This window comes from Stutzerimonas stutzeri KOS6 (assembly GCF_000307775.2).
GTDB lineage: Bacteria > Pseudomonadota > Gammaproteobacteria > Pseudomonadales > Pseudomonadaceae > Stutzerimonas > Stutzerimonas stutzeri_B.
In genome coordinates, this window is record NZ_KK020676.1 from 424,224 (window position 1) to 476,914 (window position 52,691).

General features: G+C 64.7%; 49 protein-coding genes and 1 CRISPR repeat array. Of the genes, 20 read left to right on the forward strand and 29 right to left on the reverse strand.

Annotation, left to right across the window (positions count from 1 at the left end; translation table 11 throughout):
- Positions 1-43 precede the first annotated feature (43 nt).
- Positions 44-745: direct repeats of the CRISPR family, unit length 29 nt; unit sequence CGGTTCATCCCCGCGGGCGCGGGGAACAC.
- Positions 746-809: 64 nt separating this feature from the next.
- From cas2e to B597_RS0223185, 11 genes are all read right to left on the reverse strand, one after another.
- Positions 810-1,109, reverse strand: coding sequence for a type I-E CRISPR-associated endoribonuclease Cas2e (gene cas2e, locus B597_RS30455; protein ID WP_003297103.1), 300 nt, complete (start codon positions 1,107-1,109; stop codon positions 810-812).
- A complete protein-coding gene (gene cas1e / locus B597_RS30460) occupies positions 1,110-2,036 on the reverse strand; it encodes a type I-E CRISPR-associated endonuclease Cas1e (RefSeq protein WP_003297104.1) in 927 nt (308 codons plus the stop codon).
- A 1-nt stretch (position 2,037) separates the two neighbouring features.
- On the reverse strand, positions 2,038-2,862 hold the full coding sequence (locus B597_RS30465; protein ID WP_003297105.1) for a KilA-N domain-containing protein: 825 nt from the start codon (positions 2,860-2,862) through the stop codon (positions 2,038-2,040).
- A gap of 40 nt (positions 2,863-2,902) precedes the next feature.
- On the reverse strand, positions 2,903-3,514 hold the full coding sequence (gene cas6e / locus B597_RS30470; protein ID WP_003297106.1) for a type I-E CRISPR-associated protein Cas6/Cse3/CasE: 612 nt from the start codon (positions 3,512-3,514) through the stop codon (positions 2,903-2,905).
- On the reverse strand, positions 3,505-4,167 hold the full coding sequence (gene cas5e / locus B597_RS0223180; RefSeq protein WP_003297107.1) for a type I-E CRISPR-associated protein Cas5/CasD: 663 nt from the start codon (positions 4,165-4,167) through the stop codon (positions 3,505-3,507). Before cas5e ends, cas6e begins: the two co-directional genes overlap by 10 nt.
- Positions 4,164-5,297, reverse strand: a complete 1,134-nt coding sequence (gene cas7e, locus B597_RS30475; RefSeq protein ID WP_003297108.1) for a type I-E CRISPR-associated protein Cas7/Cse4/CasC — start codon at positions 5,295-5,297, stop codon at positions 4,164-4,166. Before cas7e ends, cas5e begins: the two co-directional genes overlap by 4 nt.
- 14 nt (positions 5,298-5,311) lie before the next feature.
- A complete protein-coding gene (gene casB / locus B597_RS30480) occupies positions 5,312-5,836 on the reverse strand; it encodes a type I-E CRISPR-associated protein Cse2/CasB (RefSeq protein ID WP_003297110.1) in 525 nt (174 codons plus the stop codon).
- A complete protein-coding gene (gene casA, locus B597_RS30485; protein ID WP_003297111.1) occupies positions 5,833-7,392 on the reverse strand; it encodes a type I-E CRISPR-associated protein Cse1/CasA in 1,560 nt (519 codons plus the stop codon). The genes casB and casA overlap by 4 nt, the downstream gene beginning before the upstream one ends.
- A complete protein-coding gene (locus B597_RS30490) occupies positions 7,389-10,073 on the reverse strand; it encodes a CRISPR-associated helicase/endonuclease Cas3 (RefSeq protein ID WP_024161804.1) in 2,685 nt (894 codons plus the stop codon). Before B597_RS30490 ends, casA begins: the two co-directional genes overlap by 4 nt.
- Before the next feature lie 573 nt (positions 10,074-10,646).
- Positions 10,647-12,290, reverse strand: a complete 1,644-nt coding sequence (locus B597_RS30495) for an acyl-CoA dehydrogenase family protein (protein ID WP_024161805.1) — start codon at positions 12,288-12,290, stop codon at positions 10,647-10,649.
- A 147-nt stretch (positions 12,291-12,437) separates the two neighbouring features.
- Positions 12,438-14,399 carry a sensor histidine kinase gene (locus tag B597_RS0223185; protein WP_003297115.1) on the reverse strand — a complete coding sequence of 654 codons (1,962 nt, stop codon included), beginning with the start codon at positions 14,397-14,399 and terminating at the stop codon, positions 12,438-12,440.
- Between the two features lie 221 nt (positions 14,400-14,620).
- Here B597_RS0223185 and B597_RS30500 point away from each other — a divergent pair, with 221 nt between their 5' ends.
- The 10 genes from B597_RS30500 to lnt all read left to right on the forward strand — a co-directional run bounded on the left by B597_RS30500 (position 14,621) and on the right by lnt (position 24,198).
- Positions 14,621-15,415, forward strand: a complete 795-nt coding sequence (locus B597_RS30500) for a hydroxymethylpyrimidine/phosphomethylpyrimidine kinase (RefSeq protein ID WP_003297116.1) — start codon at positions 14,621-14,623, stop codon at positions 15,413-15,415.
- Positions 15,416-15,429: 14 nt separating this feature from the next.
- Positions 15,430-16,071 (forward strand): thiamine phosphate synthase, encoded by a 642-nt coding sequence (thiE, locus tag B597_RS30505; RefSeq protein WP_003297117.1) that lies wholly within the window; start codon positions 15,430-15,432, stop codon positions 16,069-16,071.
- A gap of 55 nt (positions 16,072-16,126) precedes the next feature.
- Positions 16,127-17,410, forward strand: a complete 1,284-nt coding sequence (hemL, locus tag B597_RS30510; protein WP_003297118.1) for a glutamate-1-semialdehyde 2,1-aminomutase — start codon at positions 16,127-16,129, stop codon at positions 17,408-17,410.
- Between the two features lie 8 nt (positions 17,411-17,418).
- Complete coding sequence (locus tag B597_RS30515) at positions 17,419-18,042, forward strand: hypothetical protein (protein WP_003297120.1); 624 nt, start codon at positions 17,419-17,421, stop codon at positions 18,040-18,042.
- A 117-nt stretch (positions 18,043-18,159) separates the two neighbouring features.
- The gene (locus B597_RS30520) at positions 18,160-18,696 is read left to right on the forward strand and encodes a tetratricopeptide repeat protein (protein ID WP_003297121.1); all 537 of its coding nucleotides are present in this window, start codon (positions 18,160-18,162) and stop codon (positions 18,694-18,696) included.
- Positions 18,697-18,793: 97 nt separating this feature from the next.
- A complete protein-coding gene (miaB, locus tag B597_RS30525; RefSeq protein WP_003297122.1) occupies positions 18,794-20,107 on the forward strand; it encodes a tRNA (N6-isopentenyl adenosine(37)-C2)-methylthiotransferase MiaB in 1,314 nt (437 codons plus the stop codon).
- 132 nt (positions 20,108-20,239) lie between these two features.
- Positions 20,240-21,247, forward strand: coding sequence for a PhoH family protein (locus tag B597_RS30530; protein ID WP_003297123.1), 1,008 nt, complete (start codon positions 20,240-20,242; stop codon positions 21,245-21,247).
- Positions 21,240-21,722, forward strand: coding sequence for an rRNA maturation RNase YbeY (gene ybeY / locus B597_RS30535; protein ID WP_003297125.1), 483 nt, complete (start codon positions 21,240-21,242; stop codon positions 21,720-21,722). Before B597_RS30530 ends, ybeY begins: the two co-directional genes overlap by 8 nt.
- 10 nt (positions 21,723-21,732) lie before the next feature.
- Positions 21,733-22,575 carry an HlyC/CorC family transporter gene (locus B597_RS30540; protein ID WP_003297126.1) on the forward strand — a complete coding sequence of 281 codons (843 nt, stop codon included), beginning with the start codon at positions 21,733-21,735 and terminating at the stop codon, positions 22,573-22,575.
- Positions 22,576-22,689: 114 nt separating this feature from the next.
- Complete coding sequence (gene lnt, locus B597_RS30545; protein ID WP_024161806.1) at positions 22,690-24,198, forward strand: apolipoprotein N-acyltransferase; 1,509 nt, start codon at positions 22,690-22,692, stop codon at positions 24,196-24,198.
- Between the two features lie 583 nt (positions 24,199-24,781).
- On the opposite strand, the gene B597_RS30550 is transcribed toward lnt, so the two are convergent.
- Both B597_RS30550 and B597_RS30555 read right to left on the reverse strand, forming a co-directional pair.
- A complete protein-coding gene (locus B597_RS30550) occupies positions 24,782-25,555 on the reverse strand; it encodes a YdcF family protein (protein ID WP_024161807.1) in 774 nt (257 codons plus the stop codon).
- A gap of 66 nt (positions 25,556-25,621) precedes the next feature.
- A complete protein-coding gene (locus B597_RS30555) occupies positions 25,622-26,074 on the reverse strand; it encodes a hypothetical protein (RefSeq protein ID WP_024161808.1) in 453 nt (150 codons plus the stop codon).
- 267 nt (positions 26,075-26,341) lie between these two features.
- Here B597_RS30555 and leuS point away from each other — a divergent pair, with 267 nt between their 5' ends.
- The 5 genes from leuS (at position 26,342) to B597_RS30580 (ending at position 32,381) form a co-directional block, all read left to right on the forward strand.
- Positions 26,342-28,948, forward strand: coding sequence for a leucine--tRNA ligase (gene leuS, locus B597_RS30560; protein WP_003293906.1), 2,607 nt, complete (start codon positions 26,342-26,344; stop codon positions 28,946-28,948).
- Between the two features lie 45 nt (positions 28,949-28,993).
- Complete coding sequence (lptE, locus tag B597_RS30565) at positions 28,994-29,599, forward strand: LPS-assembly lipoprotein LptE (RefSeq protein ID WP_003293905.1); 606 nt, start codon at positions 28,994-28,996, stop codon at positions 29,597-29,599.
- Between the two features lie 37 nt (positions 29,600-29,636).
- A complete protein-coding gene (gene holA / locus B597_RS30570; RefSeq protein ID WP_003293904.1) occupies positions 29,637-30,665 on the forward strand; it encodes a DNA polymerase III subunit delta in 1,029 nt (342 codons plus the stop codon).
- Between the two features lie 196 nt (positions 30,666-30,861).
- Positions 30,862-31,020, forward strand: a complete 159-nt coding sequence (arfA, locus tag B597_RS30575) for an alternative ribosome rescue factor ArfA (RefSeq protein ID WP_003293902.1) — start codon at positions 30,862-30,864, stop codon at positions 31,018-31,020.
- Positions 31,021-31,082: 62 nt separating this feature from the next.
- Positions 31,083-32,381, forward strand: coding sequence for a lytic murein transglycosylase (locus B597_RS30580; RefSeq protein WP_003293900.1), 1,299 nt, complete (start codon positions 31,083-31,085; stop codon positions 32,379-32,381).
- A gap of 124 nt (positions 32,382-32,505) precedes the next feature.
- Here the strand turns inward: B597_RS30580 and B597_RS30585 are convergent, their stop codons facing one another.
- The 13 genes from B597_RS30585 to B597_RS30645 form a co-directional block, all read right to left on the reverse strand.
- Positions 32,506-32,850: a hypothetical protein gene (locus tag B597_RS30585; protein WP_003293899.1), complete on the reverse strand. Its 345-nt coding sequence runs from the start codon at positions 32,848-32,850 to the stop codon at positions 32,506-32,508.
- A 225-nt stretch (positions 32,851-33,075) separates the two neighbouring features.
- Entirely contained in the window at positions 33,076-34,053 is a 978-nt protein-coding gene (lipA, locus tag B597_RS30590; RefSeq protein ID WP_003293898.1) for a lipoyl synthase, read from the reverse strand.
- A complete protein-coding gene (gene lipB, locus B597_RS30595) occupies positions 34,046-34,702 on the reverse strand; it encodes a lipoyl(octanoyl) transferase LipB (protein WP_003293897.1) in 657 nt (218 codons plus the stop codon). The genes lipA and lipB overlap by 8 nt, the downstream gene beginning before the upstream one ends.
- Positions 34,702-34,986, reverse strand: a complete 285-nt coding sequence (locus tag B597_RS30600) for a DUF493 domain-containing protein (protein WP_003293895.1) — start codon at positions 34,984-34,986, stop codon at positions 34,702-34,704. Before B597_RS30600 ends, lipB begins: the two co-directional genes overlap by 1 nt.
- Before the next feature lie 65 nt (positions 34,987-35,051).
- Positions 35,052-36,179, reverse strand: a complete 1,128-nt coding sequence (locus B597_RS30605) for a D-alanyl-D-alanine carboxypeptidase family protein (RefSeq protein ID WP_419184906.1) — start codon at positions 36,177-36,179, stop codon at positions 35,052-35,054.
- Positions 36,180-36,256: 77 nt separating this feature from the next.
- Positions 36,257-37,252: a septal ring lytic transglycosylase RlpA family protein gene (locus B597_RS30610; RefSeq protein ID WP_003293890.1), complete on the reverse strand. Its 996-nt coding sequence runs from the start codon at positions 37,250-37,252 to the stop codon at positions 36,257-36,259.
- Complete coding sequence (gene mltB, locus B597_RS30615; RefSeq protein ID WP_024161809.1) at positions 37,249-38,232, reverse strand: lytic murein transglycosylase B; 984 nt, start codon at positions 38,230-38,232, stop codon at positions 37,249-37,251. Before mltB ends, B597_RS30610 begins: the two co-directional genes overlap by 4 nt.
- Positions 38,233-38,279: 47 nt before the next feature.
- Complete coding sequence (gene rodA, locus B597_RS30620; RefSeq protein WP_003293888.1) at positions 38,280-39,425, reverse strand: rod shape-determining protein RodA; 1,146 nt, start codon at positions 39,423-39,425, stop codon at positions 38,280-38,282.
- Positions 39,422-41,311 carry a penicillin-binding protein 2 gene (gene mrdA / locus B597_RS30625; RefSeq protein WP_003293886.1) on the reverse strand — a complete coding sequence of 630 codons (1,890 nt, stop codon included), beginning with the start codon at positions 41,309-41,311 and terminating at the stop codon, positions 39,422-39,424. The genes rodA and mrdA overlap by 4 nt, the downstream gene beginning before the upstream one ends.
- Before the next feature lie 18 nt (positions 41,312-41,329).
- A complete protein-coding gene (gene rlmH, locus B597_RS30630; protein WP_003293884.1) occupies positions 41,330-41,797 on the reverse strand; it encodes a 23S rRNA (pseudouridine(1915)-N(3))-methyltransferase RlmH in 468 nt (155 codons plus the stop codon).
- 2 nt (positions 41,798-41,799) lie between these two features.
- Positions 41,800-42,159, reverse strand: coding sequence for a ribosome silencing factor (gene rsfS, locus B597_RS30635; RefSeq protein WP_003293882.1), 360 nt, complete (start codon positions 42,157-42,159; stop codon positions 41,800-41,802).
- A gap of 15 nt (positions 42,160-42,174) precedes the next feature.
- On the reverse strand, positions 42,175-42,834 hold the full coding sequence (gene nadD / locus B597_RS30640) for a nicotinate-nucleotide adenylyltransferase (protein WP_003293881.1): 660 nt from the start codon (positions 42,832-42,834) through the stop codon (positions 42,175-42,177).
- Positions 42,834-44,099, reverse strand: coding sequence for a glutamate-5-semialdehyde dehydrogenase (locus tag B597_RS30645; RefSeq protein WP_003293879.1), 1,266 nt, complete (start codon positions 44,097-44,099; stop codon positions 42,834-42,836). Before B597_RS30645 ends, nadD begins: the two co-directional genes overlap by 1 nt.
- Before the next feature lie 202 nt (positions 44,100-44,301).
- On the opposite strand from B597_RS30645, the gene B597_RS30650 reads away from it, so the two are divergent.
- Together B597_RS30650 and B597_RS30655 are read left to right on the forward strand one after the other, a co-directional pair.
- Positions 44,302-45,621, forward strand: coding sequence for a bifunctional DedA family/phosphatase PAP2 family protein (locus tag B597_RS30650; RefSeq protein WP_003293878.1), 1,320 nt, complete (start codon positions 44,302-44,304; stop codon positions 45,619-45,621).
- Positions 45,622-45,797: 176 nt separating this feature from the next.
- The gene (locus B597_RS30655) at positions 45,798-47,549 is read left to right on the forward strand and encodes a bifunctional alpha/beta hydrolase/class I SAM-dependent methyltransferase (RefSeq protein WP_003293877.1); all 1,752 of its coding nucleotides are present in this window, start codon (positions 45,798-45,800) and stop codon (positions 47,547-47,549) included.
- 89 nt (positions 47,550-47,638) lie between these two features.
- On the opposite strand, the gene B597_RS30660 is transcribed toward B597_RS30655, so the two are convergent.
- From B597_RS30660 to B597_RS30670, 3 genes are read right to left on the reverse strand one after another with little or no spacing between them, the layout of a single operon-like run.
- Positions 47,639-48,223: an LON peptidase substrate-binding domain-containing protein gene (locus B597_RS30660; RefSeq protein WP_024161810.1), complete on the reverse strand. Its 585-nt coding sequence runs from the start codon at positions 48,221-48,223 to the stop codon at positions 47,639-47,641.
- Positions 48,224-48,233: 10 nt separating this feature from the next.
- The gene (locus tag B597_RS30665) at positions 48,234-48,950 is read right to left on the reverse strand and encodes an LrgB family protein (protein WP_003293874.1); all 717 of its coding nucleotides are present in this window, start codon (positions 48,948-48,950) and stop codon (positions 48,234-48,236) included.
- Positions 48,950-49,312: a CidA/LrgA family protein gene (locus B597_RS30670; protein ID WP_003293873.1), complete on the reverse strand. Its 363-nt coding sequence runs from the start codon at positions 49,310-49,312 to the stop codon at positions 48,950-48,952. Before B597_RS30670 ends, B597_RS30665 begins: the two co-directional genes overlap by 1 nt.
- Positions 49,313-49,527: 215 nt before the next feature.
- On the opposite strand from B597_RS30670, the gene B597_RS30675 reads away from it, so the two are divergent.
- From B597_RS30675 to B597_RS30685, 3 genes are all read left to right on the forward strand, one after another.
- Positions 49,528-49,983, forward strand: a complete 456-nt coding sequence (locus B597_RS30675; protein WP_003293872.1) for a MaoC family dehydratase — start codon at positions 49,528-49,530, stop codon at positions 49,981-49,983.
- A gap of 75 nt (positions 49,984-50,058) precedes the next feature.
- Entirely contained in the window at positions 50,059-51,666 is a 1,608-nt protein-coding gene (locus B597_RS30680) for a C13 family peptidase (protein ID WP_024161811.1), read from the forward strand.
- A 19-nt stretch (positions 51,667-51,685) separates the two neighbouring features.
- Complete coding sequence (locus B597_RS30685) at positions 51,686-52,327, forward strand: oxidoreductase (protein WP_003293869.1); 642 nt, start codon at positions 51,686-51,688, stop codon at positions 52,325-52,327.
- Positions 52,328-52,691 lie beyond the last annotated feature (364 nt).

Consider the following 52,691-nt stretch of genomic DNA (forward strand, 5'->3'; position numbering starts at 1 on the left):
GCGGGGAACACGTGGGACAACCTGTCGCCAGCCGAGCGCGCGGCGGTTCATCCCCGCGGGCGCGGGGAACACGCTACTCCGTTCAGTTCGCTCTGTGTCATGGTCGGTTCATCCCCGCGGGCGCGGGGAACACCCAAGACGGCGCTGAAGTCGTCGCCCTGCAAGCGGTTCATCCCCGCGGGCGCGGGGAACACCAGTCGTTTCTAAATCTCTGCTATGTCTTCGACGGTTCATCCCCGCGGGCGCGGGGAACACCTGATAGCCGGTGTCGGTGCCGGCCATCTCGCCGGTTCATCCCCGCGGGCGCGGGGAACACCGCTGTGGTGTCCGGGTCAAACGCAACCGGGGCGGTTCATCCCCGCGGGCGCGGGGAACACGACAGCGCCTACGAAGTCGCCGTGCAGAACGGCGGTTCATCCCCGCGGGCGCGGGGAACACGTGCCAAAAATGCGCGCTATGACCATTGACGGGCGGTTCATCCCCGCGGGCGCGGGGAACACGGCATATCCTGACGTTTGATCCGGTCACGCAACGGTTCATCCCCGCGGGCGCGGGGAACACCTGGCTCGCCCGATCTTTTCCTCGGTCACCAGCGGTTCATCCCCGCGGGCGCGGGGAACACGCCTCAAACGCACCGGTGACGATCTCGCGCGCCGGTTCATCCCCGCGGGCGCGGGGAACACGCCACTTGAAATCGATCTGTGACGGATCGTGCGCGGTTCATCCCCGCGGGCGCGGGGAACACACCAAACGTAACCGATTGTCTTACAAGAAGAAAATCGACTACAAAATATCTACCATTCTTTTTGTTAAAGATCGGAGCCTTGCGGTGGCTGGAATGCGACCAATCTCAGGCCGTCGTAGTCGATGGGTTCGCGGCGGTTGGAACCGAGGGTTTGGAAGTCGTAACCGGACTCGCTCTTGCTGGCCCAGGCCATAACCACGTTGCCGTCCTCGCAGCCGGCTTCGAGGTGCTGCCAGATCATTTCGCGGGTGCGCTTCGACACGTCGCCGATATAGACACCCGCTCGTACCTCCAGCAGCCAGATGGCCAGGCGGCCGCGCAGGCGCGGGGGGATGTTCTCGGTCACCACGACAAGGAAGGTCATTTACTTCGCCCGGTGACCGGCGTCGCCGTGGCTGTCCGGGTTGGGGATAGCCGGTGGGACGGACTCCGGCGGAGCCTCGGGCGGGCTGATGCCACCAGAGGCCAGGACGTCTTCGATCAGTGGGATGATCCGCGCCAGCAGCTTGTCAGAGCGAAACAGGTCACGGCAGGCGAGCCGCACTTCCCGCTCGGGCTCGGCCGGCGACTTGGCAGCGATGCGGAAGGCCAGCGGGACTACCGTCTCGAACTTGAACAGATCGGCGATATCGTAGACGAACGACAGTGGCTTGCCGGTGTGGATGAAGCCCACGGCCGGCGCGTAGCCGGCGGCCAACACGGCGGCCTCGGTGATACCGTAGAGGCAAGCGGTGGCCGCCGACAGACATCGGTTGGGAATGTCGGCCGCATCCCACTGGTTGCGGTCGTAGTTCCGAGCTTGCCAGTTCACTTTGTACTGCTGTGCCAGCAGCTTGTAAGTGCCCCTCACGCGCGCGCCCTCGATACCACGCAACTGTTCGACGCTTCGCCTGGCCGGCGCAGGCTCGCCAAAGCGCACCTCGTACATCTTGCGCACCACCTTGAGCCGCAGGTCATCATCCAGTGCCAGCTTCGCCTGGTACAACAGGCGGTCGGCTCGCGCGCCGCCGGGCTGGCCACTGGAATAAAGGCGCACGCCGGATTCACCCACCCAGACCAGCAAGGTACCGACGATCGCAGCCAAATTCACCGCCGCGTGGGAGATGCGCGTTCCTGGTTCCAGCATGATGCAGGCGACCGAGCCGACCGGAATGTGCTTGCGCACGCCGTTCTTATCAATCACTACGAAAGCGCCATCGAGCACGTCGATCTGCCCGTAGCGGACGAAGATCATCGAGACGCAGTCCTTCATGGGCAGCGGCTTGAGCGGTGGCAACAGGGTCGAAGCCATGTCACTTGCCCTCGCCTGTCGGCAGCCGTGAAAGTCCCTGCTCGACGAGCACTCGCATCTGCCGGATAGCCAGTTCATTCAGCTTTTGCAGCCGTTCGGCCTGGCCCAGGCCCTGTTCGATGAAATGCGCGTTCATCGCCTCCAGATTGGCCAGGCAGACCAACTGGTGGACGTTGGCGTGGTCGCGGATATTGCCCTTGAGCGCCGGATTGGCATCCCGCCACTCGCGCGCGGTAACGCCGAACAGCGTCACGTTAAGCAGGTCGGCCTCGCTGGCATAGACCTGGCTGGTCTGCTGTGGGGTCAGGGTGTCCGGAATCAGGTTTTCGCGAATGGCATCGGTATGGATCAGGTAATTGACCTTGGCCAGGTTGCGCCGAATATCCCAGCCCAGTTGCTGGAACTCCTGTTCCTTGAGCCGCTGGAATTCCTTGATGAGGTAAAGCTTGAACTCTACCGAAACCCAGCTGGCGAACTCGAAGGCGATGTCCTTCTGAGCGAAGGTCCCGCCATAGCGCCCGGCCCGGGAAACCAGCCCGATGGCGCCGGTCCGCTCGATCCATAGCTTGGGCGTCAGAGTGAAGCTGTTCAAGCCAGCCTGTTTTCTAAACCCGTCGAATTCGACGGGTTTAAACGCAGGGTTGTTGAGCTGCTCCCAGATGCCGAGGAACTCGATGGTGTTGCGGTTGCGCAGCCAGTTACGTATCAGGTCATCGGTCCTCTCGCTGTTCTTGAAGCGGGCGATGTCCGTGATATTGATGTACTCGATGCCGTCCCTGGTGGTGGTGCCAACCTGCTGATCGAGCACTTGGAGTTTGGCTTTCATAAAGGCTCCTTGCCGGTCGGTGAATACCGACTCTACTGGATCAACCCCGCCCGAGGCTGAGCAGGCCGCAGCCAAACGCCTTGCCCGGCCCGATGCCAGTCCTCACTGCGCGCGCCAACACATCCGTATCGTCCACTATGAGCCGCCCCTCGAAGCAAGCCCGGAGCAGGCTGATTCGGCTGTTACCCTTGCGACTGTGCAGCAGTTCGCTGCCAGCGACCAACGCAGCCTCAACAGAAAACCCCAGGCGTGCACCCTGCCTTTCCAACCAGGCAAGCTGCGCATCCTCAGCCATCAGCCCCAGCCGTTTCCCATTGCGAGTAACCGTGGGGTTGGCAAACAGCCGGAAGCGAAAGCGCTCGCCGACACGAAGGCTGGATTCAGGTTGCCACTCAAGCATCTCGACGGCCCCCTTTAGGTAATTCGGCAGAGCTTCGAGACTCGACCACTGCGCCGCCTCTTCGGATTGCACCAGCACGACAGGTTCACTCCAAGCCGAAGTCGGCTCGCCGCGCCAGAGAAAGCGTGGCGGCGTTTGTTCGCCATCCTGAACGAAGGCGCGCACCAGAGTGCGGTGCATTTCGTAAGGATCGGCAAGGTCACGGCGCGCCTGGGCGCTACGTGGGTCAAGCCGCAGACGGGTCAAATACATGCGCCACTCCTTTGAAAAAACAACTCCGTCTTGACGTAACGCGGCCCAAAGCGGCGCTCGATAAAAGAGGCGACAGGCTGATCCAGACGAACGCTGCCTTCACTCGCATGTTCCAGCAGGACGCGCCTGGGTGCTTGCGGCAGCGTGCCGCTCAGCAGGCATGGCCATTCGGCCAGCGCCGCTTCCAGAGGCTGATTTAGCACCGCATCGGGCAGGTACACCGGAAGCGACGGAACGAAACTTTTGCGGCCCAGCGCCAGTGGCCAGACGGGGTGCGCCAGCGCCGCATGGAGCTGTTCGAGCAGGTAGCGCTCGCCTTCCAGACCCACCAGAAATACGGCATCCGAGAGGAAGAAACGCGGGCTGACTACCGTACGCCCAAGATCTGCCTTGCCGCTCGAAGCGATCGCCACGCCGGTCGCGGTCTGGTAGTCACGCATTGGCACACCTTCGCGCTCGACACGTACGCCCATGCGCAACCTCGCCAGGTCGTCCACCGGCTCGGCGCGGTCGCGACCCAACGCCGCACAGACCAGGCCGAGGACGCCGGATTTGGAGGGCTCGAGTTGGGTATCGCGCTCATCGAAGCGGCTGGTCGTGCCCCAGGACTGCATCGGCCCCTGTAGGCGCAGAAGCAAGGTAGCCATATTCATGCCGACAGCTCGGCAGCGGCCAGCTCCCGCACGCGCTGAGCTAGCGCGACCAGATTGGACGCGGTCTCGCCCTTGTCGGCCGGCCAGCAGCCGGTGAGATCGAGCGCGAGCCAGCGGTCTTCCGGTGCCGCGTAGACCGCAGCGAGCTTGGCCTCATAACCGGCCATACGCTCGACGGATTGCTCGGTCAAAGCTCGGTCGCGGCGTGGAGTCACCGGCTTTTCGAACGCATTGGCCAGGCTCAGCGGCGTTGCGTGGCGCACGCAGACTCCGATGAATTCCGGCGCGTTATGCGCAGCGAAGCTGTTCTGCTTGCCACTCGGGATGGCCAGCACCAGTGCACGGGTGAATGCCTCGACCGCCGAAAGCGCAAGCTCACGGTCCTGCTGTAGGTTACCGAGCAGTTTGTGCACATCGAGCACGGCATAGCGATACAGCGTGGCCGAATTGAATTCCACCTGGCCGATCATGCCGGCACCGGTCTCATCTTCATCACCCTTGTCGTCCACGGCAGTGAAGTAGTCGAACTCACGCTCCACACGATGGGTACTGATGGCATGGGCAACCTGACAGGCGGCGTCCTGGTTGACTGCAGGCAAATCGGCCAGCATGCGGCCGAACAGCGCGACGTCAACGGCTTTGCCACCGTCGAGCAAAGCCTTGGCCTTCCTCACGATTTCCGCAGGCAGGCCCGCCTTTGCATCCTTTTTGCTCTTCTTGTCGCTGCCGGCCGGCAGCTCATCCCAGTGCTGCTCGATCAGGCGTGCGAAGGCCGTTATTTCACCCTCACCCAAGAACAACAGATATTCAGTCTTGCCATTGTCTTTGAGCTTAAGCCCCGCAGCCGCCAGCGCCACTTCAATCTTGGCTTCAGCCTGCTCAGAGTCACGCTCGGTCAGACGTTCGAGTAATAGGGCCTTTAGCTTCTTGGTGCGGACGCCACGATTCGCCTCGGGCAAGAGATCGTGCTGACTAGCAGCTAGGCGCACCGCACGCTTGAAGCATTGGCTGCTGACGCGTGCCCGGCGCTGCCCACCGAAAATCGCATCCTTGGGCGCGCCAGTATCGTCACGGTTGAGATTGGACGGGGCAAAGTTTTGGATCAGATGGAACTCGAGAAACAGGCTCATGGATCGGTCTTCCTTTACTCATTATCGGATGTGTCTGAGGTTGCCGCCCCGGCGGCGCGGTAGTAGTCGCGGGCCCAGCGCTGCCGCAGGCGACTTGGATCGGTGGCAGGGTTCATCCACTGGGAGAGATCTTTGAGCAGCTGCGCGTAGTCGCAGCCGATGCCATCAGCCACCAACAGGCTGATGGCCTGGCGCAGGTACTCGACAATATTTTCCGCGTCCGCCCCCAACAGGGCAATGAAGCGGCCCTCAATACTGGTGCTGCCGCGGCGAAGCTGTAGCTCACCCAATGCCGAGGCCAGACTCTGCGACGCCTGCTGCGGATGACGAGCAAAAAGCCCGGCGACCGCATACAGCGCCAGACGCCTTGCATCACGCTCGTGCGCGGCGTTGCCGGCGAAGCGCTCAACGTAGGGAAACGCCTTGGGGTAGGTGCCTGGCTCGAAGGCCAGGCTGTGACGCAACGCGGCAAGCGCGCCGCGATCGCGCTCCTTGAGTGCCAGCAGATAGGCGATGAATTGTTCGGTATGGTCGCTCACGAGGCGGCCTCCTTGTCTGACGTGAGGTGATCAATACGGGAGAGTTGGCAGTTCAGAAGCCCGCAGAAGCGCGGCCAATAGCGCGCATCGGCTCGTATGGCCTGGATCGAGCTGCCAAGCCCTGTGAGCACTTCGCTCCAGGCTTGCTCGGCAGCGCGACGCAGGGCGCCCCTCCAGAGCACGTCGGCGTCCTCCGTCTGGCCGGTGGCAATCAGCTGTAGCAATGGGTCCACGCTGCGCTGCGCTTGGGCGAAGTAGGTCGATGCCAGCGAGCCGGCGTCGACCATGCTACGGGCGCGCGCCCGGGTGTCCTTGCTCTTTGAATCAGGCAGCGTCGCGGCAACCAGGCCGACCGACAGTCGCTTGATTTCGGTGAAGAGCGTTTCAGCAATGGCGACCTGTTCCCGAAGGTGCAGCGCTTTGCGGGCATCCAGCAGAAGGTTTGCGGGCAGCCGAATTTGCTCCATGCGCCAACGCAAGAGCTTGGCCTGGTCGCTGGCAAGCCCGGCGACCAGCAAGGGCTGATGGACGCTTTCGAAGGGGTTTAGCTGTTGATGCAGGCCGACGGCGTATTGCACAACCGCGGCTGCCTGAGTACTGGCACCAGCGCTCGGCAGCAACGCCGGCAGGTCCCGCCATAGCGCCCGGCCGTCCACGAACGTCAGCCGAACCAACCCGTTGCTACCGGCACGAAAGCTCGCCATGGGGTCTGGTGCATTGGCATCTTCACCCAGGGCCAGGCCTGCCGCGAAGCGGATCCAGCAAACATGGCCCTGCGCTTCTTCGCACAACAGGACAGCCCGGCTCAGCCGGGTGTAGCGGTCATTCGGGCCGCTGGCCAGAACCGGATCGCCGCGCAGCGCCGCAATCGTGGGCGCATCATGCTCCCAGCCCGGCAAATCGGGGGCAGCACCTTCACGGGGAGCTGGATGCAATGCAAGGCACAATGTCTCGGCCAACGTATTGCCGACCGGCATGACAGCAGCGGTGTTTACCAATGCACCGGCCTTGTCCGCATCGCGCAACACCTTCACCAGCCCGCCGGGCGTGAACTGCAAATAGCCGAGCAAGGTAGCGAGCGCATCCGCCGGGCGGATCGGCTCGGGCGCGCCATCCCAGGCATGGTCGAACACGACCGGGGTATTGCCATTGGCACTGGCCAAGGAAATCTGCGTCCAGGGCTTGCGCTTGTCGCGGGTTTCGTCAGCCGAGGCCAATGCCGCAACCTGCATAAAGGGGTATTCGGGATGGAACAGCCAGAAGCGCTCGCGCCATGCCTCCAGATATGCGCGGATATCGGCCAGAGGCAGGCCCTCGCGGTACCAGCGCACCCGGTCCTTGTCGCGCCATTGGCCTAATGCTTTGGTCAGTGCGCGGTGGGTGATCGCCAGCAACAGCCGATACTGCGCCACTAGGCTCGGCGGCGCCGTCTCAGCCAGCGCGACGATTTCCCCGCTGCGCTCGAACACCTCCAACAAGCCCAGCTCGACCACGCTGCCGTCAGCCAGGCGTACCGGCATCCAGGGTTCGTCCAGCAAGCAGAACGCCTTGCTCATGCCATCTCCTCGTTCGGTCCTTCGACGGGCAGGTAAACCAGCCCGAGTTCATCATCCAGCTGCAGGCAAAGCCCCTCGTGCGAGTAACGGCCTAGCCGCAGCGGCAACGGATAACAATTGCGAAGCAGCGGATGCTGGAACGCAACGGGCAACTCGTCGCACTTGAAGCGCTTGACCAAGGCCGTGCGCGACACCTTCAACTGCCGGTCGTACAGGTGTCGCGCCAGCGCGTCGGACAGCAGCCGATCCGGTGCGAACGACGCCTCACTCGGACGCATGCACCAGCCGGCATCGGCCAACTCGACCGGAATCAGGGTGATCGACTCTCGGCCCAGACGGGTCTTGTTTTCCAGCCCGGTGCCCTCGCCCTCCTCGTTGCCGCGCGGCTTGTTGTCATAGGCGCGCTGCGGCTCGTCCCGCGGGTCGATGGCGATGTTAAGCGCCTCACGACGCTCCTTCTGAATACGCGCCAGGTATTCGCCGTAGGACTCGATCTCGATCTGCTCACGCGCCGCAGCCTCGAGGTCGGCCGGCAGCGCGTCATCGTCGTATACGGCCTGTACCAGGCGATCAATGTCGGCAGGCAGTTGGAGCTCGCGTTCGTCACGCAGCAATGCCCAGGTCCGCAGCAGGATGTACGGGTCGTAGACGTAGCCCCAGGCGGTCTCCTTCAGATCCGGCAGCTTGTCGCGCTGCAACCCGGCCACCCAGAGGCGGGGCATACGGTGACCTGAAGGCCGCTGGCGATCGTGCCGATGCAGCCGCCCGGCCCGCTGCAACAGCAAGTCGACCGGGGCCAGGTCGCTGAGCATGAAGTCAAAATCGATGTCCAGTGACTGCTCGGCAACCTGCGTAGCGATCAATAGCGCCCGCGAGGGCCGCTCACCCTGATCGCCGAACGCCGTCAGCACCTGGCGTTCACGCTCGGCTCGGGCATCGGCGGGATAGCGTGCGTGGAAAAGGAACAGCTCACAGCTTTCGCCCAGGCGTTCTCGCACGCAGCGGTAGAGCCGCTGCGCGCGGTCCACTGTGTTGACGATCAGCGCGCCACAACCGCCCGCATCCAATAAGCCGATTGCCTGATCGGCCAACGCGTCGATCGATTCGGCCACCCCGGCCAGATGGATAGGTGCCAAGGAGCGAGCGCCGAAGTGCTCGCCGCGCACCCCGTCATCATCCGCCATCAACACACGCGGGTAGGCCAATTCAGGCACACCATCGGTAACGCCCCAGGCGCGCAACAGCTCCTCTCGTCGGGCTAGGGGCAGGGTCGCGCTCATCAGCACCACCGAGCAGCCCAGCGCCTTGAGCCAGCGTATCAGGGCAACAATCAGGCCATTGGTGTAGGTGTCGTAGGCATGCACTTCGTCCAGCACCACGACCCGGTTGGCCAGGCCCCACAGGCGAACGAAGTGGTGCTTGACGTTGAGCACGCCGAACAAAGCCTGATCGACCGTGCCCACCCCATAGGGCGACAGCAGGGGCCGTTTGCGCTGGGAGAACCAGGCCGAAGCCGACAAGCTTTCCTGAGGATCATCAGCGATACCACGCAGGTGCTGGACATCCGCGTTCATCGCAGCGCCGCCGTGGACCAGTTGCACGTCCAGCGGGCCTTCGGTGAACTGCTCGAGAAAAGTCAGAGCCCGCTTGAACAGCGCGTTGCCGGTTGCCTGGGTTGGTAGCGCCATATACAAGCCCCTATGTCCATTGGCCGCCTGCAAACGCAAGTGCGCGAGAAAGGCGAGCTCGGTCTTGCCCTCTCCCATGGGGGCTTCAACCAAAACCAGGGCGGGGCCTTGTACGCCTTGCAGCAGGCGGTCACCGGACCGCTGCAAGGCGCGTGCGCTCAATCCCGGTCGGGCGACGACCCTGCCCAATAGCTCATCCACACCTGCTGACCGGTCGAGCAGCGGCCTGAAGGCGCGCCAGCCAATTTGCGCCAAGGCGAGGCGCGCCAAGCGGAATGCGTTCTGGTAGTAGGCGTCTAGCTCATCGAAGCCGCGCTGGCCCAGCGCGAACCACTCGGGATTCGAGGCGACCCAGTCGGCGGCGCTGGTCAAGCCGGCCAGCCAGTTCACCGCAGGCAATGAAAGCTCGTCAGCTCTGGGGCGTTGATCAGGCGCAACGGTATGCCAGAAACAATCGAGAATCTCTTGTCGCGCCTTGCCCCATTCGGGGGGCTCGCTCGCGGGGCCGCCCTGGTTCGTTTCGTCGGCGAGAAAATGGTAGCCATGGTGAGCACTGACGGCCTGCACGGCGTGGCATAGCCAACCAGCGTCCGCTACATCCAGACCGTATAGGTCACGAGCAAGCAGTGCCGCCGTGGCCAGATCATGTCGATCCTTGCGGCACGCAGTTGGCGAAAAACCTAGGCCACACGCCAGATCAGCTTGCATGCCTTCGGGCCATTTAACCTGGAAACCCGGAATCGCTTTGCCGAAATCATGCAAACCCGCCAATGCCGCAATCCAGCGTGACAGGACCGCATGCGGCAAGCCGAATTGTTGCGCAGCCCAACTCAAAGTGGCAGGAGGCTCCAACGCAAACAGCGCCTCGACGACAGCCGCGACATCGAGCAGATGGGCTAACAAACCGTGACCGGTCGGTTCGCCGCTCTTAGCCCAAAGCGTTCTAGCTGGCCCCGACAGCCCTGAGAACTTGAACGAGCACGCCTTGTGCATATCCCGCCTCAATATCAAATAGCTATCTACAGCTAACCACGCATCATGCCGCGCTTAAAAGGCCTGTATGGGCGGACAGGTAAAGTTTTTGCTATGACAGGGGCACGCAGGTGCTTTTGGCTAGCAAGGCCAGGGCGTCGATATTCCATATGCGCGCACTGACTGTCCGTTCCGACGGCAAGCCAACCGCGCATCGGATGAGCGCCCCGATATGTAGCAAATCTGGCCATATCTATCGCTGCCGGAGACGCCGCTCAATGGTTCTACCGAGCGAGCCAGTCTGATTATCCCGGCATACGAGGGCTTCCGCGTTCGGAGCACACTCGGTTAACCCGCGTTATGAACAGGCCAACCTGGCGACGATTGAGGTCCAGCTCATCCCCCTGGGTACCGTAGTCGATACCGATAACCGGGCGCGGTTCATCCCCGCGCCTGCGGGGAACACGAACTCGCCAGCTGAAATCAACGGACGGGACTCGGTTCATCCCCGCGCCTGCGGGGAACACCAATCGTAACCTACTGATTCGACGGTGCCATTTCAGCTCTTAAAAAACTACCGAAGCGGCGATACGGTCAGTTGGCGGCTGAGCGCGTCAGAATTTCCTGCACCTGCAACCCCCGCGGCAGCGTCCCGTAGGCACATCCATGTCCTTCCAGCCGGCTGGCGATGAAGGCGTCCGCGACGGCGGCGTTGCCCGCTTCAAGCAGCAGCCTGGCCTGCAGGCCAACGGCGACGTCTTCGGTGAGTTGGCGGGCGCGGTACTGGATGTCGTCGGTGTCGCGGAAGGCGTCTTTCAGGCGCTGGATGTGCGCCTTGAGTCGCACATCGCCATGGCCGTCGCCGAGTTCGGCGAACAGCACTTCGAGCACGCCGGGCTCCTTCGACAGGGCGCGCAGCACGTCCAGGCACTGCACGTTGCCGGAGCCTTCCCAGATGGAGTTGACCGGCGCTTCGCGGTACAGCCGTGGCAGGATGGTGTCCTCGACATAGCCGGCACCGCCCAGGCACTCGCTGGCTTCGGCGATCATGCTCGGCGCGCGCTTGCAGATCCAGTACTTGCCGACCGCGGTGACCAGCCGGGCGAACTTGTCTTCGTGCTCGTCGTGGCGGTTGTCCTGGGCGCGCCCCATGCGCAGGGTCAGCGCCAGCGCCGCTTCACTCTCCAGGGCGAGATCGGCGAGTACGTTGCGCATCAGCGGCTGTTCGATCAGGGCCCGGCCACCGACCATGCGGTACGCGCAATGATGCATGGCCTGGGTCAGCGCCTGACGCATCAGCGAGCTGGAACCGATCATGCAGTCGAAGCGGGTCGATGAGACCATCTCGATGATGGTCGGCACGCCACGGCCTTCCTCGCCGACCATCCAGGCCAGCGCACCGCGGTACTCGACTTCGCTGGAGGCGTTGGCCCAGTTGCCCAGCTTGTTCTTCAGGCGCTGGATGTAGAACGCGTTGCGCGTGCCGTCCGGCCGGTGGCGTGGCAGCAGGAAGCAGGACAGTCCCTTGTCGGTCTGCGCCAGGGTGAGGAAGGCGTCGCACATGGGCGCCGAGCAGAACCACTTGTGGCCGACCAGTTCGTAGGCCTGCCCCGGCCCGCCCGCGCCGACCGGGAAGGCGCGGGTGCTGTTGGCGCGCACGTCGGTGCCGCCCTGCTTCTCGGTCATGGCCATGCCGATGGTGACGCCGGCCTTCTGCTCCATAGGCAGGTTGCGCGGGTCGTATTCACGGGCGAGGATCTTCGGCAGCCAGCGCTCGGCGAGATCCGGCTGCAGGCGCAGCGCCGGCACGCTGGCGTAGGTCATGGTCAGCGGACAGCTGCTGCCGGCCTCGGCCTGGTTGTGCAGGTACATCAAGGCGGCACGTGCCACCTGGGCGCCGGGCTGCGGCTCGCTCCAGGGCAGCGAGGGAATGCCGTGCTCGACGGCCGTGCGCATCAGTTCGTGGTAGGCCGGGTGAAACTCCACCAGGTCGATGCGATGGCCGTAGCGGTCGTGGCTCCTGAACAGCGGTTTGTTCTCGTTGGCGAGAAAGCCGGCCTGCATCAGCGCTCCACCGGCGAGCGCGCCGTAGGCATCCAGGCGATCCTGCGCCCAGCCGGCGTGGTAGCGCTGCACCCATTGCTGCAGCGGCAGGTCGATGCGGTAGAGGTTGGTGCCATCGAGGGGTGGCACCTGGTTGGTGACCTCGTGGGTTTCGGCGCAGCTCTGCAGGTTCATCCGGGCATCCTCCTTCGATAGCGGTGCGGCGGCTGTCAGCAAGCGTAGTCGGCAAGTGCCGCTCGCAGACGGCCGCGCGCTGGATCAGCAGTGAAACACGCTCCGGCGCGGGGATTGAAGCGGGGTATCGGCCAAAAGGGCCGCGCCTCAGGCAATCGCCCGGGGCGGCTCGATGAGCGCCAGGCGGACGCGCACGCAGAAGCGACTGCCCAAGCCCGGACGCGATTGCTGGTCGAGCCGCCCGCCCAGCATCTCCAGCAGGCCCTGGCTGATTGCCAGCCCGATGCCGAGGCCGCCATAGCGTCGGGTCATGGAGCCGTCCACCTGACGGAACTGATGGTAGAGGTAGGCCTGATCGGCATCACTGAGGCCGATTCCGCTGTCGATGACTTCGACCTGCAGCAGCAGGTGCTGCTGCTCCTGCGCCCCGCTGAAGCGCAGCGTCACGGCCCCGCGGGAGGTGAACTTGATGGCGTTGTCGAGCAGATGGGTCAGGCTCTGCTCGAGCTTCTCGCCATCGCCGAATACCCGTTCGGGGAGGCTGTTGTCGAGCTCCACGTCGAAAGCCAGCCCCTTGTCATGGGCCTGCGGAGCAAACTGCCGCTGCAGGCGCACGACCAACTGGCGCAAGCTGAACGCGCCGATATTCGGCCGCAACTTGCCGGCGCGCAGCTCGCTGAGCGCCAGGATATTGTTGATCAGGCGCATCATGTCGCGCGCCGAGCCGGTGGCGATGTGCTGATACTGCCGCAGTTCGTCCGGCGATTCCGAGGCAGGCAGCAGCTCGAGCGCGCCCATTACACCCATCATTGGCGTGCGCAGTTCATGACTGATGTTGGAGAGGAATTCGTCCTTGAGCCGGTTGCTCTCGGCCAGCTCGCGGTTGAGCTGCTCCAGTTCGGCACGCGCAGTCTCCAGGATCAGCGCGCGCTCGTCCTTGAGTGCGTTGATGCGGTCGGCCAGCGCCATGGACAGCAGGACCACTTCCAGCGCGGCGCCCAACTGGCTGGCGTACATCGTCAGGAAGTTGTGCGGCAGGTAACCCAGCACCATCAGCGTGTTGATCTGCCCGCCGACCAGCAGCGCACTCCAGGCGATGATGAAGTAGCGCGCCACGCGCATGCCACGCAACCATGCCAGGATGCCGGCGGCAAACACGGCCAGGGTGAAGAGCAGCGCGAGGACCGTGGCCAGGCGCAGCGCCACGCCATAGTCCGTGGCCAGCGCGAGCGCCATCACCACGACCGAAAAGCCGATCATCACCTGCAGCAGCCGGTCGATCCGACGGCTGTGCTCTGCAGTACGCAGGAAGCTGCGGGTGAAAAGACAGCCGAACAGCCCGGTGGCACCAATCAGCAGCGGTGTCGCGGCATTGGCCCACCACGAGCGATCGGGCCAGAGAAACTGCACGCCGGCACCGTTCACCGAAACCTGATAGAGGCCGAACGCGGCGATGTAGAGGATGTAGAACAGGTAGCTGGGATCGCGGATGCTGATATAGATGAACAGGTTGTAGACCAGCATCGCCAGCAGCACGCCGTAGATCATGCCCAGCACATAGACCCGTCCCGGCTGCGCTTCGAGATAGCCGTGATGCGACCAGAGGCTCAGTGGCACCTGGATCGAGCCTTCGCTCTGCACGCGCAAGTACAGGCGCTGCGGCTGGTTGGCCGGCAACTCGACTTCGAACAGGTAATTGCTCTGGCCGATCTCGCGGCTGGCCCAGGGCCGGATGTCACCGGTGTCGCCGGCCAGGCGATAGCCGCCCCGGCCATCGGGCAGGTAGAGCTGCAGGCTGTCCAGCGGCGGATAGGCAACCTCCAGCAACCAGCGTTTCGATCCATGCGCGGCCTGTGGCCGGTAGTTCAGATCGATCCGCACCCAGTATGCGGAACGGGAATAGCCGGCATTGAACACGGCATGCCGATTAGGCTGGAAGCGCTTGTCCAAGGCAGGCGAGACGACGTCCTCTATCCGCGCCTCGCCGAGCGGATCCTCGAACACCCGCATGACCTGCCCGAGCGGCAGATGACGAGTATGCTCGTCGAACTCCACAGCAACGGCCATGGCCGGCAACCAAGCCAGGATGAAGAGGAAGAGGTAGCGCATGATGCCCCGTGCAGGCCAGGCGGCGAATGCGAGCCCACCCCCCGTGAACCCCGCCGCTCAGTCCGAAAATCAAAGTGCCAGCAATCTACCACAGCGTCGGCGCCAGTCGCAGGAGGCGAATGCGAAACGACAGCCCGGCCGAAGTCGGAGGGCGCTACGCTGGTGATCGACATACAACTGCCACGTCCCGCCGCCATCGTTTGGTGATAAGCTCGCACGCCATGAAAAAGCCTACCTCACGACCTGTCGTCCTCTGTCTTTCCGGCCATGACCCCAGCGGCGGTGCCGGCCTGCAGGCGGACATCGAAGCCCTGCTCGCGCAGGCCTGCCACGCCGCGCCGGCCGTTACCGCGCTGACCGTGCAAGACACCGTCAATGTCACCGATTTCCGCGTGCTCGACCGCGAATGGGTGCTCGCCCAGGCCAACGCAGTGATCGCCGACATGCCGATCGCGGCCGTCAAGCTCGGCATGCTCGGCTCGGTGGAAATGGTCGAGACCGTTCTCGAGATCATGACCAGGCTGCCCGGCGTACCGCTGGTCTGCGACCCGGTGCTGCGTGCCGGCGGCGGCGGCGCACTGGGCAAGGACGACGTCGGCTATGCGATGCGCGAGCGGCTGTTCCCGGTGTCCACCATCGCCACGCCCAACCTGCCGGAAGCACGCATCCTCGCCGAACTGCCCGACGGCAGTGCCGACCAGTGCGCCGAACGCCTGCTGCCGCATATCCGCCACCTGCTGATCACCGGCGGGCACGGCGACGAAAGCGAAGTGCACAACCGTCTGTATTGTCGCGATGGCAGTCGCCACGATTTCACCTGCGCACGCCTGCCGGGCAGCTATCACGGCTCCGGGTGCACGCTGGCCAGCACCCTGGCCGGTCGCCTGGCACTGGGTGAGGAACTGACCAGCGCGGTCAGGTCGGCACTCGATTACACCTGGCGCACCCTGCGCGATGCCGAGGCGCCCGGTCACGGGCAATTCGTCCCGCGGCGCCTGCCCCTGGACCTCGTCTGAGAGGAGAGCAGCGCATGAAGGATTCGACTCGCCTGCGCGGCCTTTACGCCATCACCGACAGCAAGCTGCTGGCGGACGGGCGCCTGTTGCCTTACGTCGAAGCCGCCTTGAAAGGTGGCGCGCGGCTGCTGCAGTACCGCGACAAGTCCAGCGACGAGGCCCGTCGGCTACGTGAAGCGGATGCGCTGCAGGAACTCTGCGCCCGCTACGGGGCGCAACTGATCGTCAACGACGACGCCGAACTGGCTGCACGCCTCGGCGTCGGCCTGCACCTGGGCCAGGAGGATGGCTCGCTGGCCGTCGCACGGGCCCTGCTCGGCCGCCAGGCGCTGATCGGCGCGACCTGCCACGCGCAACTGGGCCTGGCCGAGCAGGCTGCACGCGAAGGCGCCAGTTATGTCGCCTTCGGTCGCTTCTTCCAATCGCACACCAAACCCGGTGCGCCATCGGCTGACCGCGAGCTGCTGCGTGAAGCCCGCGCACGCATCGGCCTGCCCATCGTCGCCATCGGCGGCATCACGCTGGACACGGCCCCTTCGCTGATCGCCGACGGCGTGCAGATGATCGCCGTGGTCCATGCCCTGTTCGGCGCCGACAACGCCGCCGAGGTCGAACGCCGTGCGCGAGCGTTCAGCCAGCTGTTCAACACCCCCTGATTCCGCCATGGCTGACCCGCCGCACGGCGGTCAGCCCCTGCTCCGCGAGGCCCGCATGTCCCGTTCCGAAACCCTTTTCGCCAGCGCCCAGACCCACATCCCGGGCGGCGTCAATTCCCCCGTTCGTGCCTTTCGCAGCGTCGGCGGTACCCCGCTGTTCCTCAAGCACGCCGCCGGCGCCTATGTGATCGACGAGGATGACAAGCGCTACGTCGACTACGTCGGCTCCTGGGGCCCGATGATTCTCGGCCACAGCCATCCTGAGGTGCTCGATGCCGTGCGCCGCCAGCTCGAACACGGGCTGTCCTACGGCGCGCCGACCGCCATGGAAACCGAGATGGCCGAACTGGTCTGCCGCCTGGTGCCGTCGATGGAGATGGTGCGCATGGTCAGCTCCGGTACCGAAGCGACCATGAGCGCCATCCGCCTGGCCCGTGGCTACACCGGCCGCGATGCCATCATCAAGTTCGAAGGCTGCTACCACGGCCACTCCGACAGCCTGCTGGTGAAGGCCGGCTCCGGCGCCCTGACCCAGGGCGTACCGAGCTCGGCCGGGGTGCCGGCGGACTTCGCCAAGCACACCCTGACCCTGGCCTACAACGACCTCGCCGAAGTCGAAGCCACGCTGAAGGAAAAGGGCGAGCAGGTTGCCTGCATCATCGTCGAGCCGGTGGCCGGCAACATGAACTGCGTGCCGCCGGCGCCCGGCTTCCTCGAAGGCCTGCGCAGCCTGTGCGACGCCCACGGCGTGGTGCTGATCTTCGACGAGGTGATGACCGGTTTCCGCGTCGCCCTCGGCGGCGCCCAGGCTTACTACGGCGTGACGCCGGACCTGTCCACCTTCGGCAAGATCATCGGTGGCGGCATGCCGGTCGGCTGCTTCGGTGGCAAGCGCGCCATCATGGAGCGAATCGCGCCACTCGGCCCGGTCTACCAGGCCGGCACCCTGTCGGGCAATCCGCTGGCCATGGCTGCCGGCCTGACCACGCTGGGCCTGATCAGCCGCCCCGGCTTCCACGACGAGCTGAGCGCCTACACCAGTCGCATGCTGCAAGGTCTGCAGGACCGCGCCGATGCCGCCGGCATCCCCTTCGTCACCACCCAGGTCGGCGGCATGTTCGGTCTGTACTTCAGCGGCGCCGATGACATCGTCACCTTCGCCGATGTCATGGCCAGCGATGCCGATCGCTTCAAGCGCTTCTTCCACCTGATGCTCGAAGGCGGCGTCTACCTCGCTCCGAGCGCATTCGAGGCGGGCTTCACCTCCATCGCCCACGGCGATGCCGAGCTGGCGATCACCCTGGACGCGGCCGAACGCGCCTTCGCCAGGCTGAAGTGAGCCCGACGATGGAGTTGCTGCAGCTCATCCTGCTGACGCTGACTGCCGGCGCCAGCGCGCTGCTGCTCGGCCGCAGCCGACGGCACTACGGCGAAGCGGATCAGCCGGCACTGTTCGGCGCGCTGCTCGGCTTCATCCTGACCGCGGCCAGTGGTGCATGCGGCGCCGCTGGCCTGATCGGCATCGACCTCGAGCAGGCCCGTCAGTGGCTTGAGCGCGCCAGCCTGCTGCTCGGCCTGCCGCTGATCGCCCTGGCGGCGCTGACCCTGGCGCGGCGCTGGGCCTGGAGCCGTCCGAACTGGGGCCGGGTGATCCTCGGGCTGTGCGTGTTCTTCGAACTGGCGCGCCAACTCGGCTGGAGCGAGCCCTACGCGCTCGGCCTGACGCTGGCCAGCGCGCTGCTGCTGGTCTACGCTGGCGCGCTGCAATGGCCGGCGAGCCTGCCCTGCGCCGCTGGCGTGGCGGCTGGCGTCCTGCTGCTGGGCACGGCGCCGCTGCCGCAAAGTCTGCCGCTGAGCAACCCGTTCGGCGAGCTGCGCCCGCTGTTGCTGGCCATCGCCAGCCCATTGCTGGCGGTCCTGCTGGTGCGATTACCGGGCAGCGTGCGCGAGGAACATCAGGCGCTCGCATAAAAAGCCGATGGCAGGTGGTTAAAGGCTTTGTAAGCAGACTGCAGCTTATCCATAATGTGACGGCTGGCTCGTTCCAGCCTTTTCATTACCGCCCTGCTCCTCGAGGCGCCAGATTTCATGATCCGCACCGGCCGCATCCTGTCTTTGGGCTGTCTGCTGCTTCTCTCGCCTCTCACGGCCATGGCCGGCGGGAACACCCTGCTGATCCCGGCGACTGCCCGCTGCGCGCTGGATACGCTTCCCGAGGAGCTGCCCGACGCCCTGCGCGACTGCCAGCAGGCCGCCAGTGAAGGCGACGTGCAGGCCGCCTACGAACTGGGCGAATTCCATTACGACGGCAAGCGCGCACCGCGTGACCTGGCCAAGGCACTGTACTGGTTCGAGCAGGCATCGCTGCATGGCCATGCAGCGGCGCAGCACCGGCTGGGCGTGATGTTCTTCCGGGGCGAAGGCGTCAAGGCCAACAACGTGCAGGCCTACATCGTGCTGAAGATGGCAGCCGTCAACGGCGAGGACGAAGCGCTGGACACCGCTGATCGCGTGTCCGGCCAGATGCGCCGCGACGAGCTGGAAATCGCGACACAGGTGCTCGGCCAGATCTTCCGAGACTACCTGATGCAACTGCAGGCCGGCGACGCACCGCTGGTCCCCTGAACACCGGCAGAACCCTGCATCATCCGTCCGCGCTTTCCCCTGCCCGGCCGTGGGCATATAATCGCCGGTCATTTTTTGCACAACGCCGGCCCGTAACATGACCCGCAAGCTTTTCATCGAAACCCATGGCTGCCAGATGAACGAGTACGACAGCTCGCGCATGGTGGACCTGCTGGGCGAACACCAGGCCATGGAAATCACCGAGAACCCGGCAGAAGCCGACGTGATCCTTCTCAACACCTGCTCGATCCGCGAAAAGGCCCAGGAAAAGGTCTTCTCGCAGCTGGGTCGCTGGCGTGAACTGAAACAGGACAACCCGCAGCTGGTAATCGGCGTCGGCGGCTGCGTGGCCAGCCAGGAAGGCGCGGCCATTCGCGACCGCGCCCCATACGTCGACGTGGTCTTCGGTCCGCAGACGCTGCATCGCCTGCCAGAGATGATCGACGCCGCGCGCACCACCAGGAAACCGCAGGTGGATATCTCCTTCCCCGAGATCGAGAAGTTCGACCGCCTGCCCGAACCGCGTGTCGACGGCCCCAGCGCCTTCGTCTCGGTCATGGAAGGTTGCAGCAAGTACTGCACCTTCTGCGTGGTGCCCTACACCCGTGGCGAGGAAGTCAGCCGGCCGCTGGCCGACGTACTGGCAGAAATCGTCCACCTGGCCGAGAACGGCGTGAAGGAAGTCACCCTGCTGGGGCAGAACGTCAACGGCTATCGCCACGACGGGCATGACTTCGCCGACCTGCTGCACGCGGTCGCAGCCGTCGAGGGCATCGGCCGCATCCGCTACACCACCAGCCACCCGCTGGAGTTCTCCGACGCCATCATCCAGGCCCATGCCGACATCCCGCAGCTGGTGAAATACCTGCATCTGCCGGTGCAGGCCGGTTCCGACCGGATTCTCGCGGCGATGAAGCGCAACCACACCGCGCTGGAGTACAAGTCGCGCATCCGCCGGCTCAAGGCAGCGGTACCGGACATCCTGATCAGCTCGGACTTCATCGTCGGCTTCCCCGGCGAGACCGACAAGGACTTCGAGCAGACCATGAAGCTGATCGAGGACGTCGGCTTCGACTTCTCCTACTCCTTCGTCTACAGCTCGCGCCCCGGCACCCCGGCCGCGGACCTGGTCGACGATACCCCGGATGAAGTGAAGAAGCAGCGCCTGGCGATCCTCCAGCAGCGCATCAACCAGCAGGGTTTCGAAAACAGCCGACGGATGGTCGGCACCACCCAGCGCATCCTCGTCAGCGACTACTCGAAGAAGGACCCGGGCATGCTGCAGGGCCGTACCGAGCACAATCGCATCGTCAATTTCCGCTGCGACAACCCCCGGCTCATCGGCCAGTTCGTCGAGGTACACATCGACGACGCGCTGCCGCATTCGCTGCGTGGCAGCTTGCTATCTTGAGAACCGCGACTGCGGCCCCCATGTGATTGCATCGGGGCCGCTACCGACTGTGCGACGACGCTTTGCGCATCGCGCCCACGGCGCTATTCTTCCGCTCACCAATTCGCCGATTACGGCCACATATAAAAGCCCTTGAACGCACCCATAGAACCGCATCGCTTCACCCTCGAACCCTTTGAAGCCCGTCGCTTCGCCAATCTCTGCGGCCAATTCGACGAGCATCTGCGCCTGATCGAACAGCGCCTGGAACTGGAAATCCGCAACCGCGGCAACCAGTTCGAGCTGATCGGTCCGAGCAACGTGGCCAAGTCCGCCGAAAACCTGCTGCGCCGCCTGTACCGGGAAACCAAGACCGCCGAACTGTCCCCGGACATGGTGCATCTGTACCTGCAGGAATCCGGGATGGAGGAGCTGGCCAACCCGAACGCGCACCAGGGCATTGCCCTGCGCACCAAGAAGGGCATGATCCGCCCGCGCGGCGCCAACCAGCAGCGCTACGTCAAGGCCATCATGGACAACGACATCAACTTCGGCGTCGGCCCGGCCGGTACCGGCAAGACCTACCTCGCCGTAGCCTGCGCCGTGGATGCGCTGGAACGCGAGCAGGTGCGACGCATCCTGCTGGTGCGCCCGGCGGTGGAGGCTGGCGAGAAGCTCGGCTTCCTGCCCGGTGACCTGGCGCAGAAGATCGACCCCTACCTGCGGCCCCTCTACGACGCGCTCTACGAGATGCTCGGCTTCGAGCACGTGGCACGGCTGATCGAGAAGCAGGTGATCGAGATCGCGCCGCTGGCCTACATGCGCGGGCGTACGCTGAACAACAGCTTCATCATCCTCGACGAAAGCCAGAACACCACCCAGGAACAGATGAAGATGTTCCTCACGCGGATCGGCTTCGGCTCTACCGCGGTGATCACCGGCGACATCACCCAGGTCGACCTGCCGCGCGGCACCAAGAGCGGCCTGGCCCACGTGATCGAGGTGCTCAAGGACGTCAACGGCATCAGCTTCACCCACTTCAAGCCAAAGGACGTCGTTCGTCATCCGCTGGTGCAGCGCATCGTCGAGGCCTACGAGTCCTTCGAGGACCGCCAGTCGCCGGCCAGCAAGCGTGCCGCACAGGACGCCAGCGATGATTGAGCTCGACCTGCAGTGCGCCAGCGCTGGCGCAGCGCCAGCGCATGCCGAGCTGCAGCGCTGGTGCGAACTGGCGCTGCGCCAGCGCAGCGGCGACTCCGAGCTGACCATCCGTCTGGTGGACGAGGACGAAGGCCGCGAGCTGAACCGCACCTGGCGGCACAAGGACTACGCCACCAACGTGCTGTCGTTCCCGGCCGACGTGCCCGATGAATTGCTGGATATTCCACTGCTCGGCGACCTGGTGATCTGCGTGCCGGTGGTCGAGCGTGAAGCCACGGAACAGGGCAAGGCCCTCGCGGCGCACTGGGCGCACCTGGTCATCCATGGCTGCCTGCACCTGCTCGGCTACGATCACATCGAGGATGTCGAAGCCGAGGAAATGGAAGCACTGGAACGTCAATTACTGGCCGAACTGGGGTATCCCAACCCCTACGCCGAAGAATCGCCCGCCACGGGCACTTGCAAGGACTCTTGAGTCAACCGACATGAGCGAAGATCGATCGATCAGCGGGCAGAAGACCTGGCTGGAAAAAATCACCCAGGCTTTTGCCCATGAGCCCAAGAATCGCCAGGAGCTGCTGGAAATCCTGCGCGAAGCCCACCAGAACAAGCTGCTCGACAGCGAGGCCCTGGCCATCGTCGAAGGTGCCATCCAGGTCGCCGACCTGCAGGTCCGCGACATCATGGTGCCGCGCTCGCAAGTGATCAGCATCAAGGCCGAGCAGTCGCCACGCGAGTTCCTGCCGGCGATCATCGCCGCCGCACACTCGCGCTATCCGGTGGTCGGCGAAAGCCTCGACGAAGTGATCGGCGTGCTGCTGGCCAAGGACCTGCTGCCGCTGATCCTCAAGGACGAGCATCACAACTTCGACATCAAGGACCTGCTGCGCCCGGCTACCTTCGTCCCTGAATCCAAGCGCCTCAACGTCCTGCTGCGCGAGTTCCGCGCCAACCACAACCACATGGCCATCGTCATTGACGAATACGGCGGAGTGGCGGGCCTGGTAACCATCGAGGACGTACTGGAGCAGATCGTCGGCGACATCGAGGACGAACATGATGTCGAGGAAGACAGCTACATCCGCCCGCTGCCCAGTGGTGATTTCCTGGTCAAGGCCCTCACGCCCATCGACAGCTTCAACGAATACTTCGGCAGCGCCTTCCCCGACGACGAGTTCGACACCGTCGCCGGCCTGGTGATGAACACCTTCGGCCACCTGCCCAAGCGCAACGAAGTGACCGAAATCGAGGGCTTCCGGGTCCGCGTACTCAACGCCGACAGTCGTCGCGTGCACATGCTGCGGCTGAGTCGCACCGAAAACGCGTAACGTCGAACGCGCCAGCCCCGCGCGGCCAAAGGCGCGGGGCTCGCCCGGTCGCCGGCTTGCCCGCCCCGGCCATTGACCGTAGCCTCCCTCCGCCCCCTCGCGCAAGGTAACCCCATGCACTGGATCACCCGCCCCGGCTGGCCGGGCAATCTGCTGGCATCGGCCGCAGGCATACTGACCACCCTCTCGCTGGCGCCCTTCGATATCTGGCCACTGACGCTGCTGTCGGTGGCGCTGCTGTACCTCGGGCTGCACGAAACCGGGCCCAGGCAGGCGGCGCAGCGCGGCTGGTGCTACGGCTTCGGCCTGTTCGCCTCGGGTGTCAGCTGGGTCTACGTGAGCATCCACGACTTCGGCGCGGCCTCGCCGGCACTGGCCGGCCTGCTGACACTGGGCTTCGTCGCCGGGCTGGCGCTGTTCTTCGCCCTGCTCGGCTGGCTCTGGGTGCGCCTGTTGCGCAACCGCCACACACCGCTGGGCGATGCCCTGGCCTTCGCCGCGCTCTGGCTCGCGCTCGATGCACTGCGCGGCTGGCTCCTCACCGGCTTTCCCTGGCTCTACAACGGCTACAGCCAGCTCGACGGCCCGCTGGCCGGACTGGCGCCGCTCGGTGGCGTCTGGTTGCTGAGCTTTGTCATCGCCCTCAGCGCCACACTGCTCGTCGCACTGCCGCGCCTGCTGACAGACAAGCCGCGCCTGGCGGCGGCCGTCGTGCTGTTGATCGCACCGTGGCTGGCGGGCCTGGCGCTCAAGGAACATGCCTGGACCACCGGCAAGGGCGAACCGCTGAGTGTCGCCGCGGTGCAGGGCAACGTCGCGCAGAGCATGAAGTGGGACCCGAAGAAGCTAGAGATGCAGCTCTTGCTGTATCGCGACATGACCTTTCGCAGCCATCCGGCGGACCTGATCGTCTGGCCGGAAACCGCGGTACCGATCCTCAAGGAGCATGCCGAGGGCTACCTGACGATGATGGCCGGCTTCGCCAACCAGCGCGAATCGGCACTGATCACCGGCGTGCCGGTACGCCAGCCCAATGCGGCTGGCGAGCTGCGCTATTACAACGGGCTGACCAGCACCGGTGACGGTGCCGGCACCTACCTCAAGCAGAAGCTGGTGCCGTTCGGCGAGTACGTACCCTTGCAGGATCTTCTGCGCGGCCTGATCGCCTTCTTCGACCTGCCGATGTCCGACTTTGCCCGCGGCGACGCCGACCAGCCGCTGCTGCAGGCGAAGGGGCTGCAGATCGCGCCCTACATCTGCTACGAGGTGGTCTATCCGGAATTCGCCGCCGGCCTCGCCGCGCAGAGCGATCTGCTGCTCACGGTAAGCAACGACGCCTGGTTCGGCCGCTCCATCGGCCCGCTGCAGCACCTGCAGATGGCGCAGATGCGCGCCCTGGAAGCCGGACGCTGGATGATCCGCGCGACCAACAACGGCATCACCGTGCTGATCGACCCGTACGGGCGCATCATCGAGCAGATCCCGCAATTCGAGCAGGCCGTGCTGTACGGCGAAGTCGTCCCGATGCAGGGCCTGACGCCCTACCTGCGCTGGCGCTCGTGGCCGCTGATCGCGCTATGCACACTGCTGCTCGGCTGGGCGCTGGTCAGGCGCAAGGCATAGTCCGTCGCTTTTCCCAGGATGGACTTCAACCTGCACACGCCATTTCCGGTGGGCTGAAGCCCACCCTACGACGGACATGGCGCTGGGTTGAGGCACGCATGCAGCAGCCCAACATCACACCGGCCTGGCGGCCCCGGCATCCACCACACCGAAGCCACGGCCCGCAGCCTCGCTCGCGGGGCTTCGCGGAGTTCAAACCAACCTACTCGCTGGCCGGATGCAAAGCATGCGTGCGTTGCTTTTCGTAGGGTGGGCTTCAGCCCACCACCAGCCCGCACACGCCATTTCCGGTGGGCTGAAGCCCACCCTACGACGGACATGGCGCTGGGTTGAGGCACGCATGCCGAAGCCCAACATCGCGCCGGCCTGGCGGGCCCGGCATCCACCACAACGAAGCCACGGCCCGCAGTCTCGCTCGCGGGGCTTCGCGGAGTTCAAACCAACCTACTCGCTGGCCGGATGCAAAGCATGCGTGCGTTGCTTTTTGTAGGGTGGGCTTCAGCCCACCACCAGCCCGCACACGCCATTTCCGGTGGGCTGAAGCCCACCCTACGACGTCATGGCCCAGGCAGATGCGTTTGGCTCAGTCGTTCACGGAGCGGTAAACCAGCGGATACACCGCCATCCCGACGACCTCGTTGAGCAGCATGCCGTTCTGCCAGAACGCCTTGGCCTCCGGCAGCCAGCCGTTCAACGGCCGGCCGTTGGGTACGCCCATGAAGCCCACCGGGGCGGCAATGACCTCGATGCCGTTCTGCTCGAAGCACCAGCGCGAACGCGGCATGTGCGACGCGGAGGTGACCAGCACCACCCGGCGGACTCCCGCGGCGCGCAGCATCTCGGCACTGAATACGGCATTTTCCCAGGTAGTGCGGCTACGCTCTTCGAGCCAGCGGGCGCTGACATCGAGGTCACGCTGCAACACTTGCGCGCCGAGCTGCGCCTCGCTGGGTGGCGCGCCGTAATGCAATCCGCCACTGGCCAGGATCGGCAGACCGGACGCCTTGGCCACCCGCGCGGCATAGCGCAGTCGCTCAAGGGCGATATGGCCGGGCTGGTCCCCGCCCCAGGCCGGATCGTTCTGCTCCCGGCCGGCCCCCAACACCACGATGGCCCCCGCCTGCTCCGCCAGCGCAGGCCACCGCGCCTCGACCAGCGCCGGCTCGCGCTCGACCGCCCGCGCCGTCCACTCGACGACCACCGGCAGACTCATCAGCCAGAGCCCGCCGAAGCCGACAATAAAGCACAAGGCGGCCAGCCGCGGCGCACGGCGACGCAACCACCAGCCGAGCAGCAGCAGGATCAGCAGGCCGCCTGGCGGCAAAAGCAGTTGCTTGAAGAAATAGCGAATCGGCATCCGACCTCCGCGGCAAAGACAAGCACTCTAGCCGCAGGCGGTGCATTTGTCGGCCATCACCGCGGTTCAATGGCGCGGATAGGTATACAGCCGTTGGCGCGCGCGCAACAGTTGCGATCCACAGGCATGACACGCCGCCGGGCCGGCACCTTCCGGCCAGCTCACCTCGGTATTGCACAGGGCGCAGCTCAGCGTCTGCTGCAATGCCATCGGCGCATGCTTGCCGTGCGCAGCATGACGCTGCCGGCTACCACCCCGCACGGCCGGACGCAACGCCTGGCGCGACAGGTGAGCCTGCTCCTCGGCCGCGGCATGCCAGCCTGACAACCATTGCGAGTCACGCTGCAGATAAGCGCAAATCAGCTCGAATTCGGCCGGTGTCAGGCCACGCACCTCGAGCTCGCCGGCCGCGTCCGCACCAGCGGGCGTCACGCGTTCCGCCTCCTGCAGCGCCGACCCCAACCGCTGCAGCACCCGTGCATACAGACTGCTGTCTTCAGATCGTGGCTCTCTGTCCATCAATCTCACCTCGCATTCGTCCCACCCCAGGATTAAGCGTAGCTCAGCCTGGCTCGCTGAAGCCGTGCGCGACGGACGGAGCCCCATGGGCGACGGCAAATCGGGTTTCCCTAGGCCGCGGGGGGTCATGTATGCTACGGCGCTTCCATGCCCTCCGCCCGCAGCCCGCCGGGTCGCGGTTTGCGCCAGGTCCACCGACCACGTCGGGCGTACCTGCAACCGCGTATTCGCGGAGAGCCAGCCCCCCCCATTCCAACGCCAGTAGCCATGCACGAACAGTATCAGCCCCGCGAAATCGAAGCCGCCGCGCAATCCCATTGGGACGCGCAGAAATCCTTTGAAGTGAGTGAACAACCCGGCAAGGACACCTTCTACTGCCTGTCGATGTTCCCCTACCCCAGCGGCAAGCTGCACATGGGCCACGTGCGCAACTACACCATCGGTGACGTGATCGCGCGCTACCAGCGCATGCAGGGCAAGAACGTGCTGCAGCCCATGGGCTGGGACGCCTTCGGCATGCCGGCGGAAAACGCCGCGATGAAGAACCAGGTGGCGCCGGCGAAGTGGACCTACGAAAACATCGCCTACATGAAGGCCCAGCTCAAGAGCCTTGGCCTGGCGGTCGACTGGACGCGTGAAGTCACCACCTGCAAGCCGGACTACTACCGCTGGGAGCAGTGGCTGTTCACCCGCCTGTACGAAAAGGGCGTGATCTACCGCAAGAACGGCACCGTCAACTGGGACCCGGTCGACCAGACCGTGCTGGCCAACGAGCAGGTCATCGACGGCCGTGGCTGGCGCTCGGGCGCGCTGATCGAGAAGCGCGAAATCCCGATGTACTACTTCAAGATCACCGCCTACGCCGATGAGCTGCTGGAGAGCCTGGACGAACTGGATGGCTGGCCGGAACAGGTCAAGACCATGCAGCGCAACTGGATCGGCAAGTCGCGCGGCATGGAGATCAGCTTCCCCTACGACGTGGCCAGCATCGGCAGCGAAGGCGTGATGAAGGTCTTCACCACCCGCCCCGATACGCTGATGGGTGCCACCTACGTCGCCGTTGCCGCCGAGCACCCGCTGGCCACCCTGGCCGCGCAGAACGACCCCGAACTGCAGGCCTTCATCGACGAGTGCAAGCGCGGCGGCGTCGCCGAAGCCGACATCGCCACCCAGGAAAAGAAAGGCCTGGCCACGTCCCTGCGCGTGCAACATCCGCTGAGCGGCGAACTGCTGCCGGTATGGGTCGCCAACTACGTGCTGATGAACTACGGCGAAGGCGCGGTGATGGCCGTGCCGGCGCATGACGAGCGCGACTTCGAATTCGCCAGCAAGTACGGCCTGCCGATCAAGCCGGTGGTGCGCACCAGCGCCGGCGACGAGACGCCCGCACCCTGGCAGGACGCCTACGGTGAACACGGCCAGCTGATCAACTCCGGCATCTACGACGGCCTGGATTTCGAAGGCGCCTTCGACGCCATCGAAGTAGCGCTGCAGAAGAAGGGCCTCGGCCAGGCGCGGACCCAGTTCCGCCTGCGTGACTGGGGCATCAGCCGCCAGCGCTACTGGGGCTGCCCAATCCCGATCATCCACTGCCAGAGCTGCGGCGACGTGCCGGTCCCGGAAGACCAGTTGCCTGTCGTGCTGCCCGAAGACGTGGTACCGGACGGTGCCGGCAGCCCGCTGGCACGCATGCCGGAATTCTATGAGTGCAGCTGCCCGAAGTGCGGCGCGCCAGCCAAGCGCGAAACCGACACCATGGACACCTTCGTCGAGTCGTCCTGGTACTTCGCCCGCTACGCCAGCCCGAACTACGACAAGGGCATGGTCGACCCGGCCGCGGCCAACCACTGGCTGCCGGTGGACCAGTACATCGGCGGCATCGAGCACGCCATCCTGCACCTGCTCTACGCGCGCTTCTTCCACAAGCTGATGCGCGACGAAGGGCTGGTCAGCTCCAACGAGCCGTTCAAGAACCTGCTGACCCAGGGCATGGTCGTCGCCGACACCTACTACCGCACTCTGGAAAACGGCGGCAAGGACTGGTTCAACCCGGCCGACGTCGTCGTCGAGCGTGATGCCAAGGCCAAGGTGATCGGTGCGAAGCTGGCCAGCGATGGCCTGCCGGTGGAAATCGGCGGCACCGAGAAGATGTCCAAGTCGAAGAACAACGGTGTCGACCCGCAGGCGATGATCGATGCCTACGGCGCCGACACCTGCCGCCTGTTCATGATGTTCGCCTCGCCGCCGGACATGAGCCTGGAGTGGTCCGACTCCGGCGTCGAGGGCGCCAGCCGATTCCTGCGTCGCGTCTGGCGTCTGGCCCATGCACATGTCAGCGCCGGCCTGCCGGGCACACTGGACACCGCCAGCCTGAGCGACGAACAGAAGGCCGTACGCCGCGCCATCCATCTGGCCATCAAGCAGGCCAGCGTCGATGTCGGCCAGCATCACAAGTTCAACACTGCCATCGCTCAGGTGATGACCCTGATGAATGTCCTGGAGAAGGCGCCGAGCGCAACCGAACAGGACCGCGCCCTGTTGCAGGAGGGCCTGGAAGCCGTCGCCCTGCTGCTGGCACCGATTACCCCGCACATCTCTCACGAGCTCTGGCAGCAACTCGGCAAGCAGGGCGCGATCATCGACGCGCAATGGCCGAAGGTCGACGAATCCGCCCTGGTGCAGGACAACCTGACCCTGGTGGTACAGGTCAACGGCAAGCTGCGTGGCCAGATAGAGGTGCCGGCCAGCGCCAGTCGCGAAGAGGTCGAGGCTGCCGCACGGGGCAATGAGAACGTGCTGCGCTTTACCGAGGGCCTGACGATCCGCAAGGTCATCGTGGTGCCGGGCAAGCTGGTCAATATCGTCGCAAACTGATTCGGACCCGGCGCCTGCGCGCCGGACCTGCAAGGGGATAACAAGATGAACAAACGGAATCTGGTGGTGCTGGGCCTGACACTGTTGCTGAGCGCCTGTGGTTTCCAGCTGCGCGGTACCGGCGACGCGGAGTTCGGCCTCGAGGAGATCGATCTGCAAGCCCGCAACAGCTACGGCGAGACGGTGCAACAACTCGAGAACCTGCTGCAGAGCAACGGCGTCCGGGTTCACCCGGGTGCCCGCTACAGCCTCAACCTGGTCCGCGAGCAAACCCGCCAGCGCACCGCCAGCTACACCAGCTCGGCACGCAGCGCCGAGTACGAGCTGACCAGTACCCTGGACTACGAATTCCGCGGCCCGCAGAACCTGGTGCTGCTGGAGGGCAATATCGAGGTGCAGAAGGTGTATGTGCACGACAGCAACAACCTGATCGGCTCGTCCCAGGAAGGCGATCAGCTACGTCAGGAGATGCGCCGCGAGCTGCTGCAACAGCTGGCCCTGCGCATCCAGCGCATCACGCCGTCGCAGCTCGACCGCCTGCAGCAGGAGGCCGAAGCCAAGGCACAGGCCGAAGCCGAAGCGCTGGAGGCCGCACGTCGCGCCCGCGATGCGCAACCGCAGCAGTCACCCATTCAGCTGCCCATCCAGTGACCGGCACGGGGGCAGCGATGCCCCCGTCGTTCTGCCCATGAAGCTCTCCCCCGCCCAACTCGGCAAGCACCTCAAAGGCCCGCTGGCGCCCGTCTACGTCGTCAGTGGTGACGAGCACCTGCTGTGCCAAGAGGCCTGTGACGCGATCCGCGCCGCAACGCGTGCGCAGGGCTTCAGCGAGCGTCAGGTTTTCCATGTGGAAACCGGTTTCGACTGGAGTCAGCTGATCGAGGCCGGGGCAAGCCTTTCGCTGTTCGCCGAGAAGCGCCTGCTCGAGCTGCGTATCCCAAACGGCAAGCCGGGCGACAAGGGCGCGGCGGCGTTGCTGGAGTACCTGGCCCGCCCGGCGCAGGACACGCTACTGCTGATCAGTCTGCCCAAGCTCGACGGCAACACGCAGAAAACCAAATGGGCCAAGGCGCTGAGCGAAGGCCAGGACGTGCAATTCCTGCAGATCTGGCCGGTGGACGCGGCACAGCTGCCGCAATGGATTCGCCAGCGCCTTGCCCAGGCCGGACTGTCCGCCGATCAGGAAGCCGTCGAACTGATCGCCGCCAGGGTCGAGGGCAATCTGCTGGCTGCCGCCCAGGAAATCGAGAAGCTCAAGCTGTTGGCCGATGCCGGCCAGGTCAGCGCGGACACCGTGCAGGCGGCCGTCGCCGACAGCGCCCGCTACGATGTCTTCGGCCTGATCGACGCCGCCCTCCACGGCCAGGCCGCCCACGCCCTGCATATGCTCGAAGGCCTGCGCGGCGAAGGGGTCGAGGCGCCAGTGATCCTCTGGGCGCTGGCGCGCGAGCTGCGCCTGCTGGCCAACATCGCCCAGCAGTACGCCCAGGGCGTGCCACTCGAACGCGCCTTCAGCCAGGCCCGCCCGCCAGTCTGGGACAAGCGCCGGCCGCTGGTTTCCAAAGCGTTGCAACGTCACAGCGCAGCCGGCTGGAATCAGTTGCTGATGGATGCCCAGCGCATCGACGAGCAGATCAAGGGGCAGGCCGAGGGCGATCCGTGGATCGGCCTGGCCGATATCTGCCTGCAACTGAGCGGGCGACGCATCGGGACCTAGCCACACCGGCTACATTTGTGGGAGGCCCGCCCTCGGGGCGATCGCAGGCCGCAGGACGGCCAAGGCGCGAAGCTTGCCGCTCCCAAGAGCATCAGCCGCAGAATCCGGATTCAAGCGTTACGGCCGTATCTGGACATTTCTTGCACAAGCCCTATGATGCCCTCGCCCGAACACGGGCCAGCAGGAGGGAAAGCAGATGAGTACACGCAAGAAACGGCCGAACAAGGCCAAGACCCTGGTCGCGCAACCGCTGTTCCGCCTCCGCCAGGAAACGCCGAAGAAAGGCAAAGGCAGCTACCGCCGTGAAGCCTCCCAGTCCACCAACTGGGAGGCTTCGGTCCTTCTGGCGGGCTGAAAAGCCAAGTCGCCGAAAGCGTGATAATGTCTGCGGCCGACGACACGTTTCGAGAGTGGTGCATGTATTACACCTTCGTCCCCGTTCTGCTGCTGCGCACCCTGGTCGCCGCTTCGGCGATGAGCCTGGTGGTCGCCTGCGCGGCCGAACCCCTGGCGCAGTCCAGCCTGCTCAGCAATGCCTCCGCCCCTGCCGGCCCGCGTAGCGATAACGCCGTCGTCGACGTTCGCGCGCAATCCACTCACCTCAGTTTCAGCCAGTGGCGCGAGCAGTTTCGCGCCGAGGCCCTGGCGGCCGGCATTTCCGCCGCCACCTTCGACCAGGCCTTTGCCGGCGTGCAGCCCGACCCCTCGGTGATCGAGGCCGACCGCAGCCAGCCGGAGTTCACACGTCCCGTATGGCAGTATCTGGAAGGCGCCATCTCGCCACAGCGCGTGCGCAGTGGTCGCCGCTTGCTGAGCGAGCATGCCGCCACACTGGATCAGATCGAGGCCCGCTACGGCGTCGATCGGGAAACACTGGTCGCCGTATGGGGGCTGGAAAGCAGCTTTGGCCAGATCATGGGGGACAAGTCGGTCATCCGTTCGCTGGCCACCCTAGCCCATGAAGGTCGCCGTCCGGCCTTCGCCAAAAGCCAGCTGATCGCCGCGCTGGAGATTCTGCAGCATGGCGACGTGTCGCCACAGCAGATGCGTGGTTCCTGGGCCGGAGCCATGGGCCAGACTCAATTCATCCCGACCACCTACAACACCCATGCCGTGGATTTCGATGACGACGGCAAACGTGACATCTGGAACAGCTCGGCTGACGCGCTGGCATCGGCAGCGCATTACCTGCAGGCATCCGGCTGGCAACAGGATCAGCCCTGGGGTTTCGAAGTGCAGCTGCCCGAGGGCTTCGATTACGCCCTGGCCGACAGCGCGATACGCAAACCGCTGGTCGAGTGGCGGCGGCTGGGCCTCGGCGGCATTCCCAGGGACCGGGACGAAGCCAGCGCCAGCCTGCTGCTACCGGCCGGACATCGCGGCCCGGCCTTCCTGGTCATGGACAACTTCCGCGCCACCCTGCGCTACAACAATTCCTCGGCCTATGCGCTGGCTATCGGCCTGCTGGCAGAGAGCTTCCAGGGCCAGGGCCGGATCAGTGGCAGCTGGCCACGTGGCGAGCAGCCGCTCAGCCGTTCCGAACGCCTGGAACTGCAGGAGCGCCTGGTCGAACAGGGCTTCGATCCGGGCATGCCGGACGGCATCATCGGTGCCAACACCCGCAAGGCGATCCGGGGCTTCCAGCAGCGCCTAGGCTGGCCGGCCGACGGGCACCCGACCCAGGAGCTGCTCGGCCGGCTGCGCGCCCAGCCTTGAGCGGGTGACTCCGGCTGCAGCGTGCTCACCCGACCCAGGGCCCGATGGCCTGATGCAGAAACAGAAAAGCCCCGGCAAGCATGGCCGGGGCTTTTTCGTTTTCAGCGAGAACAGCCAAAGCACATCAGTGCTTAACGGCAACCTCGTAGAGGTAGTCCGGGAGCGGATCGATGACGACCTGCTGTCCCTGGTAATGCGCCTGCACCGACTCGCGCGGTACCACACCATGCGGCACGCGCTGGTCGCCACCGAGACGCTGGCGCGCGCGGTAGTCGATCACGCAGCCATCCGCTTCGACCCAGAAGTGCGGCGATAGCACCTTACCGTCCAGCTCAACCTGCCCCAGCATCGCGCGGTATGGAATGTGCTGCCTGGCCAGACGCGTCACCACCAGACGGCTCATCGCATCGCATTCGACCTTCGCGGCGTCCAGATCGTCAAGCAGGCTCTTTAACTGGGGTTCGTTCATCTGCTGTGGCCCTCGGTTGGCCTCGTGGTGTAAACGAGCGCCACTATAGACCAAAGTCTAATGCGGTGAAATGCCGCAATTTCCCTGCCAACCGCATCGCGACAACCGGAAACCCCGATGGCAGACGGCAACTGCAGAACCGTAGCAGGCCCTGAACGAACAAAACCGCGCAAACAACCGAGTTGCCGCGCGGTCATGACTGCCGCTTCGAAGGGAGCCTTCGGACTAGTCCTGCCTGGCTCCATGCGCCTGCTGATCGGCGTGGTACGACGAGCGTACCAGCGGACCCGAGGCGATATTCTTGAAGCCCATTTTCATCCCCTCTTCGGCAAACCAGGCGAAGGTATCGGGATGGACGAAGCGCTGCACCGGCAGGTGGCTGCGCGACGGTTGCAGGTACTGCCCGAGGGTGAGCATGTCGATGTCGTGCTCGCGCATGCGATGCATGACCTCGATGACCTCCTCGTCGGTTTCACCCAATCCAAGCATCAGTCCCGACTTGGTCGGTACGCCCGGGACGCGCTGCTTGAACTTCTCAAGCAGGTCGAGCGACCACTCGAAATCCGACCCCGGACGCGACGACTTGTACAAACGCGGAACCGTTTCCAGGTTGTGGTTGAACACATCCGGCGGCTCGCTGGCGGTAATCTCCAGCGCGATATCCATGCGTCCGCGATAGTCCGGCACCAGGGTTTCCAGCTGGATGGACGGCGACAGCTTGCGGATCTCGCGCAGGCAATCGGCGAAATGCTGGGCACCGCCGTCGCGCAGATCGTCGCGGTCCACCGAGGTGATCACCACGTATTTCAAGCGCATGTCGGCGATCGCCTGGGCCAGGTTCTTCGGCTCGTCAGGGTCCAGCGCATTGGGGCGGCCATGACCGACGTCGCAGAACGGGCAGCGACGGGTACAGATGTCGCCCATGATCATGAACGTGGCGGTCCCGCTGGAGAAGCACTCGCCCAGGTTCGGGCAGGAGGCTTCTTCGCAGACACTGTGCAGCTTGTGCTTGCGCAGTGTTTGCTTGATCTGATCGACCTCGGGCGAAACCGGAATACGCACGCGAATCCAGTCAGGCTTCTTCGGCAGTTCTTCAGTGGGGATGATCTTCACCGGAATCCGCGCAACCTTCTCGGCACCGCGCAGCTTGACACCAGCCTCGACCTTGGCCGGGCGCTTGCCTGCCGTTTCTACACTACTCATATGCTTCGATTCCGCCCGCGAGGGTCTTCTGTTGCGTGTAGCCGAGCTGCCGGACCAGTTGCTCGCGCAGCTTCTCGGCCACGTCGGAAATGTCGATCGGCCCGATCAAGTCACGCAATTGGGTCATTGGCAACCCTGCGTAACCGCAGGGATTGATGCGCCGGAAAGGCTCGAGGTCCATGTCCACGTTCAGCGCCAGGCCGTGGAAAGACCGGCCATTGCGAATGCGCAGGCCCAGGGATGCGATCTTCGCACCGCTGACGTAAACACCCGGTGCATCCGGCTTGGCTATCGCCGTAACACCGTAACTGGCCAGCAGCTCTACCAGGCTGTTCTCGATACGGCTCACCAGTTCGCGCACACCGATCCCGAGCCGGCGCACGTCAAGCAGCAGGTAGCCGACGAGCTGGCCTGGCCCGTGATAGGTCACCTGGCCTCCTCGATCGACCTGCACCACCGGAATCTCGCCGGGAAACAGCAGATGCTCGGCCTTGCCGGCCTGGCCCTGGGTGAAAACGGGAGGATGCTGAAGCAACCAGATCTCGTCCGCGCTGTCGGGGCCGCGCTTATTGGTGAAATGCTGCATGGCCTGCCAGGCAGTTCGGTACTCGAGCAGACCGAGGTCACGCACGCCCACATCGTGGGTCATCACAGCACCATGTGAACACGGCCGGTGGCCCGCAGATCGACATGAATGGCCTGCAGTTGCTCGACACCGGTAGCCGTGATCAGCACCTGCAGCGAAAGGAAACGGCCATTTCGGCTGTCGCGGGTGACAACAGTGGTTTCGTCGAAATCCGGCGCATGGCGCTGGATGACCTCAATCACCACTTCGCGAAAGTCCTCGCCGGCGTCGCCGATCACCTTGATCGGGTAGCGCTCACAGGGAAAATCGATCTTGGGTGCAGCTATATCGTCTTGGCTATCGGTCATGGCGTAACAGGCTCGTGACCCGCACGTGCGCCGCGGCGGGATCAGCCGGGCGCACTCGAGCGTGGTCAGTTGAACAGGCTGAAGAAGAACAGGCGAATGCTATCCCAAAAACGGCGGAACAGCCCACCCTCTTCTACGGTTTCCAGCGCAATCAGATCAGTGCTGCGGACCACCTTGTCGTCCAGCTTGACCTCCACCTTGCCTATCACGTCGCCCTGCTGGACCGGCGCGGTCAGCGTGCCGGTGAAGCTCATGACCGCTTGCAGTTTTTCCGCCTGGCCACGCGGCAGAGTCATGGTCAGATCCTCTGCCAGACCGGCTTTGATCTTGTCCTGCTGCCCTTTCCAGACCTGCGCCTGCGCCAGTTCGGCCCCCTTCTCATAGAAGGTGCGGGTTTCGAAGAAGCGGAATCCGTAGGTCAGCAGCTTCTGAGTCTCGGCAGCACGAGCCTGCTCGCTGCTGGTGCCGAATACCACCGAGATCAGGCGCATGTTGTCACGCACCGCGGAAGCCACCAGGCAGTAGCCAGCCTCTTCGGTATGCCCGGTCTTCAGGCCGTCGACGGTCTTGTCGCGCCACAACAGCAGATTGCGGTTGGGCTGCTTGATGTTGTTCCAGAAGAATTCCTTTTGCGCATAGATCGCATAGTGCGCCGGGTCCTCGTGGATGATCGCGCGGGCCAGCTTGCCCATGTCGTTGGCCGATGAGTAGTGGTCCGGATCCGGCAGGCCGGTGGCATTGACGAAGTGGCTGTTGGTCATGCCCAGACGCTGAGCGGTGCTGTTCATCAGGTCGGCAAACGCTTCCTCGCTACCGGCGATGTACTCGGCCATCGCCACGCTGGCATCGTTGCCCGACTGGATGATGATGCCGTGCAGCAGGTCGTCCACCGAAACCTGGGTATTGACCTGAATGAACATGCGCGAACCGCCAGTACGCCAGGCCTTCTCGCTTACCGTGACCATGTCAGCGTCACTGATCTGGCCTTTCTTGATCTCCAGCGTGGCGATGTAGGCGGTCATCAGTTTGGTCAGGCTGGCCGGTGGCAGGCGCTCGTCGCCATTGTGCTCGACCAGCACCTCACCACTGGCGGCGTCCATCAGCATGTAGGACTTGGCAGCCAGCTGCGGAGCCGACGGCAGCATTTGGGCCGCCCAGACGGTCGGAGCGACCGCCAGCAGAGTCAGTACCATGAAGCGTTGCACGAGGCTGGTGATGTTCATCCGAATCCCAATTAAGTCAGGTAAAACAAAGCAAGAATTGCAAACGGTCAATCGGCAGAAACCCGCCGCGGCTGTCCGAGATTGGCCAGGCGAACGCTCTGCTCGAGCTGCGTGGCCTCATCTGGCGTGTCGATAGGTCCCAAGCGCACCCGATGCAGGGTCTGCTGGTTGTGTACCACCGAGCTGATGAATACCGGTGCGGACACTACACCACTCAGCTTGTCCTTGAGCAGCTGCGCTGCATCCGGATTGGCGAAGGCGCCCACCTGGAGAAACAGGCCACCCGCTGCGGACGAAGCGTCCTTTCCTGCATCGACCTCCAGCGGCACCGTGACCGCAGCGTGCTGCCGAGGCGGTGGCGTGTACTGCTCGATCGGTTGGGCGATGGTGCCGGACGGCGGCTTGGCAGCGGCCATCTGCGGCTGCGCCATCATCGTCGGCACCGGCCGACCCTGATCGGCCCACCACTGCTGCGGATCGATCCCCTCGACCTTCACCCTGGCGGTGCCGCTATCGGCGTAGCCGAGCTTTTTCGCGGCCGCAAAGGACAGGTCGATGATCCTGTCCGAGTAGAACGGACCACGGTCGTTGACCCGCAATGTCACGCTGCGCCCGTTGTCCAGGTTGGTCACCTTGACATACGTGGGCAGCGGCAAGGTCTTGTGCGCCGCACTCATGCCGTACAGATCGTACTTCTCGCCATTGGCCGTGGGCTGCCCATGGAACTTGGTGCCGTACCAGGACGCGGTACCCGTCGCCGAGTAGCGGCGACCGTCGCTGATAGGGAAGTAGGTCTTGCCCAGCACTGTATAGGGATTGGCCTTGACAGGCCCGTAATGGGGCATCGGAACGGCATCGGGAATCTGCGAAACGTCGACGTCCCACCAGGGCGCGCCGTCCTTGTGCGGACGGCTGTAGTCGCCCGGCCCGCTGATGCCGCTGCTCTTGCCGGGCATGCCGCTGGGCGCAGGCGTGGATGAACAGCTTGCCAGCAGCACAGCAGTCACGGTCAGGCCGAGCAGCCTGCTCCAGAGAAGGTTCATTGTTCGCGTTCGCCCCGCGCTTCGGCCAGCAACTGGGACAGCTGATGCACGGCCATGGCGTACATCACGCTGCGGTTATAGCGGGTGATGACATAGAAGTTCGGCAGACCCACCCAGTATTCGTCGCCCTCGGCGCCGTCCAGCCGGAAGGCGGTCACGGCCGTCTCGTCAGCCACGGCCGGGTTGAACGACCAACCCAGACTGCGCATCTCGCCCGCGTTCTTCTGCGACTCGAGCCCGACGGTGAGTCCTTCTTCGTGGCGTTCGCCCGATACCTCGGCGCGGGCCACGACGGACCCGTTGGCGGTCCAGCCATGCTGTTTGAAGTAACTGGCGGCACTGCCGATGGCGTCGGCCGGATTGTTCCAGATATTGATATGGCCATCACCGTCGAAGTCCACGGCATATGCGCGGAAACTGCTCGGCATGAACTGCGGCAAGCCCATGGCGCCAGCATAGGAACCCTTCAGCGACAGCGGATCGACCTGCTCCTCCCGGGCCAGCAGCAGAAACTCCTTGAGCTGCTGACGGAAGAAAGGCTGTCGCGGCGGATAGTCGAAGCCCAGGGTCGAAAGCGCATCGATGACCCGGTGGCTGCCGGTGTTGCGCCCATAGAAGGTTTCCACGCCGATGATCGCCACGATGACTTCCGCCGGCACGCCGTATTCGGCCTCGGCACGCGACAACGTCTCTTCATTCTGCCGCCAGAAGTCGACGCCCTGGGCGATACGCGACTCGGTGAGGAAGATCGGCCGGTACTCCTTCCACGGCTTGACCCGCTCGGCCGGACGCGAAATGGCGTCGAGGATCGCCTGCTTGCGTTCGGCCTGGGCGAACAGATCGTGCAACTGTTCGCTGACGAACCCATAGTCACGGGTCATCTCCGCGATGAACTCGTCCACGTTCGGACCGACGTAATCCGCGGCCTGCAGCGGCAGACTACCGAGCACAGCGCCGGCCAAGCCCACGCCCCCGAGCATCCGTGCCACCCAGCCACGCCGTAATGAAATCAACAAATTCACTCTCGTCAAACCTGCGCGATCCACTTGCGATGGGTGTGGATCGACATCAAAACCCCGAACCCTGACAACAGGGTCACTAGCGAAGTTCCGCCATAACTGATGAAGGGCAGCGGCACGCCCACGACCGGCAACAGTCCACTGACCATACCGATATTGACGAAAACGTAAACAAAGAAGGTCATCGTCAACGCACCGGCCAGCAGTTTTCCGAACAGAGTCTGTGCCTGCACGGTGATCACCAGCCCCCGGGTGATCAGCAACCCATAGACCAGCAGAAGCAGGCAGACGCCGACCAGGCCGAACTCTTCGGCAAGCACGGCGATGATAAAGTCCGTATGGCTTTCCGGCAAAAAATCCAGGTGCGACTGGGTGCCGGCCAGCCAGCCCTTGCCGAAGACGCCCCCGGAGCCGATCGCCGCCTTCGACTGGATGATGTTCCAGCCGGTGCCCAGCGGATCGCTTTCGGGATCGAGGAACGTCAGCACACGCTGTTTCTGGTAGTTGTGCAGGACGAAGAACCACATCGCCACGGCGATCGGCACGACTGCCGCGACGGCGCCGATGATCCAGCGCCAGCGCAACCCAGCGATGAACAGCACGAAGGCGCCGGAGGCGAGGATCAACAACGAGGTACCCAGGTCCGGCTGCTTGAGGATCAACACGAACGGAACGAAGATCAGCGACAGGCTGATGACCGTGTGCTTGAGGCTCGGTGGCAGGCTACGCGTGGACAGGTACCAGGCGATGGTCATCGGCATGATGATCTTCATGAACTCCGAGGGCTGGAAGCGGATCACCCCAGGAATGTTGATCCAGCGCGTGGCGCCCATTGCGGTATGGCCGGCAACCTCCACCGCCACCAGCAGCGCCACCACCGCGAGATAGCCAAGCGGGACCCAGCGTGCCATGAAGCGCGGCTCGAACTGCGCGATCACCAGCATGGCACCGAGACCGAGACCGAAGGAGCTCGCCTGCTTTATGACCAAGTCCCAGTTCTTGCCGCTGGCCGAATAGAGGACGAACAGGCTGCCGGCGGCCAGCACCAGCAGCAGCACCAGCAGCAGCCCGTCGATGTGCAGCCGCTGCAGCAGGCTGGCGCGGCGGCGCAACACATCCTCGCGCGACAAGGACCGATCGAAATTACCACTCATTGCTGGACCTCTTCGGCACTCACCGGCGGCGCGAACTCGGGCTTGAGCTTGCCGTCCTTGCCCAACAGCCAGGCGTCCATGACCTGCTTGGCCACGGGTGCGGCGACGCCGGAACCGGATTCGCCATTTTCCACCATCACCGCGACCGCGATCTGCGGGTCATGCACCGGGGCGAACGCGACGAACAGGGCATGGTCACGATGCCGCTCGGCCAATTTGGCACTGTCGTACTTCTCCCCCTGGCGAATCGCCACGACCTGCGCAGTACCGCTTTTTCCGGCAATGCGATAGGCCGCGCTGTCGCCGACCTTGCGCGCCGTGCCGCGCGCGCCATGCAGCACCTGCTCCATGCCGTGCGTTGCGTAATCCCAGAAGCGGGGATCGCGCAACTGGATGTCCGGCACCGGGTCCGGGTCTACCGGCGGCTCGCCTCCAATGCTGCGAGCCAGATGCGGGCGGATCCACTTGCCGCGTGTCGCCACCAGGGCGGTAGCCTGGGCCAGTTGCAGCGGAGTGGCCTGCATGTATCCCTGGCCAATGCCGAGAATGACCGTCTCGCCGGGGTACCAGGACTGGCGGTAGCGCGCGCGCTTCCATTCGCGCGACGGCATCAGGCCGGCGGTCTCCTCGTGCATGTCCAGCGACACGCGCTGACCCAGGCCGAAACGGGTCATGTAGTCGTGCATGCGGTCGACGCCCAGCTTGTGGGCCATGTCATAGAAGTAGGTGTCGTTGGATCGGGCGATGGCCAGATCGAGATTCACCCAGCCGTCGCCGCTGCGGTTCCAGTTGCGGTACTTGTGCTGCACGTTGGGCAACTGGAAGTAGCCCGGATCGAATACCCGGCTGGCCGGGGTGATCACGCCGGCATCGAGTCCGGCGATGGCCATCATCGGCTTGATCGTCGAGCCCGGCGGATACAGGCCGCGCAACACACGGTTGTACAGCGGCCGGTCGATGGAATCGCGCAGCTCGCCATAGTCCTTGAAACTGATGCCGGTGACGAACAGGTTGGGGTCGAAGCTCGGCTGGCTGACCATCGCCAGCACCTCGCCGGAGTCCGGCAACAGCGCGACGATCGCGCCGCGACGCCCGCCCAGCGCGGCTTCCGCAGCCTCCTGCAGATCGAGGTCGAGGGACAGCGTGATGTCCTTGCCCTGTATCGGGTCGGTTCGCTTGAGCACCCGCAGGACCCTGCCGCGCGCATTGGTCTCGACTTCCTCGTAGCCGACCCGGCCATGCAGCTCGTCTTCGTAGAATTTCTCGATACCGGTCTTGCCGATGTGATGCGTACCGCTGTAATTGACCGGATCGAGCTGCTTGACCTCCTGCTCGTTGATTCGCCCGACGTAGCCCACCGAGTGCGCGAAGTGCGGCCCCTGCGGGTAATGCCGCACCAGCTGCGCCGCCACCTCGACGCCGGGCAGACGGAACTGGTTCACGGCGATGCGTGCAATCTGCTCCTCCGACAGCTCGTACATGATCGGTACCGGCTCGAACGGCCGCCGGCCCTGCAGCACGCGCTTCTCGAACAGCCCGCGCTCCTCCTCGCTCAGCTCCAGTATCTCGACCACCGAGTCAAGCACGACCCGCCAGTCGCCGGCACGCTCACGGGTGACCGTCAGGCTGAAACTGGGCCGGTTGTCGGCGATGACACGTCCCTGCCGATCGAAGATCAACCCGCGGCTGGGCGGAATCGGCTGCACATGGACGCGGTTGTTCTCCGACAGCGTCGAATGGTGTTCGAACTGGATCACCTGCAGGTAGTACATCCGCGCCACCAGCACACCGATCAACAGCAAGACGAACACAAGACCCACGGTGACACGCCGGCGCACCAGCACGGCGTCCTTCTCGTGGTCCTTGAGCTGAATCGGTTGCGGCATGTCGGGGGGGTTCGCGTACTACTTGTGATAGGGATGCCCGGACAACAACGTCCAGGCACGATAAATCTGCTCGCCGATCAGGATCCGCACCAGCGGGTGCGGCAGCGTCAGCGGAGACAGCGACCAGCGCTGCTCGCTGCGCGCGCAGACTTCCGGTGCCAGGCCTTCCGGCCCGCCAACCATCAGGTTGACGTTGCGCGCATCGAGCCGCCAGCGCTCCAGTTCCGCCGCCAGCTGCTCGGTGCTCCAGGGCTTGCCGTGCACTTCCAGCGTGACGATGCGCTCGCCCGGCTGAACCCTGCCCAGCATGGCCTCGCCTTCCTGGCGAATCAACCGCGCAACGTCGGCGTTCTTGCCGCGGGTGTTGAGCGGAATTTCGTGCAGTTCCAGCGGCAGCTCGGACGGCAGACGCCTGGCATACTCCTGCCAGCCGTCCTCGACCCAGCGCGGCATCTTCGAGCCGACCGCAATCAGCTTGATCCGCACGCTTACTCCGCGTCGTTGGCGTGTTGCGCGCGGCTCTGCTCGGCACCCTGCCAGAGACGCTCCAGGTCGTAGAACTGGCGGGTCGGCACCTGCATCACGTGTACGACGACGTCGTCCAGGTCGAGCAGCGCCCACTCACCGCCCTCAAGCCCTTCACTGCCGAGCGGGCGCACGCCTTGTTCCTTGACCTTTTCCAGCACGTTCTCGACAAGCGACTTGACGTGGCGGCTGGAGCTGCCGCTGGCGATGATCATGTAATCGGTGACGCTGGTCTTGCCGCGAACATCGATGGTGGTGATGTCTTGACCCTTCAGGTCTTCCAGGGCGGAGATCGCCAGCTTGACCAAATCTTCAGTTTGCATAACGTGAAAAAAACCTCAGTTCGACGCCCGGTACAGTCCGTGCGCGTTGATATAAGCCAAGACGGCGTCGGGAACCAGAAATCGGACCGACTTGCCGCTGGCCAGCAATTGGCGAATCTGTGTCGCCGACACTTCCAGCGGTGTCTGCCAGACGAAGGCGATCTGACCGCTGCCGCCGCACAACGCCTGCGGGTCCGGCACGCTGCGTCCAGCGAGCAGATCGCGCAGCGCCTGCGGCGCCTCGGTGCCGGCATCCGGTCGCTGCAGGACCAGAATATGGCAGTAATCGAGCAACTCCTCCCAACGATGCCAGGTTGGCAACCCGCAGAAGGCGTCCCAGCCCACCACCAGCAGCAGCTGGTCGTCGGCATTCAGCTCGGCGCGCAGGGAAATCAGCGTGTCGATGGTGTAGGACGGCTTTTCCCGCTCCAGCTCGCGCGCATCCACGCACAGCGGGGGCAGGTCCTGCACGGCCAGACGGACCATCGCCAGGCGATCCTGCGCCGAGCAGTTGGGGGTATCGCGGTGCGGCGGTCGGGCATTGGGAATCAGCCGCAGCTCGTCGAGGCCGAACATCTCGGCCACTTCCAGCGCGCCGCGCAGGTGACCGATATGAACCGGATCGAAGGTGCCGCCGAGAATGCCGATGCGCCGGACGCCGCTTCCCTGACTCATCAGGTACGGACGTGGCCGTCGCCGAAAACCACGTACTTCTCGCTGGTCAGCCCTTCCAGGCCGACCGGGCCGCGAGCGTGCAGCTTGTCGGTGGAGATGCCGATCTCCGCGCCCAGGCCGTACTCGAAACCATCGGCGAAGCGTGTCGAGGCATTGACCATCACCGATGCCGAATCCACTTCGGTGAGGAAGCGCCGGGCATCACTGAAGTTCTCGGTCACGATCGCATCGGTGTGTTGCGATCCATAGCGATTGATGTGCTCGATGGCCTCGTCCAGCGAGTCGACGATGCGGATCGACAGGATCGGCGCGTTGTATTCGGCGGACCAGTCTTCCTCGCGGGCCTCCAGCACTTCGCTGCCGAGCAGCGCACGGGTCCGCGCACAGCCACGCAGCTCGACGCCCTTCTCGCGGTAGATGGCCGCCAGTGGCGGCAGCACCTGCTCGGCGATGTGCTGGTGCACCAGCAGCGTTTCCATGGTGTTGCATGGAGCGAAGCGCTGGGTCTTGGCGTTGTCGGCGATGCGGATGGCCTTGCCCGCATCGGCGGCCACATCGATGTAGACATGGCACACGCCGTCCAGGTGCTTGATCACCGGCACGCGGGCATCGCGACTGATGCGCTCGATCAGCCCCTTGCCACCGCGCGGCACGATCACGTCCACGTATTCCGGCATGCTGATCAGCGCGCCGACCGCGGCCCGGTCAGTGGTTTCCACGACCTGCACGGCGGCTGCCGGCAGTCCGGCTTCGGCCAGACCGTGCTGGATGCAGCGGGCAATGGCCTGGTTGGAGTGAATGGCCTCGGAGCCGCCGCGCAGGATGGTCGCATTGCCCGACTTCAGGCACAGGCTGGCGGCATCGATGGTCACATTGGGGCGCGACTCGTAGATGATGCCGACCACGCCCAGCGGCACGCGCATCTTGCCGACCTGAATACCGGACGGCATGTAGCGCATGTCGCGAATCTCGCCGATCGGGTCCGGCAGCGCGGCGACCTGGCGCAGCCCTTCGATCATGCCGTCGATCACCTTTGGCGTCAGCGCCAGGCGATCGAGCATCGCGGCGTCCAGGCCACTGGCACGGCCACCGGCGAGATCAAGCTCATTGGCACGTTGCAATTCCTCGCGGGCGGCGTCGAGCGCGGCGGCGGCAGCCTGCAGGGCACGGTTCTTCTGCGCGGTACTGGCACGCGCAAGCACCCGTGAGGCCTCGCGCGCGGCGCGGCCCAGGCGGGTCATGTAATCGAGTACGGACTCGGTCATGGGTCTAGCTGGCCTGACTGAAGGGAAAGCCGCTGATTATAGCCACCCCGACCGTCCGCGCACAGCGGCGCCCGGCGAAAGGAGCGTAATTGCCCGCTGTTGCCGCTGCGTGGGCCGCCAGCCGGCGGGGTATCATCGGCGCGCAGGAAACCCGTTGCCCTTTCGTCAGGTCGAAAGGCGACCCCGACGCAAGGAAACATCCATGGGCCAATGGCTCGGCACCTTCACTGACTGGCTCGCCATCCACCCTCAATGGCTGGGCCTGGCGCTGCTCATCGTCGCCTGCCTGGAATGCCTGGCCGTGATCGGCCTGGTCATCCCCGGCACCGTACTGACTTTCACGATTGCCGTGCTGGCGGGCAGCGGTGTGCTGACGCTCGCGCAAACGCTGACCCTCGGCTTCCTCGGCGGACTGCTCGGCGACTTGCTTTCCTATGCCCTGGGCCGGCGCTATCACCAGGGCATCCGCAGCCTGCCCGGCCTGTGTGAGCATCCCGAATGGCTAATGCGTGCCGAACATTACTTCCAGCGCTACGGTGTCGCCAGCCTGCTGGTCGGCCGTTTCATCGGTCCCCTGCGACCGATGCTGCCGATGACCGCCGGAATGCTCGACATGCCCTTCGGGCGCTTCCTGCTGGTCAGCCTGTGTGCCGCTGCCGGCTGGTCGATGGCCTACCTGCTGCCCGGCTGGAGCGCCGGTGCCGCCATGCGCCTGCCGCTGGCCGAGGGTTTCTGGAGCGAAGCCGCGGTCGTCGTCGCTGCGCTGCTCGTGCTGATCGGTGTAACCGTATTCGGCAGCCTGCGGCAGTTACGCTGGGTCAGCGCACTGTCGGCCGGACTCAGCATGATCTTGCTGCTCGGCCTGTTTTTCGGCTGGCCGCACCTGAAGGAGCTCGACGAAGGGCTGCTCGCGGTCATCCAGGGCGAGCGCAGCGCGACGTTCGACAGGGTGATGGTGGTCATCACCCGAGCCGGTGATTTCCATACCCAGCTGTGGGCCGCGGCCCTGCTGTGCGTACTGCTCCTGGCGCTGCGCCAGTGGCGCACGGCAACGTTCGCCATCCTCACGCTGCTGGGCACAGCCCTGGCCAACGGCGCACTGAAAGCCACCTTCGCCCGAATTCGCCCGGAAGTGCTGATGGAGCCACTGAGCACCTATAGCTTCCCCAGCGGGCACAGCTCCGCGGCGTTCGCCTTCTTCCTCACCCTCGGCGTACTCGCCGGCCGCAACCAGCCGCCGCGACTGCGCCTGACCTGGCTACTGCTGGCCAGCCTGCCGGCGACGGCGATCGCGCTCTCGCGGGTTTACCTCGGCGTCCACTGGCCCACCGACGTCACCGCCGGTGCCCTGCTCGCCGCCGGCATCTGCGCGACGAGCCTGACCCTCGTGCAATGGCGCAGCCCTCTGAGCGCCATGCCGCCGCGCGTCTGGTGGCTGATCCTGCCGGCGTGCCTGGGCCTGATCGGCGCGTACAGCGTCTGGGCCCTGCCAGGGGCGATGCAGATGTATCACTATCAGTGACCCCCGCAGCGAACTGACGACCCGCGCCCGGATTCTTCACCCGAACCCAGCAGAATGTGCGGGGCTTCCTTGCGTCCAGCGCAGCATCCACCGAGAGTCCGGCCAACGGCAGAGCAGGCTTCTGCCGTTGGGTTTTCGGAAAACTCGGCACACTGCCCAAGGACTGGATGATCCCCATGCGCGAAGCAAGACTACTGACCTTCAGCACTCACGACGCGAGCGAACTTCACTACCGTCACTGGCCGGCAACATCGCCCACCGAGACACGCCGCGCCATCGTGATGTTTCACCGAGGACACGAGCACTCGGCCCGCCTGGCCCACCTCGTCGATGAACTGGAGCTTCCCGACTGCGATTTCTTCGCATGGGACGCGCGCGGACACGGCCTGTCGCCTGGCGCTCGCGGAGACAGCCCGGGCTTTGCGACGAGCGTGCGAGACGTGCAGACGTTCATCGACCACATCGGCGCGGTCCACCACGTCGCAGAAGAAAACCTGGCGGTCGTTGCGCAAAGCGTAGGAGCGGTGATCGTTTCGACATGGGTCCATGACTACGCCCCGAGAATCCGGGCGCTGGTACTGGCGTCACCAGCATTCGAAGTGAAGCTGTACGTACCGTTCGCCCGGACAGGGTTAACGCTCATGCGGGCGCTTCGTGGCAACTTCTTCGTCAACAGCTACGTCAAGGCCCGTTTCCTGACGCACGACCCCGAACGGATTCGCAGCTACCAGCAGGACCCGCTCATTGCCAGGGCCATTTCCGTCGACATGCTCCTCGGATTGCACGAGGCTGGCCGGCGCACCGTCGCGGATGCACAGGCGATCCAGGTCCCGACCCAACTGCTGATCTCCGGGGCAGACTTCGTCGTCGAACGCAAACCGCAGCTCGCGTTCTTCGAAAGGCTCGGATGCCTGCGCAAGGAAAAGCACATCCTGCCCGGCTTCTTCCACGACACGCTTGGCGAGCGGGATCGCCACCAGGCCACAGGTCGGGTCCGTCGTTTCATCCGCCACAACTTCGATACGCCGATGGCGCGCCCGTCGCTCCTCGATGCGGACCGAATCGGCCCGATGTGTGCCGAAGCGGAAGCACTGGCCGCCCCCGTGGCGCCCAATTCCATACAGGGATGTTACTGGCGCGCCATGCGTGCCGGGATGCATCTGGGCGCCCGGCTTTCGCATGGGCTGAAGCTCGGTATCGAAACCGGCTTCGATTCCGGCAGCACGCTCGACTACGCCTACCAAAACACGCCGACCGGCCTGACCGTCCTGGGCCGCAAGATCGACCAGCTTTATTTGAACGCCATTGGCTGGCGAGCGATACGTCCGAGAAAACGGCATATAGAAGAGCTGTTGCGCGTGGCGATCAGCCGCCTGCGAAGCAGCGACGAGCCGGTACATATCGTGGACATCGCCGCCGGTCACGGGCGCTACATCCTCGAAGCGGTAAAAGGCCTCGAAGAGCGCCCGGCGTCCATTCTTCTGCGCGACTACAGCGACGCCAACGTACGCCATGGCAGTGCCCTGATTCAGACGAATGGTCTCGACGAGATCGCCCGCTTCATCAAGGCTGATGCATTCGACCAGGCAGGGCTGGCGGCACTTTCACCGCGCCCCACGCTAGCCGTGGTATCCGGGCTCTACGAGCTGTTCGCTGACAACCAGTTGGTCGGCCGCTCCCTGGCCGGCCTCGTCGATGCGCTGCAGCCCGGCGGGTACCTGATCTACACCGGTCAACCCTGGCATCCACAGCTGAAGCTCATAGCCCGAGCGCTCACCAGCCACCGGGACGGACAGGCATGGGTGATGCGCCGCCGCACACAGGCCGAAATGGACCAACTGGTAGCGGCAGCAGGGCTGCTGAAAATCACGCAGCGTATCGATGACTGGGGCATCTTCACGGTGTCGCTGGCGCAGAAACCTTACTGACAGCTCATCGTTCGCGCTGCCGACAGCATGACCGGCGATGCTGCCCTCGACGCGGCGCGCGCGCCGGGCAACGCCCGCGAGGGCCAGCCTTACGCCCCGTCCTGCAATCGCTCCAGCAGGTTCTGGATCTGCTCGAGCTGCCGCTCAGGCTCGTCCAGCCCGAGCAGCTCGATCTTCTGCTCAGGCTCGAATGGCAGCAGATAGGCCAGCTGATTGGCCAGGCTCGCCTGATCGCCCACGGCACCGCCCAGGCCGAGGGTTTTCACCATCGGGTGCTGACCGAGCGCTTCGAGCAGCACCAGCAGATCGGCGTGTCGCGCAGCCAGCGGCCGGGCATCGGCCTCGCCGCGCCAGGCCACCTGGGCAACGGCCAACTGGTCACGCATTACCTCGTGCGACTCCACCTCGAAGCGCCGCCCGCCTTCGACCCGGATGCCCAGCAAGCCGTTGGGCAGTTGCTGCCAGTCGCGAATCAGCGCTTCGCAACCGATGCGGGCAAAGGATGCCGGTGCCGCGCCGACTTCACTGCCGTCGAGGATATGCACCACGCCGAAGCCGTGCCCGGCCTTCAGGCACTGGCTGACCATGTCGAGATAGCGCGCCTCGAAGATCTGCAGGTCGAGCACACAGCCGGGAAACAGCACGGTATCCAGCGGAAACAACGGCAATCTCATGCGGACTCCATCAAAGCAGCAAGGCAACCGCCAGCGGCAGCAGCACCGCGGTCAATACTCCCATCAGGCTCATGGCCAGGGCGGCGAAAGCACCGCACTCGTCGCTTTCCTGCAACGCCTGTGCGGTTCCCACGGCGTGAGCGGTCAGGCCCAGCGCAATGCCGCGGGCCGCAGGATGCTGAACGCCAAAGCGGCGCAACAGTTCCGGACCGAGGATCGCACCGAGCACGCCGGTGATCATCACGAACACGGCGGCCAGGGCCACCACCCCACCGATCTGCTCGGCCACCAGCATGGCGATCGGCGAAGTCACCGACTTCGGCGCCAGCGTCATCAGGATCATCCGGTCGGCCCCGAACGCCCACGCCAGGGCCATCCCCAGCGCCGTGGCGAATGCCCCTGCCAGCAGCAGAGTGATAACGATCGGACCGAACAGTTCGCGAATACGCCGCAGGTTCAGGTACAGCGGTACGGCCAGCGCAACGGTGGCCGGCCCCAGCAGGATCGTCAGCCATTGCGCGCTGATGCGGTATTCGTCGTAGTCGATTCCGCACAACAGCAGAATGCCGACGACCAGCGTCATCGACACCAGCACCGGCTGCAGGAACACCCAGCGGGTTTTCTCGTAAGCCGCGAACGCCAGCTGAAAGGCCGCCAGGGTGATGCCCACGCCGAACAGCGGATGGTGGATCAGGGCCTGCCACGCCGCCTGCCAGTGCAACTCCATCATGCGCCCTCCTGGCGACGCTGCTTGCGTCGGATCAGCGCCTGCATCAGCCAGCCGGTAAACACCAGCGAGACCAGCAGTGAAACCACCAGCACGCCGACAATGGCCCAGAAGTCATCGAGGATCGCCCCGGTATAGGCCATCACACCGACTGCCGGCGGCACCAGCAACAGCGGCAGGTAACGCAGCAGGCTGCTGGCCGCCAACTGCAGCGACTGGCTGGCATGTCCGCGCGCCAGCAGCCCGGCGAACAGCAGCACCAGGCCGATGATGGGCCCCGGCAGCATGGGCAGGAACAGCACGTTGAGCACGGTGCCGAGCAACTGGAACACGACAAGCCAGGTCAGGCCTCTGAGCAGCATGGGAGCCTCCCGCAAATTGCGCCAGTATAAAGGGCAACGCTGGCGACCGCCCGCGCCGCGATATGACGGGCCATTCGCCACGCCGATGCTGGTTTGCCGTGGTTGCCGCACGTGCTGATCTAGGCCCCGTACAAAAGGCCCGCTGCCCGTCTGGGGCCGAGGGCCGCATCTCGAACCGCATTCGTGAACAAACACAAGAACAATCGGGAGGACACATGCCACAGGTACCCGTCGCACAGCTCAAGGATTACATCGGCAAGGAACTGGGCCACTCCGACTGGCTGACCGTCGATCAGCAGCGCGTCGACCGGTTCGCCGACTGCACCGGCGATCACCAATTCATCCATGTGGATGCCGAAAAGGCCGCACAGACCCCATTCGGCGGCACCATCGCCCATGGTTTCCTCTCGCTGTCGCTGCTGCCAATGTTGTCCGGGAATCTCATGATCGTGCCCGAAGGCACCCGAATGGGCGTCAACTATGGCCTCGACAGCCTGCGTTTCATTCAGCCGGTTCGGGTCGGCTCGCGTGTTCGCCTGGCGCTGACTTTGCTCGACGCCTATGAAAAGAATCCGGGCCAATGGCTGCTCAAGGCGCGCGCCGTCATGGAAATCGAGGGATCGGAAAAACCCGCATACATCGCCGAAACCCTGGCGCTGTGCGTGCTCTGATTCAGCTGCGGACGATTGTCGCAGCCCGCCCGGTTTACGGCATACTGCGGACTCCTGCCCTGAGCGGATGTCCGCATGCTTCGCCTCGTCCCGTTACTGCTGATCGGCCTGCTCACCGCCTGCGGTGAAGGCGAGCCCCTTGCCCCCGCCAATGCCGTATTGCCTGACGGCGGCCGCTATCGCGGCGAGATCGTCGACGGACTGCTCCAGGGCAGCGGCCGCATCGACTACCCCAACGGCAGCTATTACCTCGGGCAGTTCGAGGACGGCCAATGGCATGGCCTCGGTACCTGGCACAGCGCAACCGGCGATCGCTACGAGGGCGAGTTCAGGCACGGCCTGTTCGACGGGCTCGGTCGCTTCAGCTATGCCGAAGGCGGCGTCTACGAAGGGGAATTTCGCAACAACCTCTATCACGGCCAGGGCAGCCTGGAATATGCCGATGGCTACAGCCATCGGGGCCAGTTCAGCCAAGGCCAACCGGAGGGTCCAGGCATCCGCAGCGACGCCGACGGCCAGCTCAGCGGCCAGTTCCATGGCGGCAGCCTGAATGGCGAAGGCCGCTACGTGAGCAGCCAGGGGGATCGCTACGAGGGCGCATTCGAGAACGACCGGTTTCACGGCCAGGGCCGCTACGAGGACGCCGAGGGCAACGTCTGGAACGGCAACTTCGCCGCCGACGAACTGAACGGCAGCGGCACCCACGTCGCCCGTGACGGCAGCCGCTACGCCGGCCAGTTTCGCAGCTGGCGCTACCATGGCCAGGGCCGTCTCGAGCGGGCCGACGGCAGCCATTACACCGGCACTTTCCAGCACGGGCGCTTTTCCGGCGAAGGCGTACTGACGCTGGCCGACGGCACGCAACAGCAAGGCACCTGGCGTGACGGCCGGCGAATCCGCGACGAGCAGGGCCGGGCACTTCCCGACCCACTGGAACTCGCGCTGCTCAACCAGGGCCGCCTGCTCGATGAGGCCATCGCCGCGCTGCCCGAATCGAGTGCTGCGCCTGAACTGTATTCGCTCGCCATCGCGGGCGACGGCCGGCAGAGCGTGTTCCTGCGCGAGACCGACTATGTCCAGCAACTGCTTGCCGAACGCTTCGCCGCACACGGCCAGATCAGCCTGGTCAACCACCGCGACCGGCTCGCCGACCGGCCACTGGCGACCCGCGAGAACCTGGCCCGCGCCATCCGCGCGCTGGCCGAGCGCAGCGGCGAGGAAGACCTGATCTTTCTCTATCTCACCAGCCACGGCTCCGCCGATCACGAACTGGTGTTGAATCAACCGCGGCTGACGCTGGACGACCTGCCCGCCGGAGACCTGGCGCAACTGCTCGCGCCACTCGCCGAGCGCAAGACCATTGTGGTGATATCGGCCTGCTATTCGGGCGGTTTCATCGATCCGCTGAAGAACGAGCAGACACTGATCATGACGGCCGCGCGCGCCGACCAGGTGTCCTTCGGCTGCTCCGAAGAAAGCGACTTCACCTATTTCGGCCGCGCATTGTTCGCCGAGGCACTGCAGGAAACCGACGATATCGTGCAGGCGTTCAGCCTGGCAGCGGCAAAGGTTGCCGAACGCGAGCAGGCCGACGACTATCAGGCATCGGAACCGCAATTATGGGCACCTGAACCGGTCGTCCGGCGCTGGCAGGAACTGCAGCAATGGCGAACCGCCCAATGATCGCCACAGGAGCACAACCATGTATCTGACGCCACAGCGCATTCTGCTTGCCGGCGCCACCGGACTCACTGGCGAGCACCTGCTCGATCGATTGCTCAACGAACCCACCGTCGAACGGGTACTGGCGCCCACCCGCAAGCCATTGGCGGCGCATGCGCGACTGGAGAACCCGGTCGGCGAACTGCTGCCATTGCTTTTGCAACTGACGGGACAGATCGACACCGCCTTCTGCTGCCTGGGCAGCACGCTCAAGCAGGCTGGTACTCAGGACGCCTTCCGCGCCATCGACCATGACCTGGTGGTGGCCTTCGCCCGCAGGGCAAGGGACATGGGGGCGCGCCATCTGCTGGTGATCAGCTCGCTGGGGGCCAACCCGGAAAGCTCGATTTTCTATCTCAAGGTCAAGGGCGAGATGGAGATGGCGCTGCAGCAGCAGGACTGGCCGCAGCTGACCATCGCCCGCCCCTCGCAACTGCTCGGCCCTCGCCTGGAGCTGCGCCTGAGCGAGCGCATCGCCGCGCCGCTCTCGCAACTGCTGCCCGGCAAATATCACGGCATCGAAGCCTGCACCCTGGCCCGCGCACTGTGGCGACTGGCGCTGGAAGAAGGCGACGGCGTGCGCATCGTCGAATCGGATGAGTTGAGAAGGCTGGGGAAGTAGGCTTCCGGCAGTCCTTCGGACCGCATCGCCGCGAGGGCGCGCCTCCCACGGGGCTCGCTGCACCCGACGCTCTTGCGGGAGGCCCGCCCTCGGGGCGAGCTTTTGCGGCTGGCGGGTCGTGGCTGCTACCTGCTTTCGAGCGACGTAGGGTGGATGTCGCTTTTCACATCCACCACGCTCTGGCTCGGTGGATCGGTGGCTCGGTGAGACGTGATCCATCCACGATCAGTGACGACTGGCGCCGGAAGAAGGCGACGGCGTGCGCATCGCGAATCGGATGAGTTGAGAAGGCTGGGGAAGTAGGCTGCCGGCAGCCCGTCGGAACGCATCGCCGCGAGGGCGCGCCTCCCACGGGGCTCGCTGC

What these genes read in the sequence shown, in the direction of transcription:
- mltB (WP_024161809.1), bottom strand. Translation starts at nt 38,232, where the DNA reads ATGCTCGGGGGCGTGGGCTTGGCCGGCGCTGTGCTCGGTAGTCTGCCG.
- B597_RS30650 (WP_003293878.1), top strand. Translation starts at nt 44,302, where the DNA reads ATGGGCCAATGGCTCGGCACCTTCACTGACTGGCTCGCCATCCACCCT.
- lptE (WP_003293905.1), top strand. Translation starts at nt 28,994, where the DNA reads ATGAACAAACGGAATCTGGTGGTGCTGGGCCTGACACTGTTGCTGAGC.
- B597_RS30610 (WP_003293890.1), bottom strand. Translation starts at nt 37,252, where the DNA reads ATGAACCTTCTCTGGAGCAGGCTGCTCGGCCTGACCGTGACTGCTGTG.
- rsfS (WP_003293882.1), bottom strand. Translation starts at nt 42,159, where the DNA reads ATGCAAACTGAAGATTTGGTCAAGCTGGCGATCTCCGCCCTGGAAGAC.
- rodA (WP_003293888.1), bottom strand. Translation starts at nt 39,425, where the DNA reads ATGAGTGGTAATTTCGATCGGTCCTTGTCGCGCGAGGATGTGTTGCGC.
- lnt (WP_024161806.1), top strand. Translation starts at nt 22,690, where the DNA reads ATGCACTGGATCACCCGCCCCGGCTGGCCGGGCAATCTGCTGGCATCG.
- lipB (WP_003293897.1), bottom strand. Translation starts at nt 34,702, where the DNA reads ATGACCCACGATGTGGGCGTGCGTGACCTCGGTCTGCTCGAGTACCGA.
- leuS (WP_003293906.1), top strand. Translation starts at nt 26,342, where the DNA reads ATGCACGAACAGTATCAGCCCCGCGAAATCGAAGCCGCCGCGCAATCC.
- cas1e (WP_003297104.1), bottom strand. Translation starts at nt 2,036, where the DNA reads ATGGCTTCGACCCTGTTGCCACCGCTCAAGCCGCTGCCCATGAAGGAC.
- B597_RS30670 (WP_003293873.1), bottom strand. Translation starts at nt 49,312, where the DNA reads ATGCTGCTCAGAGGCCTGACCTGGCTTGTCGTGTTCCAGTTGCTCGGC.
- B597_RS30585 (WP_003293899.1), bottom strand. Translation starts at nt 32,850, where the DNA reads ATGAACGAACCCCAGTTAAAGAGCCTGCTTGACGATCTGGACGCCGCG.
- B597_RS0223185 (WP_003297115.1), bottom strand. Translation starts at nt 14,399, where the DNA reads ATGCGCTACCTCTTCCTCTTCATCCTGGCTTGGTTGCCGGCCATGGCC.
- hemL (WP_003297118.1), top strand. Translation starts at nt 16,127, where the DNA reads ATGTCCCGTTCCGAAACCCTTTTCGCCAGCGCCCAGACCCACATCCCG.
- B597_RS30555 (WP_024161808.1), bottom strand. Translation starts at nt 26,074, where the DNA reads ATGGACAGAGAGCCACGATCTGAAGACAGCAGTCTGTATGCACGGGTG.
- B597_RS30490 (WP_024161804.1), bottom strand. Translation starts at nt 10,073, where the DNA reads ATGCACAAGGCGTGCTCGTTCAAGTTCTCAGGGCTGTCGGGGCCAGCT.
- B597_RS30580 (WP_003293900.1), top strand. Translation starts at nt 31,083, where the DNA reads ATGTATTACACCTTCGTCCCCGTTCTGCTGCTGCGCACCCTGGTCGCC.
- arfA (WP_003293902.1), top strand. Translation starts at nt 30,862, where the DNA reads ATGAGTACACGCAAGAAACGGCCGAACAAGGCCAAGACCCTGGTCGCG.
- B597_RS30550 (WP_024161807.1), bottom strand. Translation starts at nt 25,555, where the DNA reads ATGCCGATTCGCTATTTCTTCAAGCAACTGCTTTTGCCGCCAGGCGGC.
- B597_RS30465 (WP_003297105.1), bottom strand. Translation starts at nt 2,862, where the DNA reads ATGAAAGCCAAACTCCAAGTGCTCGATCAGCAGGTTGGCACCACCACC.
- B597_RS30600 (WP_003293895.1), bottom strand. Translation starts at nt 34,986, where the DNA reads ATGACCGATAGCCAAGACGATATAGCTGCACCCAAGATCGATTTTCCC.
- B597_RS30495 (WP_024161805.1), bottom strand. Translation starts at nt 12,290, where the DNA reads ATGAACCTGCAGAGCTGCGCCGAAACCCACGAGGTCACCAACCAGGTG.
- ybeY (WP_003297125.1), top strand. Translation starts at nt 21,240, where the DNA reads ATGATTGAGCTCGACCTGCAGTGCGCCAGCGCTGGCGCAGCGCCAGCG.
- mrdA (WP_003293886.1), bottom strand. Translation starts at nt 41,311, where the DNA reads ATGCCGCAACCGATTCAGCTCAAGGACCACGAGAAGGACGCCGTGCTG.
- B597_RS30500 (WP_003297116.1), top strand. Translation starts at nt 14,621, where the DNA reads ATGAAAAAGCCTACCTCACGACCTGTCGTCCTCTGTCTTTCCGGCCAT.
- holA (WP_003293904.1), top strand. Translation starts at nt 29,637, where the DNA reads ATGAAGCTCTCCCCCGCCCAACTCGGCAAGCACCTCAAAGGCCCGCTG.
- B597_RS30520 (WP_003297121.1), top strand. Translation starts at nt 18,160, where the DNA reads ATGATCCGCACCGGCCGCATCCTGTCTTTGGGCTGTCTGCTGCTTCTC.
- B597_RS30660 (WP_024161810.1), bottom strand. Translation starts at nt 48,223, where the DNA reads ATGAGATTGCCGTTGTTTCCGCTGGATACCGTGCTGTTTCCCGGCTGT.
- B597_RS30605 (WP_419184906.1), bottom strand. Translation starts at nt 36,179, where the DNA reads ATGGTACTGACTCTGCTGGCGGTCGCTCCGACCGTCTGGGCGGCCCAA.
- B597_RS30540 (WP_003297126.1), top strand. Translation starts at nt 21,733, where the DNA reads ATGAGCGAAGATCGATCGATCAGCGGGCAGAAGACCTGGCTGGAAAAA.
- B597_RS30665 (WP_003293874.1), bottom strand. Translation starts at nt 48,950, where the DNA reads ATGGAGTTGCACTGGCAGGCGGCGTGGCAGGCCCTGATCCACCATCCG.
- B597_RS30515 (WP_003297120.1), top strand. Translation starts at nt 17,419, where the DNA reads ATGGAGTTGCTGCAGCTCATCCTGCTGACGCTGACTGCCGGCGCCAGC.
- lipA (WP_003293898.1), bottom strand. Translation starts at nt 34,053, where the DNA reads ATGAGTAGTGTAGAAACGGCAGGCAAGCGCCCGGCCAAGGTCGAGGCT.
- B597_RS30645 (WP_003293879.1), bottom strand. Translation starts at nt 44,099, where the DNA reads ATGACCGAGTCCGTACTCGATTACATGACCCGCCTGGGCCGCGCCGCG.
- thiE (WP_003297117.1), top strand. Translation starts at nt 15,430, where the DNA reads ATGAAGGATTCGACTCGCCTGCGCGGCCTTTACGCCATCACCGACAGC.
- cas5e (WP_003297107.1), bottom strand. Translation starts at nt 4,167, where the DNA reads ATGAATATGGCTACCTTGCTTCTGCGCCTACAGGGGCCGATGCAGTCC.
- miaB (WP_003297122.1), top strand. Translation starts at nt 18,794, where the DNA reads ATGACCCGCAAGCTTTTCATCGAAACCCATGGCTGCCAGATGAACGAG.
- B597_RS30680 (WP_024161811.1), top strand. Translation starts at nt 50,059, where the DNA reads ATGCTTCGCCTCGTCCCGTTACTGCTGATCGGCCTGCTCACCGCCTGC.
- cas6e (WP_003297106.1), bottom strand. Translation starts at nt 3,514, where the DNA reads ATGTATTTGACCCGTCTGCGGCTTGACCCACGTAGCGCCCAGGCGCGC.
- B597_RS30655 (WP_003293877.1), top strand. Translation starts at nt 45,798, where the DNA reads ATGCGCGAAGCAAGACTACTGACCTTCAGCACTCACGACGCGAGCGAA.
- cas2e (WP_003297103.1), bottom strand. Translation starts at nt 1,109, where the DNA reads ATGACCTTCCTTGTCGTGGTGACCGAGAACATCCCCCCGCGCCTGCGC.
- nadD (WP_003293881.1), bottom strand. Translation starts at nt 42,834, where the DNA reads ATGAGTCAGGGAAGCGGCGTCCGGCGCATCGGCATTCTCGGCGGCACC.
- casA (WP_003297111.1), bottom strand. Translation starts at nt 7,392, where the DNA reads ATGAGCAAGGCGTTCTGCTTGCTGGACGAACCCTGGATGCCGGTACGC.
- cas7e (WP_003297108.1), bottom strand. Translation starts at nt 5,297, where the DNA reads ATGAGCCTGTTTCTCGAGTTCCATCTGATCCAAAACTTTGCCCCGTCC.
- B597_RS30685 (WP_003293869.1), top strand. Translation starts at nt 51,686, where the DNA reads ATGTATCTGACGCCACAGCGCATTCTGCTTGCCGGCGCCACCGGACTC.
- B597_RS30675 (WP_003293872.1), top strand. Translation starts at nt 49,528, where the DNA reads ATGCCACAGGTACCCGTCGCACAGCTCAAGGATTACATCGGCAAGGAA.